We start from the raw sequence: 57,671 nt of genomic DNA, 5'->3' as shown, positions 1-57,671 counted from the left end.
CGCCCTCGGTCTTCAAATCCGAGAGCAGTACCTTGACCGCCACCTTGCGGCGCGGACGGTCCTGTTCGTAGAGGTAGACGTCGGAGAAGCCGCCGGATCCCAGCAGGCTGACGTAGCTGAAGCCGGGGATTGTGGGCGGCGGCGCGGCGGGGCGTTTGGCGTTCACAGCAGCTCCTCGAAGCGCAGCTGGATGCCGTCACCGAGTTCGGCGATGTCGCCGTCGAACACGATCGCCATCTCGCCCTGGGCGAGCCGGCGCGGGGCCTGGCCCTCACGCAGGAGCACGGTGCCATTGGTGGCCTTGAGGTCGCAGAGCATCACGTGCCAGCCCTCCAACCGGACCTCCACGTGCGAGCGGGAAATATCGCCGCCGGGGCTGGCCACCTGGATCAGGCGGGGCATGACCGCGCCCTGGACCCGGGAGACCGAGGGCTGGCGGCCGATGATCAGGGACTGGTCCAAGTCGATCAGTTCGCCGGTGGAGAGCCGGACCCGGCCGAGGCGCGGCCGCCGGACCTGCACGCCGTCGCCGGGCAGGGCCTGGCCGCAGTAGGCGCAGGCGGCGCTGGTGGGCGGGTTGGCGTGGCCCTGGGGGCAGACCCGGGCCAGGACCATGGGGCCCGTGCCGGGAGCCGGCTCCGGGGGCGACTGCAGCGGGGCCGCTCCCCTGCCGGGCAGCGCGCTCTTCATGATGGTCTGGCCGTCGTGGTCGGTATCGCCGGCGGCGGGCTGAGCCAGCGACGCCGACGCGGGGCTTTCCGGGGCCGTGTCCGGCCGGGCGAAGGCGTGAATCAACGACGGCGGACCCTGCTGGGCCCGCGGCGTGGGTGCAGTAGCAGGAGCCGGCGCGGGGGCGGCGGCCGCGCGGTCGCCGCCGGTGGCCCAGGGCACCGAATCGATCAGGCCCCCGGGCACGGCGGGCGGCGCGGGGGCCGGGGCGGGCGCGGGCTCCGGTTCCGGGGCGAAAACCGGCTCCGGTTCGGGGGCGGGCTCCGGTTCCGCGGCGGGTTCGGCCGCGGCCGTCGCGGGTTCACCGTCGGCATCCGGGTCCTCGCGGACGGCGGCGTCCTCGATGGTCCGCAGCACCGTCCGTTCCCAGAGGTGGTCGTAGCTGCTGGTGGGTTCGGCCTCGGCGGGTTCTGGCGCCTCGGGCACATCCTGGCCGGCGGCTGCGGCATCGGCAGGTTCAGAAGCGGCGGCTGCGGCATCGGCCGCTTCAGACTCCGCGGGTGCCAGATCCTCCGGCAGTTCCAGCACGGTGTCGGCAGAGCTGCCGGCGTCGCCGGATTCAGCCTCAATCCGGTCGTCGGTAACGTCTGCGGCCTCATCGGCCTCATCGGCCAGCTCAGCCTCGACATCCGCCGCCGCGGCGGCGAGCAGCACCTCGTCGCGGGGTGCCGCAGCCGCTGGTGCCGCCGCTGCCGGGGTCTGCATCGTCCCGGGCGTCCCGCCGTCGAGCGCGCAGACGAGCCCCCGGAGCATCACGACGCCCTCGGCCAGCGGCAGCCGCTCCGCGGCCGCAGTCGCAGTCGCGGCCGCAGCCGAGTCACCCCCGGCCGCGGGCAGTACGGCCTCGAAATTCTCAGCCGCCGGCAGCCGGCGCTCGGTCCAGGTGGTCACGTCGCGGCCGCTGAGTTCGGTAGTGGTGCCGCCGTCGAGCCGGACGGTCAGGTCGATCTCGCCGCGGAGGAACACCCGCAGGGGCGCCGCCAGGCCCACCACGCCGAACCACGGCAGCCGGAACAGCGACCCGCCCGAGGCTGCGGTGACGGCGTCGAGCACCTCGTGGATTTCCGGGGACCGGCCGAGCAGCGCCCACAGCGGCTCCACCAGGGACCGGCCGGTATCCGGCGGCAGCAGCACGACGGTGCCGCCGCGGACGATTCCCAGCCAGTCCCCCGGCAGGTAGCTCAGCTGTGCCCGATCCTCAGCAGCGTGAGCCGCTGCGGCGTCAGCGCTTGCCATGGCTGTCCCGGTCCGGGGTGTCGGCCACCGCGCCGTCGGGGGCCACGTCCAGGACCTCGGTCGCGGCGGAGTCGGCGGTGATGTCCTGCGTTTCAGAAATGCTGGCCGGGAGAACGTCGGTGTCGACCAGTTCGGGCCGCGGGAGCGTGTTCTCGTCCTCGGCCTCGCCGGGGGTGCGCGGGGCGGTGTGGGCGCCGCCGTCGCCGGCCACGTTGCTGGCGTCCACCACGATGCAGGTGACGTTGTCGCGGCCACCGCTGCGCAGCGCCGCCTGGATGAGCTGGTCCACCGCTGCCTGCGGGTCCGGCTCGCCGGCAAGGATGCCGGCGATCTGCTCGTCGTCGAGCTCGCCGTTCAGCCCGTCGGAGCAGACCAGCATCCGGTCGCCTTCCTCCACGGGCAGCAGCCAGTAGTCCGCTTCGGTCTCGTCGCCGGTGCCCAGCGCCCGGGTGACCACGTGGCGGCGGGGGTGCACGGCGGCCTCGGCCTTGGTGATCTCCCCGGCGTCGACGAGTTCCTGGACCTCGGAGTGGTCCACGCTGACCTGGCTGAGCTTGCCCTGGCTGAGCCGGTAGGTGCGGGAGTCGCCGATGTTCATGACCAGCCAGTACGGCACGCCACGCTGTTCCACCACCACGACGCCGGTGAGGGTGGTGCCGGCCCGGGAGCCGGTGGCCTCGCGGATGTCCGCGTCCGCCTGGACCAGGTACTGCTGGAGGCCCGCCGCGGTGGCGTCGCGTTCCCCGGTGGCCAGCTGCGGGATGCCGGCGAGGGTTCGGACGCAGATGCCGCTGGCGATTTCGCCGGCCTCGTGTCCGCCCATGCCGTCGGCGACGGCGAAGACCGGGTCCGCGGCGATGTAGGAGTCCTCGTTCATCTCACGGCGGAGGCCGCGGTCCGTGCCGTAGCCGCAGTTGAGCCGGAGGCTGGGAACATCGCCGGGGACACCGCTGGGGGCGCTGCCTGCTGCGCTGCTGGCTGCACCCACGGGGGCTTCGGCGGAGGGAACGGGAGACGGCTGTGTTGTCATGCCTGTCCTAGGTAGAAGGAGCGGTCACCGAAGTGCACGGTGGAGCCGGGGCGTACGTGGGTGGGCTCTCCGGGGGCCAGCGCGGTGCGGATGCCGTCCGGGGTGGTGACGGCGCTGCCGTTGGTGGAGTTCCGGTCGGTCACCCAGATACCGCCGTCGCCGGCCTGCAGGTGCAGGTGGGTCTTGGAGATGGAGCGGCCCGGGTCGGCCACGGGGATCAGCTGCACGGCGTCCTCGCCGGGGTGGCCGGCGGGGTTGCGCCCGATCAGCGAGGCGCGGTCGAGCTCGATTTCCCGGCCGTCGTCGATCCGGATCCTCAGCATGGCGAGGGTGATCGGCGCGGAGGAGTCGCCGCGGACCTGGGTGCGGTCATGATCGTCGTCGGGGTGGACGCCGAAGGCGCGGTTGTTCGCAGGCGTGCTGCGGACGGCCTCGATCGGGGCGAACCCGGCGGAAGCGGGGACGGCGGCGGGCGCGGGCGCCGCGGCACCGGGTTCAGCCGCCGGGGCCGGGGCGGGTGCAGGTGCAGGTGCAGCAGTCGCAGGCCGGGCATTCAGCCGGGCGGCACCCGCGACGGGCGAGGCGACCTGCTGGACCGGCGGCAGGTCGAGCGGGGCGAAGCTGTAGGGGCCCTGGATCCCGCCGGTGGTGATGGGGTTGCGTCCGGCGGCGACGTCGAACACCAGGGTCTTGGCGGCGGCGTCGTGCCAGCCGCGCAGCCCGTTGTTCTTGTCCCACCGGTTGGAGATGACCACCAGGACGGCCCACACGGCGGCAATCACGACGGCGGCCCCGAGGATCCACTGCGCGGCGCCGAACCACTGGAAGACCACCACCAGGACCGCGGCCACGGCGGCCAGCAGCACCCCGGCCCCGGTGATCAGCCCGCGCAGGAACACCGCGCCGCCGCCGGGGGCGTACCCGTCGGCGTCGGCGGTCCGGAGGCCCAGCACGCGGTTGCCCAGGGTGACGCCGGAACGGGACTCGAGCACCGCCTGGACGATCACGTACACCGCGGCGATGCCCAGTCCGATGCCGCCGAACAACACCAGCGAGGAGGTGTTGTAGATGATGGTTCCGTTGCTGCGGGTGCGGGTGACCTGCGAGAACCCGACGGCGAAGAGGATCGTCAGGACCGCCACCGGGCCCGTCCAGTCCAGCACCGCGGCCCCCAGACGCCGCTGCGCGGTCGCTGGAACCAGCTCAAGCTTGTTCGGCAACGCGGTACCTCCCCCTGGTCCGTGGACGTCAGCGCCGGCCGTCCGGGCGTCCCGTGATGTCGCGCCGCCCGGACTGTTTGGCGCTACCGGGATAGTACCGGGTCCGGGGACACTCCGCGGGGCGGAGGGGACGGCGTGGGCGGCGCGGTTGGCCAGCGGCGTCCCGCAGGCGGGGCAAAATGTGGCGCCCGGGCGGATCGGCTGCTGGCAGCGCGGGCAGCGGCTGGCGTCGGTCATGGCTCGGTGCGGGTCTTCCTGAAGCGTCACTGTGGTTCCTGGGGCGGACCGGGCTCCACTGTACTAGCTGACTTCCGGCCGGCCCGTTTCCTGCCGGGCAGCACCGGCCTGAGGCTGCGCAGCGTAAGCGCGGCGCGGCCCTCGGCCAGCAGTGACCGGGGCGAGAACCTCGCCTGCTGGCGCCGCCAGAAGCCCATCGTCCCGGTCATTTCCTTGAGCGACCCGTCCACGATCTCCCAGTACTGGCGCACCTGGTCCTCACTGGGTTCGCCCGCGCCGAAGATGGCGGCGTCGGCGCGGTGGGCCAGCAGCGTCGTCGTGCCCTTGCTGGCGGGGAACGCCTCGCCGAGCACCGCGGAGGTTTCCCGCCGGGTGGCGCGGCCGTCCACGCCGGCGCCCAGGTCGGTGGCCAGGCTCAGCACCTCGCTCCAGCCGCCGCCCACGCGCTGGGAGGGGTTGCCGGTGGTGAAGCGGGCCTTTCGCCGCCGGGACTTCAGCAGGGCGATCAGCAGCAGTGGCAGCGCGATCACGGCCACCGGGATGAGGGCGACGCCGATCGCGGAGAGCAGCGGTCCCCAGAACAGCCAGGGGTTGTTCTTCTTCTCATCCGCGTCCAGGGCGTCCGGGGAGGAGTCCGGCGGCAGCTCGGCCGGCTCCTGCGGCGGGGGCGGCGGCTGCAGCACCTGCGGCTTGGGCTTGGACTTGTTCTCCGGGTCAGGTGGGATCGGGACGTTGTCCTTGGGCGGGGTGGGGTCGAAGGCCACCCAGCCGACGCGGTCGAAGGCCACCTCGACCCAGGCGTGGACGTCCTTGCCGGTGATCTGCACCTGGCCGGCGCCGTTTTCCGGGCCCTTGGGGTCCGGGTAGAAGCCCATCACCACGCGGGATGGGATGCCCAGGTGCCGCAGCATCAGGGACATCGCCACGGAGTACTGCTCGTCGTCGCCGAGCATCTGCTTGGCGGTCAGCAGGGCGCGGATGCGGTTGGAGCTGTGGCCGGAGACGCTGGGCAGCTGGCCGTCGTCGATCAGGCCGTTGCTGAAGGCGCCCTTCTTCTGGAAGTGGGCCTCGATCTGCCGGACCCGGTCGATCGCGGTGGGCGCGTCCGCGGCGAGGTCGTTCGCCTGGGACCCCACCACGGGCGGGACTTCCTCGGGGTCCGGCAGGGAGTCCTTGGCGAAGTCGTACTGCGTCAACTGCCCGTGTTCGAGCATCACCGGGTCGGCCACCTGGACGCTGTAGGAGTCGCCCTTGGCCAGTCCCCTGGTGGTGACGGCGGTGTCCGTGCCGGAGTTGAAGTACAGGCCGGACGCGGCGCCGGAGCCGTCGTTGGTGAAGCTGATACCGGTGGTTTTCCGGCCGCCGGGCAGGAAGTAGCCCTGGTAGTCCCCGATGGTCACGTCGAGGGTGTAGTCCCGGGTAGGCACGACGCCGGACGAGTCGGCGAGGGTGTTCAGCGACTTGGCGTCCCCCACCTTGCTGAAGCTGCCGGAGCCGTTGGGATCCATGGAGTAGTTGGTGCCGTTGAAGGAATCCAGCGCGGCCAGGCGGACCCGGCCGTCCTTGGGCAGGCCCTTGACCAGGAAGAGGTTGTCGTCCTTTTTGTCCTTGACGAAGTTCCGGAAGCTCGCCAGCGGCGTGACGTAGTCCTTCGGGTCGAACGGCGGGACGACGGCGTTGCGCAGCACCCGACGATCGTCCCCGCCGGTGAGCAGCGGGGAGGTCACGGCGGTGGTGCCGATGGCGACGGCGATCACGCCGGCGGCGGTGCCGAGGCGCCGAAGCCGGGCGGCACGGGCCGCGGCCGGGTCCGCGTCCGGCCGGTTCACCGAGACGGTGCGGGTGCTGTTGCGGCGCAGGGCGTCCCGGCGGAAGGTGGCCCAGGCGATCGCGATCACGGTCAGGGCGGTGCCGCGCTCCACGGTCAGGAATACGGCGTTGGTGCTGAAGGCGATCCCGGTGATGAACAGCACCAGGACCGGCAACAGCGGCCAGTACGGGTTCTTCAGCCGCCAGATCAACAGCCCCGCGGCCAGGGCGGTGAGCAGCGAGCTGAGGAACGGCACGATCAGGGTGCCACCCGCGGTCCCCACCGGCACGCCCACGGTGAGCATGTCCTTCCAGGCGAAGACGATGCCGGTCAGCAGGGTCCGGAGCGATTCCAGGCTGGGCAGCACGGCGGCCAAGGCCGCGCCCGGGACCGCCAGCGCCGTGCCGAAGACCAGGTAGGCGGCGAGGGTCAGCGCGGCGGTGGCGAGGCCACCGAGGCGCAGGTGCACGGAGGCGGCTGCGACGCCGAGGCCCAGCAGGACGCCGCCGAGGCCGGCCACGAGGTAGTACGGGTCGCCGCCGAAGCTGAGGCTGAAGCCCAGGACGCCCAGGCCCAGCAGCACGGTGAGGACGCCGGCGTCGAGCAGGTAGTGCCAGGCAGGCTGCCCGTCGCCGAACCCCGACATTGTGGCGGCGGAACGGGTGGCGGGCTTGCGGCTGGCGGGGTTGCGGTCGCGGCGCAGCGGGGTGGCACTCATGCGGCCGCCTTTCGGAGCACGATGGCGAGCTCGGCGAGGTCGCCGAGGGTGAGGACGGTCAGGTCCGCGATGTTGGCGCGGGAGGGGGCGGCGCCGGCCTGGACCCGGACGGCGAGGCTGCGGACGCCCGGCGGCACGGACGCGGCCGCGGAGCGCAGCTGCGTTGGGGTGACGTTGCTGCCGACGATGAAGAACACCACGGAGGCGTTCGGGACGGTATCGGCGAGCGTCCGGGCGAGGTCGACGGCGGTCTTCCGCTGCGACGCGCCCACGATCCGGGTCATGTCATCGAGCATGTTGCGGCCGGTCTCGCAGCGCAGCGGGCCCTGCTGGGTGAGGACGTCGAGGTTGCGCTGTTCGCGGATGGCCTGCAGGCCGATGGATCCGGCGGCGGAGATGGCAAGCTCGAACTCCTTCTCGGAGGCGTATTCGTCCGTGTTGGTCGACAGCGAGATCGCCAGGTGGGCGCGGCGGGTCTCCTCGAACTGCCGGACCATGAGCTTGCCGGTCCGGGCCGTGGTCTTCCAGTGGATATGCCGGCGGTCATCGCCCGGCACGTAGTCGCGCAGCGCGTGGAAGGACACGTCGGCGCTGGAGAGTTCGGTGGTGGGCATGCCCTCGAGGTCGCGGATGAAGCCGGCGGCGGACCCGGCGAGGGCCACGGTGCGGGGGTGCACGAACAGGTCGCGCGGTTCGGTCCAGAGCACCTGGCGGCGCAGCAGGTGCAGCGGGTCGGCGCGCACGGACCGGACCGGACCCACCACGATCACGGCGCGGCGGGCGGTGGGGATGGTGAAGAGGTCCTCGTGAACCTGCGCCGGCTTCATCCGCGGCAGGTGGAACACCGCCGTCGCGGACCCCACCGGCAGTTCCAGGGCGGCGGGCAGCAGCGGCCGCGCCGAGGTGTTGGACACCGCGATGCTGCCGACGGCGCTGTCCCCCACCGCCACCCGCATCCGGGCGAGGTCCAGCAGGACGCCGTAGGAGGACCGGCCCAGGATGAAGCCGACGGCCAGCACGAAGAGCACGAACGCGGCGATCGCCGCCGCCTGCGCTTCCGCCCAGCCGTAGGCCTGGCCCAGGATCCAGAGCAGCACGGAGCCGGCCAGCACGGCCCAGCCGAGGACACTGACCACGGCCAGGACCGGCTGGACGTGCCGCCGGAAACGATCGCGGACCAGCCGGGCGGCGGGGGCCAGCGCCAGGGCGGCGGTGCCGCGGGCCTCGGCCCAGACGGCGGAGGGGTGCAGCCGCGCGGGCACGGCAGCCCGGGAAAAGGGCTGCTTCAGACGGTCAGCAAGCCGGGTCAGCGGAGTGCCGGTGGACATAGGGGTGGCCTTCGTTCGTGCGGGACGTGCGGAGTGAAGCGGGACGTTAGACGGCGGCGCGCTGCTGCGGGGCGGCGACGTCGGCCAGCACCCGGGTGAGCACGGCGTCGGCGGTGGCGCCGGAGAATTCCGCTTCCGGGTCCATGACCAGGCGGTGGGTCCAGACGACGGCGGCGAGGTCCTTGACGTCGTCGGGCAGGACGAAGTTGCGGCCTTGGGCGGCGGCCCAGACCTTGGCGGCGCGGACCATCGCGAGGGCGCCGCGGACGGAGACGCCCAGGCGGGTCTCCGCCGCGTTGCGGGTCTCCTCGCAGAGCCGGGAAATGTATTCGAGCACCGCGGTGTCCACGTGCGTGGTGGCGGCCAGATCGGCCATGTCCGCGACGGCCTGGGTGGTGATCACGGCGGTGATCTCCTTGGACCGGTCCTTGAGGTTGGCGCCGCCGAGCAGCTGCACCGTGGAGGCGTGGTCCGGGTAGCCGATGGAGGTCTTGATCAGGAAGCGGTCCAGCTGCGCCTCCGGCAGCCGGTAGGTGCCGGCCTGCTCGATCGGGTTCTGGGTGGCCATCACCATGAACGGCCGGCCGGCCTCGTAGGTGGTGCCATCCACGGTCACGCGGGACTCCTCCATGACCTCCAGCAGCGCAGACTGGGTTTTCGGCGAGGCGCGGTTGATCTCGTCGGCCAGGACGATGTTGCTGAAGATCGGGCCCTTGTGGAACTCGAACTTCTGCGTCTTCTGGTCGTAGATGGTCACGCCGGTGACGTCGGAGGGCAGCAGGTCCGGGGTGAACTGGATGCGGCTGTTCGAGCCCTGCACGGTGGCGGCGAGGGCCCGGGCCAGGGAGGTCTTGCCGGTGCCGGGGGCGTCCTCGAAGAGCACGTGCCCCTCGGCCAGCATGGCCGTGAAGGTCAGCCGGATGACGTGCTCCTTGCCGAGGACGGCCTGGCCGACGTTGGCGACGAGCTTTTCGAAAGTGCCGGCAAACCACTCGGCCTGTTCGGTGGTCATGGTCATGGCGTGGTCCTCTTCTGGATCGGTTGGTTCATGGGTGGGGCGGCCTGGAGGGATTCCCGGCGGCGGCCGGCGTTCGAGGCGGTGTCGGCCATCAGCAGCCGCCGGGCTTCGGACCATACAGGTCTACCGTGGTGGACTTCACGAACCAGCCCGGGTGGCTTCCCTCGGTCACGCGGTACCACGGGGTGCCGTTGCCGTAGATGTCCTTGGTGCAGTTGACATCCAACCTGCCCTCGGAGTTCCGGACCCAGCCGACGCCGCAGGTGGGGCCGCTCGGGTTATAGGTGTCCGGCTCGCCGGGCTTGCCCGGGCAGGTGCTGTTGTGGGCCTGGATCTGGGACAGCGCCGGCGGCGGCGCGGGGTCAGACCCGGAGGTCGAGGCGGCGCTGCCGGAGCCGCCGCAGCTGGTGTCGTTGCAGGCCCGGACGGCCAGGGTGTGCCGCTTGTCCCAGCCGCCGGCGTTGTGGTCGTAGCTGCGGTTCAGCCCCACGCCGGTCCAGCCGCCGCCATCGTAACTGACCTCGTAGCGGACGATCGGCTTGCCGTTGTCGGCGGGCTGGGACCAGGTCCAGTGCACCTGTCCGTCGCCCGGCTGCGACGTGCCGCCGTTGACGTTCGGCACCCCTGGGGGACCGTAGGGGACGGCAGAGCCGATGGCCTGGGCGTCTCCGGAGACGTTGTTCTTGGTGGACACCGCAATAATGTTCACCGTGACGTTCCTGCCGTTGGGCTGGCCGCCGATGGTGCCGCCGCCCGCGTTGATCGGCCCGGAGCCGTAAGCGGTGTTCCACCGGTAGGCAATCTCCGAGGCGGTGGAGCCGTTGCGCTGAGCCTGCGTCAGCGGGGTGAAGGTGACCTTCAGGTCCCCGCTGTTGCCGGTCGCGGCCACGCTGCCGCCGCTGACCATGCCGGGCTTGCCGGCCGCCCGGACCGGGGCCGAGCCCGGGCTGGTACCGGAGGTGCCGGCCTTGTTGGTGGCCGCCACCGTGAAGGTGTAATTCGCCTCCGAATTGTCCACCGTGACGTTCTGCGAGGTGCCGGCGACTTGCTGGGTGTTCACCACGGATCCGCCCCGCAGTGTGGTGAGGGTGTAGGTGGAGATCGCGTCGCCGTTGTTGTTCGGCGCGGCCCATGAGACCTTCATCTGGCTCTGCGAACCCACCGAGCCGGCCTGGCTGGCGCTCGGCGCCGCCGGGGTGACGGGCACGCCGGCGGGGGTTTCCGGCGCCGAGTAGGCGCTCCATTCCGAGGGGTCCTTGGCGTCGTTCCGGGCCAGCAACCGCACCGTGTAGGCCACGCCGTTCTTCAGGCCTTTCCAGACGTAGCTGGTGGTGGTCAGGTTCTGGATCTGGGCATTCTGGCCCGCGGGGGCCGGCGAAATCTCCAGGTCGTAGGACTTGATCGCCGAGCCCTTGGAGGCGGGCGCCGTCCATGCCACGGCCAGCTGCTTGTCACCGAACTTCAGGGTCGGCGCGGCCGGGGTGTCCGGCTTGACGTCCGGTCGCACCTCGGCGGAGGCCGGGGACGGGTCGGAGGTGTTGATGGCGTTCGTGGCCGTGACGGTGAAATGGTACTTGGTGTTGTTGGTCAGCCCGTTCAGGGTGCACGAATTGGCCGGGCAGTCCTGGCGGAAGCCGCCCTCCCCTGTCACCGTGTACTTGGTGATCGGAGAGCCGCGGTCGGCCGGCGGGGTCCAGGTCAGCAGCGCCGTCCGGTCCCCCACGCTTTGGGCCTGCGGGGTGCTGGGGGCCAGCGGTTTGTCCTTGACGGTGAGCCGGATCCGGGCCGTCGAGTAACGGGCAGAGTCGTTGGTCTTGTCACCTACTGTGTAGGACACCACCATGGTGCCGGACGCGGACGGGGTGACCTGCACGCTGTCCCCGGCCACGGAGACGTTGCCGGAGCCGGTCTCCGCGGTGGCGGCGAGGATCTTCAGCGGCGTCTCCGGGAACGGGTTCGCGTCGTTGGCCAGCACGTTGACCGTCACCGGCTTGCCGACGGCGGCGTTTTCCTCGACGTCGTCGTTGGCCACCGGCTTGGGCCGGTTGGAGGACGTCGCGGTCAGCTGGTAAGTGGCCGTCGATTCCAGGCCGCGGCGGTCCTTGGCCTTCACCTGGACCGCGCCGGTTGCGCCGGAGGCGGTGCCGTCCTTGACCGTGACCTTGAGCGTCTTGCCGTCGATCGAGGCGTCGAACCCGGCGGGCGCGTTGCCGGCGAGTTCGTACTTCATGGCGTCCACGTCACCGTCGTCCGGGTCGGTGGTGAGCTTGGCCAGGTCGGTGCTGGCGGTGTCGCCCTTGGGCACGTCCACCTGGCTGCCCAGCAGCACCGGCGGGTTGTTCCGGTTGGGGTCCGGGAGCACCTTGGTGCGGATGCTCAGGGTGGACTTCAGGCCGGCCGGGTCGTCCGGGCCGGAGCCGTCGGTGACCTCAAAGCTCAGTGATCCGGGGCCAACGTAGTCCTGGCCGGCGGTGTACTTCAGCGCGGTGCCGTCGCCCGCGACCGGGTCGGAGCCGTCCGCGCCGATCAGCTTGATCCGGTCCGTCTGGGTCAGCCGCGGCGAGCGGCCGTCGCGGACCTTGACCCATTCCTTGAGGTCGACCGTGACGGACTGCCCGGCGACCACCTCGATCACGTCGTTCTTGGCGAGGGTGGGAACCTGCTGGCCGATGCCTGGGACCCAGATGATGGCGGTGGACTTCAGCCCGTCCACGTCCTCCACGGTGTAGGGGATCAGCTGCGGCCCCTCGGTCAGTTCGACGATCACGTTCCCGTCGGTGCCGGGCCGGGCGGTGGGCGACTCGGTGGAGATCTTGAGGTTCTCGCCGACGCCGTCGGGGTCCTCGTCGTTTTTGAGCACGGGCACGTCGACGGCGGTCTTGCCCAGCGTCTGGGCGGAGGTGACCCGGTCGTCGCGGGCGATCGGTGCCTGCAGCGGCACGTCCTTCAGGACCTTCACGGCGATCGAAGCCTGGGCGGTGGCTCCGCGGTCGTCCGCCACGGTGTAGCGGACGTTGGTGGTGCCCTCCTCCCCCGGCGCCAGCACGATGATCCGGCCGCTCTGCTTGCTGACGGTGGCCTGCAGCTCCTGAGGGGCCTCGATCTCGTTCGCGAGGATCTTGATCGGGTCGCCGTCGGGATCGGTGTCGTTGCCCAGGGCGTCGACGGCGATCTGCCGGCCGGGCCGGACCTTGACCTCGTCATCCACGGGTGTGGGCTTCTGGTTGACATCCCCCCGCGGGGCGATGCCCACCGTGACAGTTCCGGTGTTCACGGCGCCCTGCCGGTCCACCACCTTGTAGCGGAAGGTGTCCGTACCCGCGCCGTCGCCGGCGGCGGTGAAGTCGATGAAGTTGCTGCCCACGGTGGCCGTGCCCATCGACGGGGAACTGTCGATCCCGGTCAGCTGGACCGAATCGCCGTCCGGGTCGATGCCGTCCAGTTCCACCGGGATCCGGACGGTGCCGGCGGCAACCACGCGGGCGGTAAGGTTCTTCGGCTGCGGGCGGGAGTTCTGTGCCCCCTCCAGCGGCAGGATGTGGATGGTGACCGCGGCGGCGCTCTTCTGGCCCTGCGGGTCCACGGCGTTGTAAATGGCGCGGACGGTCTTCGGAACGGGGCCTGCAATGAACCGCAGGGTGTTCTCGGAGACGAAGCTCTTGCCGTCGGCCTCGGGGACGGGCTGCGGGAGCACTGGGTCCACCGTGAGTTTCTGGCCCTGAGGGTGGGTGTCGTTGGCCAGCACCGGAATCGTGACGACGTCGTTGACGCGCACGTTGACCTCGTCCGGCTTCGGCTGCGGGGCCTCGAGCACGGCCGGGGCGGGCACCGGGACCACGGAGACGCTGCCGGTGGCGGACTTGCTGCCGTTGGACATGGTGTAGCGGAAGGTGAACGGTTCCCGCGTGCCGACGATGTCGGTGACGCGCAGGACGCTGTGGTCGATCACGCTGACCGAGGCGGTGGAGTTCTCCGGCACCTGGACGGACTGTAGCACCAGGACGCCGCCGGCCGGGTCGGAGTCGTTGGCCAGCGGGTCCACCAGGACGCTGCCGCCGGTGGGCATGAGGGCGACGTCGTGCACGGCCACCGGGTTGCCGGTGTCCTTGCCGGATTCGACGTCCACCCGGATGAGGCCCTGGGTGCTTTGCGGGCCGTTGCTGGCGATGTAGGTGAGGTAGACGGGACCCGGGGTGTCGCTGCGGAAGGTGAAGGTTCCGCCGTCGGTCACGGGACCCAGCTGGGCCGGGCCTGCAGCTTCCACCTGGGCCAGGCGCAGGGCGCCGCCGTTGGGGTCGACGTCGTTCTTCAGCGGCGCGATCACCAGGTCCTGGCCGACGACGGCGGTGACGTGGTCCGCGTTGACCACCGGCTGCAGGGCGCCGGGCGGCTGGACGTTGACGATCACCTTGCCGGTGGTGGTGGCGCGGCCGTCCCAGACGCTGACCGTGACGGTCTTCTTGCCGGGGGCGGCGCCGGAGTCCTGGTAACTGAGCAGGCCGTCGCGGCGGACCTTGACCTGGTCCTGCTCGTTGTCCGCCTTCGCGTCCAGCAGCACCAGGTCATCGCCGTCGGGGTCCATCCAGTCGGTGAGGATGTTCTGGCTGACGGACTTGCCCTGCTCCACCAGCATGGTGGTGGGCTCGCCACGCTTGAACAGCGGGGGCTTGTTCTCGTCCGGGCCGACGACGCTGAGCGTGACGGTGCCGGCGGCGGACAGGCCGCGGCCGTCCGCGGCGTTGTAGCCGAAGGTTTCGGTGCCGGGCTTAGCGTCCGACGGGACGGTGATCTGGAAGGCCGTGCCGCCGTAGATGCTCTCCAGGCTGCCGGATTTGGGGCCGTTGCCGGCCACGGAGGCGGTGAGGACGTCGCCGTCGGGGTCGGAGTCGTTATCCAGGACCGAGAGCACGGTGGTGCGGCCGGGCCGCACGCCCACGGTGTCCGGCTTGGTTTCCGGCGGCCGGTTGGGCTTGGTGCGGTCCGGGAGGATGTTGATGGTGTTGTTGTCCGCGGATTCCTGGTCCTGGTCGTTGGACTGGTTCTTCGGCGGGATGACGTCGTCCCAGTTGTTCACCAGCTGCATGTTCTGGTTGACCAGCCACACGTTGCCGGAGTTCACATCGTTGAGCACCACCAGGTCCCGGTTGACTCGGAAAACATAGCTCGGCGACGCCGAGGCCTTGGGCACGTCGGAGGTCTTATCGTCCGCGTTGTTCACGCAGTCGCGGACGTACTTGTTCGCCCCGGACCAGGCCGCGTGCACACAACCGCCCAGCTGCACCGGCGCCGCCGGCACCCCCTGACCACCGAACGTCACCGTCCGCGCCGTCGAACCGTCCAGCGGGACCTCCAGCAGCGCCTTCGGCGTGGCCACGGCCACCGCGTCCGAACCCGGCCCGGGCTGCTGCAGCTTCGCATCCTTCGCATCCGCCAACGCCAGTTCCCGGCCGCCGGGCAGGAACAGCTTTGACCGGCCGGCGTCGAGCACCACCGGCTGGTCCCCCACCACGGTCAGCTGCACCGTTCCGGCGCCCTTCAGCCCATCCCAGGTGGCGGACTGCGAGTCCGCCGTGGGCTTCCCGGCCGTGTCGACACCGGTGACCGTGACCTTCCCGGACTTCGGGTCGACGCTGTAGATCCGGTCATCGGAGCCGACGACGGAGACCACGCCCTGGCCGCCCTGGAGCACCGGTTCCACGTTCTCCGGGTCAAAACTGTTCAGCGACGACGGCGAGAGCGCCCAAACCGACCCCTTCGCCGGGTCGGTCACGGCGATGACCCTCGAGCCGAAGCTGACCTCGGCGGATCCGGGCAGCTTCCGGTCTCCGCCAAGGCGCATCTGCGCGGCGGAGACCTGGTTCAGCGTCGCCCCGTTGGCGTCGTCGACGAACACCGTGCCGGCATCCTGCAGGACATCGAAAGAAGTCGACGCCGGCGTCACGGCACCATCGAGCACGCGGGACGGGTAATTCAACCGGCCGACGGCGTTCTTCGACTTCGAGACCACCCAGACGCCGCCGTCATTCAAATCCACCTCAGTGGTCTTGAAACCCGGGTACAGCACCGCGGCCACCACCGGGACGGCGAGCGACACCACAAACCCCACAACAGAGAGCAGGCGGCGTCGGGCACGGCTCAGTCGCCGGAAACGGGGCAGCAGGGAGCCCGGTTTCCTGGCTTTCAGAGTGCTCAGAAGTCGTGTCACGGCGTCAGTTGTCCCTCAAAAAAAATGCGGCATTGGGTTCCGGGCGGATGCCCCGGGCAGGGCTCTACGCCCCGCGACAGCCTACCGAACGGCCCGCGGCGGCGCGATGGGGAGCTCTGCCCGCCGGCGGCTCCCCCAGTGGGCTCCGGCCCGGCTGGGCCTCCACGACTATGACATAAGACCGGCGACTTTAGAAACCCCGGGACTTAGTCCAGGACCAGGCCCTTGCCCTGTCCGCGCTGCAGTTCCACCGGCAGGATCTCGCCGAAACCACGCACGTTTTCGGCTTCCCGGGGCAGCAGGACGAAGCGCTCGTCGTGCTCCAGGGCGGCGGCGGTCATGGAGTCCACCAGCACGGTGCCGGGGTCCGCGAGCGCTGTCAGCCGGGCCGCCAGGTTGACGGTGGGCCCGTAGATGTCGCCGAGCCTGGAGAGGATGCGACCCCAGACCATCGCCACCCGGGCCTGGGGAAGGATCTCGTCGTCGTTGAAGGCCTGTGAGAGGGCCAGGGAGATCTCCGCGCCCGCGGCGGGGGTCTCGGCAATATAGAGGACTTCGTCGCCCACGGTCTTGACCAGGCGGCCGCCACCCACGGAGATGATCTCCGCGCACTTGTTTTCGAACCGCTGCACTAGCTGGGCCAGGGTCTTCTCGTTCATCCGGCGCGAGAGGCTGGTGTAGGAGACCAGGTCGGCGAAGCCGACGGCGCGGGCCAGGGGCAGGGGTGCGTCGTCCTCGTCGCCCTCGCGGCCCTCCTCGCTGGAGGCCAGTCCGGCCTCGGCGCGGACGGCCAGGCGCTGCACGCCCGCGTTAAGCTGCCGGCGCCAGGAGTAGACGAGCACCTCCTCGAGGGCGTCCACCAGGGCGGGCAGCTGGCCGACCAGCTGCTTGCGGGCGACGGCGTCGCTGACGCCCTGCTGGTGGACCATGTCCTCGACCAGGGCCTCGATCTGCCAGACCACCATGCGGTCCGTCATCTGGCCGATGGCGCGGGTGACGGAGATGGCCGCTTCCTCGGTGAGTGTGCCGGTGCGGACCAGGCCCACCACGGTGTTCAGGGCGGTCAGGTCCGCCTCGGTGAAGGCCACGTCCTCGTCTCCGAGGTTCGGGAAGCCGAGGGCGCGCCATAGCTTCCGGGCCGAGAGCAGGGACAGGCCGGCCCCGGCGGCCACCTCGCGGCGGCGGAGCTTGCGTTCGCCGCCGAGCAGCCGCTGTTCGAGGGCCTTGATGGCCAGCCGTTCGGGCGACATGGCGCCGGTGGCGGGGTGGGCGGCGACGGCCTGGGCGCGGGCCGAGGTCGCCGCGGCGTCCGCATCGGCGTCGGCCGGGTCGGAACCGGCATCGGCGGCGTCGTCGGTCAGGGTTTCGGGATCGACTGTCCCGACAGCAGCGCCGTCAGCGGCACCTTCAGCAGCGGCGTCGCCTGCCGTGTCCAGCACCGCGGCCTCCAAGGCGGCGGGGTCAACGACGGCGTCGGGCACGTCGGAGGGCTCGGGAGCCAGGAGTCCGGTGTCCGGGTGCGCGTTCTCAGCGGTCATCTCGTCCACCTTCCCTCATCTCCCATGGCCATTCGTCGGAGCCGTCGTCCGTACCGCCGTCGTTCATCACTTCGCCCTCCGGAAGCTCTTCCATCGCCTCGAGGATGAAGCGCCGGAAGGTCATGACTTCCGGGACGTCGGGAATCACCGTGTTTGCGGGGTACCCGGTGTCCAAGGATATATTCCCGGACCGCAGGCTCCGCTGAAGCAACGACTGATCGACAAACACATTACGGACTGCGACGAGCGGAACCTGCTGGTCGCGGCGGCGGAGCATGCCGTTGCGGGCCACCAGGCGCCGGCTGGTCAGGATGTAGCGGCTGCCCTGCCAGGCCACCAGCCGGGGCAGCCCGTAGGAGAGCACGGCCCACGCGGCCACCACCAGGCACGCCCCGGTCAGCCAGGGCGTCCATTCCGCGGTCACCAGCGGCAGCAGCTTGCCCGGTCCGCCCTTGGTGATCCAAGCGCAGGCGTAGGCGGTAAGGGCCGCTACGACGATCAGGAGCAGCGCCGGTCCGATCAGGGTCCGGGGCTGCGGGCGGGTGGCCACGATGACCTGCTCGCCCGGGAACAGCTCTTTACGCATAGCCGCTTTCGGTGCCGGGCGGGCTCCACGGGCGCAGGTGGACGACGTCGCCGGCGGTCACCACATGCTCCCGGCCGCGCTCGTCCACCACCAGCAGCGAGCCGTACTCGTCCAGCCGGCTGGCGTGGCCGATGATCTCGTGGTCGCCGGGCAGCTGGGCCCTGACCTGCTTGCCCAAGGTGGTGAGCACGTGCTCCACCCGCTTGTGCAGGGCGGGTCCGCCGGCCAGGCCCGCGGCGGGGTCGCCGTCGGCGTTGCAGAACCCGCGGTACAGCGTGCAGAAGCGGGACAGGTAGCTCTTGAGCAGCTCGGTCCGGTCCACGGTGCGGGGGTTCTCCAGCAGCACGGACGTGGCGGTGGGTACCGGCAGCTCCGCGCCTGTCAGGGTGACGTTCAGTCCGGTGCCGAGGATCACCGGCGGGACGGCACCGTCGCCCACGGGGCCCAGCTGGGCGAGGATGCCGGCGATCTTCTTCCCGCGCACCAGCACATCGTTGGGCCACTTGAGTTCGGCCGGGATCCCGGCGGTTTCCAGCAGGGCCTCGCGCAGCGCCAGCGCGGCCAGCAGCGAGAGCCAGGAGTAGGAGTCGGTGGGCAGCGGCCGGCCGTCGGCGTTGACCGGGCGGAGCACAATCGAGACGGAAACCGAACTGCGGGCGGGCGCCTCCCAGTGCCGGTCCAGCCGGCCGCGGGCCGCACTCTGGTGCTCGGCGGTCAGCACGGACAGGTCCGGATACGCCGCCGGGTCCACGGTGACGCCGCGCAGCAGGTCCGCGTTGGTGGAGCCGGTGGAGTCGACCACACTCACCCCGGCGAGCCCGTTGCCGGCCAGGAAGGCAGGATCGGTCAGGGCCGCCCGGTCCAGCGGCGGACGGTCAGGGTTTCGCTGCTCGGCTTCCATGCTTGAATCCTACCGAGTTGCGGCCTCCCCGGCGCCGGTGACAGCCCGTCACCGGCGGCATGGTCGGGGAACTCAGAGGAAAATGTCAGGAACCAGCTGATCCTCCGGGGCGCCCATGCTGTACGGGGTGAAGTCCGTGACGCCGGCGGCCTTGAGGACCTGCTCGTCGGTGTAGAAGTTTCCGCTCCAGCTGCCCGACTCGGGGATGGCGTTGCCCGCGGTGAGGATGGCGTGCGCGGCGTCGGCCATGATCTCCGGGCCGCGGGCACCGCGGACAATGCGGTCCCCGCCGGGCATGTTGCGGATGGCGGCGGTGTCCACCAGCGTGCAGGGCCAGAGCGAGTTGACGCTGATGCCGTCCACCTTGAGCTCCTCGGCCAGGCCCAGGGTGGTCAGGCTCATGCCGTACTTGGCCATGGTGTACGCCAGGTGCAGGCCGGCCCACTTGGGGTCCAGGTTCAGCGGCGGCGAGAGGGTCAGGATCTGGCCGGCCTCGGACTCGCGCAGTGCCGGCAGGGACAGCTTGCTCAGCAGGAACGTGCCGCGGACGTTGATGTCCTGCATCAGGTCGTAGCGCTTCATGTCCACGGTGTCGGTCTTGGACAGGTCGATCGCGGAGGCATTGTTGATGACGATGTCGATCCCGCCGAACCGCTCCACCGTGGACGTCACGGCGCCCTCGACGTCGCCGTCGTTGCGCACGTCCCCCACCAGCGGCAGGGCCCGGCCGCCGGCCGCCTCGATCTGCTCGGCGGCGGTGTAGACAGTGCCCTCCAGCTTGGCGTGCGGCTGGCCGGTCTTGGCCAGCAGGGCGATGTTGGCCGCGTCCCGGGCGGCGCGCAGGGCGATGGCCAGGCCGATGCCGCGGCTGCCGCCGGACATCAGGATGGTCCGGCCGGCCAGGGACCCGGTGGCGCGGTAGGGGCCCGGCCGCTGGGCGGCGGAGGTGTCCAAAGCGTCATTGCTGGAAGTCATGGCACTACCCTAACCGATGTTACCCGCCAGTAACATCCCCTTTTTCCCGTGTGCCGTACGGCCCCACCCGCCGCGGATTCGGTCGAAAATTGTAGGGTTTCTACAGCGGCAAGCTCGAATACCGTTACTAGACTTGCCACAACGGCCCCGCTTTTGTGTGGATTCACCTAAACGGCGAATTCCCCGCACGGGCCCGGGCTAACGCCCACGACCGACAGAGAACGTCAGCACAGAACAACAGAGCCGGAGACACCTGATGAGCCACGATCTGACCACGACTGCGGGAAAGATTGCCGATTTCCGCGACCGCCAGGCCCGTGCCGAGCAGCCCTCCGGCCCCGAAGCCATCGCCAAGCAGCATGCCCGCGGCAAGAACACCGCCCGCGAGCGCATCGACCTGCTCCTCGACGCCGGCTCCTTCGTGGAGTTCGATGCCCTGGCCGTGCACCGCTCCACCGCGTTCGGCATGGAGAAGAAGAAGCCCCTCGGCGACGGGCTGGTCTCCGGCTACGGCACCGTCGACGGCCGGCCGGTCGCCGTCTACAGCCAGGACTTCTCCGTCTACGGCGGATCCCTCAGCCAGGTCAACGGCGAGAAGATCGTCAAGGTCCAGGAATTCGCGCTGCGCAACGGCTGCCCCGTGGTCGGCATCCTCGACGGCGGCGGCGCCCGCATCCAGGAAGGAGTCGCCTCGCTGGCCATGTTCGCGGACATCTTCCGCAACAACGTCCACGCCTCCGGCGTCGTCCCGCAGATCTCCCTCATCATGGGCCCCTCCGCCGGCGGTGCGGCTTACTCCCCCGCCCTGACCGACTACGTGGTCATGGTGGACAAGACCTCGCACATGTTCATCACCGGCCCCGACGTAATCAAGACCGTCACCGGCGAGGACGTGGACATGGAGACCCTGGGCGGCGCGCGCCAGCACAATGCCAACACCGGCACCTCCACCTACCTCGCCGCCGACGAGGCCGACGCCGTCGAGTTCGTCCGCGAACTGCTGGACTTCCTGCCCTCGAACAACCTGGCCGAGGCCCCCGTGCTGGAGCACGCGCAGGAACTCGAGATCGACGACGATGACCTCGCCCTGGATGCACTCATCCCGGACTCGGCCAACCAGCCGTACGACATGCGCAAGGTGATTGAGCAGATCGTCGACGACGCGCACTTCCTGGAGATGCAGTCCCTCTACGCGCCCAACGTGATCATTGGCTACGGCCGGGTCGAGGGCCACACCGTGGGCATCGTGGCCAACCAGCCGATGCAGTTCGCCGGCACCCTGGACATCGCCGCCTCGGAGAAGGCCGCCCGCTTCGTCCGGCACTGCGACGCCTTCAACATCCCGATCATCACCCTGGTGGATGTGCCCGGCTTCCTGCCCGGCAAGGACCAGGAGTTCCAGGGCATCATCCGCCGCGGCGCCAAGCTGCTCTACGCCTACGCCGAGGCCACCGTGCCGAAGCTGACCGTCATCACCCGCAAGGCCTACGGCGGAGCGTACATCGTGATGGGCTCCAAGAAGCTGGGCGCGGACCTGAACCTCGCCTGGCCCACAGCGCAGATCGGCGTCATGGGCGCCCAGGGCGCCGTCAACATCCTGTACCGCCGCGACCTGGCGGCCGTGGCGGAGGCCGGCGGCGACGTCGAGGCCAAGCGCGCCGAGGTCATCCGGCAGTACGAGGAGGAGCTCCTCAACCCGTACCAGGCTGCCGAGCTTGGCTACGTCGACGCCGTGATTGCCCCGTCGGAGACCCGGCTGCAGATCATCAAGGGCCTGCGGGCGCTGCGGGACAAGCGCGCCAGCCTGCCCGCCAAGAAGCACGGGAACATCCCGCTGTGACCGCCGCTCCAGACCCCGCAGCCGCGCCGGCGGAGCAGCCCCTGCTGGCCGTCGTCAAAGGCGATCCCACCGCGGAGGAACTCGCCGCGCTTACCGCCGTCGTCCTGTCCCTGGGCAGCGGCGCGCCGGCGGAGGCGAAGCAGCCCAGCGCCCGTCACTGGATCCGCCGGCAGCAGCTGCAGCTGGCCCCCAAGCCCGGCCCGGGCTCGTGGAAACGCAGCCGCGGCTAAAAGTTCAGTAACCCTTTCATAACTGCGCGGGCCGGGCTAGTGTCGGTCGGGTGACTATCGAAACCAACACCCCCGCCGCCGGCACGCCGGCCCGCCCGCAGACCCGGATCGACGCCGTCGCCGACGCGTACACGGACGCCCTGATCCGGCTCAACCCGAGCTTCGCCACCGAGCTGGGCCTGCCCGGCCACGAGACCGAGTACCCGGACTTCTCCCCCGCCGGCCACGAGGCGTTCGCCGCCGCGGCCCGCGAGGCACTGGACGCCCTGGACGGGCTGGAGCCGGAGGACGACGTCGACGCCGTCACCTTGGACGCGATGCGCGAGCGCCTGGGCCTCGAACTGGAAATCCACGAGTCGGGCTGGGGCCTGGCCCAGTTGAACAACATCGAATCCCCGGCCCAGCAGATCCGGGCCATCTTCGACCTGATGCCCACGGCCACCACCACGGACTGGGAGCACATCGCCGGCCGCGCGCACAACATCGGCGGCGCCATCGACGGCTACATCGAATCCCTCCGCGCGGCCAAGGCCGACGGCAAGGTCTCCGCCGCGCGCCAGGTGCGGATCGTCATCGAGCAGACCACCAAGTACGCCGCCGAAGACGGTTTCTTCGCCAAGCTCGCCGCCGGCGCCCGCACCGATGACGGCCCGCTTCCGGCAGACCTGCAGTCGTACCTCGACGCCGGCGCCGCGGACGCCCGCGTGGCCTACTCCCGCCTGGCCGGGTTTCTCGAATCCGAGCTGCTGCCGGTCGCCCCGGACAAGGACGCCGTGGGCCGCGAACGCTATGCCCTGGCCTCCCGCCAGTTCCTCGGCGCCGCCGTTGACCTCGAGGAAACCTACGCCTGGGGCGTGCAGGAACTGGACCGGCTGATCGCCGAACAGGAGCGCGTCGCGGACCAGATCCGCCCCGGCGCCAGCATCGAAGAGGCCAAGGAGATCCTGAACAACGATCCGGCGCGCCAGCTCAAGGGCACCGACGCGCTTCAGGCATGGATGCAGGAACTCTCGGACAAGGCAGTGGCGGATCTCGCCGGCGTGCACTTCGAGATCCCGGACATCATGAAGACCCTGGAATGCCGGATCGCCCCCACCGACGAGGGCGGCATCTACTACACCGGCCCGTCCGAGGACTTCAGCCGCCCCGGCCGGATGTGGTGGTCCGTACCCGCCGGCGAGGACACCTTCACCACCTGGGCCGAGACCACCACCGTCTTCCACGAGGGCGTCCCGGGCCACCACCTGCAGGTTGCCACCGCCGTCTACCGCCGCGAGCTGCTGAACAAGTGGCGCCGCAGCGTCTGCTGGACCTCAGGCCACGGCGAGGGCTGGGCGCTGTACGCCGAGAAGCTGATGCAGGAACTGGGCTACCTCAAGGATCCGGGCGACCACATGGGCATGCTGGACATGCAGCGGATGCGGGCGGCCCGCGTGGTCTTCGACATCGGCGTGCACCTGGAGCTCGAGGTCCCCGAGCGCTGGGGCAGCGGCACCTGGACCTCGGAGAAGGGCTTCGAGTTCCTCAAGGCCAACCTGCCGATCAGCGAGGGCCAGCTGAAGTTCGAGTTCACCCGCTACCTGGGCTGGCCGGGCCAGGCCCCGTCCTACAAGGTTGGCCAGCGGCTCTGGGAGCAGATCCGGGCCGAGCTGGAAGCGCGCCCCGGCTTCGACTTGAAGGCGTTCCACACCAAGGCGCTGAACATGGGGTCGGTCGGGCTGGACACGCTGAAGCGGGCGCTGCTGGGCTAGTTATTCCGAGCCGGCCTTGCGGGTCAGCTCAGGCAGAGGCAGAAGGGGTGGCCGGCCGGGTCCAGGAAGACCCGGAAGGTCTCCCCCGGCTGGTGCTCGTGCCGGGTCGCGCCAAGCTCCAGCACCGCCGCCTCGGCCGCGTCGAGGTCGTCAACGGTCAGGTCCAGGTGCATCTGCTGCGGCATTTCCTGGCCCGGCCACTGCGGCGGGACGAAGGATTCCACTTTCTGGAAATTGATCGAGTCGCCGTACTCGGCGCGGATGGAGGTCCACCCCTCGTCGTCCTGCTCGATGGTCCAGTCGAGCAGGGCGCCGTAAAACCGCGCCAGGGCCCGGGGGTCGGGGCAGTCGAGGACGACGGCGGGAAAGCGTGCGATAGCCATGGCGCCACTCTAGGGCGCATCCTGCCGAGAGACAATCACCACACTCCGGGCCGGAATAACTTCACAATGGGGCAGTCTTTCGGCGTCGTTGCAGGGTTTTTCGAAGCACAACGCAAAATCTGCCGCGTAACATTTCTCAACATTGGTTCGTCGTGGTAAGGGCCGTGGTCCTAGCGTATTCGGGTGACCACTCAGACAAGTACCCCCGCAACCGCAGGCAAGCCCGGTTTTCGGCTGCCACGCTGGGCCGGCTCGTTCGGCTTCCAGATCATCGCCGCGCTGATCGTCGGCCTGGGGCTCGGCCTGCTCGCGAAGTACACGGGCAGCACCAAGACGGCCCCGAACGCCCTCGGCGCCACACTGCAGACCATCGGCTCGAGCTACGTCTCGCTGCTGCAGACGGCCGTCGTCCCGCTGATCTTCACCGCCGTCGTCAGCTCCATCTCCAACCTCCGCGCCGTCTCCAACGCGGCCCGGCTGGCTTGGAACACGCTGCTCTGGTTCGCGATCACCTCGCTGATTGCGGTGCTGATCGGCATGGGCCTGGGCGTCCTGCTGCAGCCCGGCGCCGGCACCGGCATCACCCAGGAAGCCAAGTACACCGGCAAGTCCGGCGACTGGTGGGCGTTCCTGATCGGCCTGTTCCCGAAGAACTTCCTGGGCCTGGGCGCCAGCACCACCGTCGCCGACGGCACCGCCACCACGGCCGTGAGCTTCAACGTCCTCCAGATCCTGGTGATCGCGATCGCCGTCGGCATCGCCGCGCTCAAGGTAGGCAAGGCCGCCGAGCCGTTCCTGAACCTCAACGCCTCCGCCCTGGCCGTCATCCAGAAGGTCCTCTGGTGGATCATCCGGATCGCCCCGCTGGGAACCGTCGGCCTGATCGGCAACGCCGTCGCCGTCTACGGCTGGGACACCATCGGCTCGCTCGGCAAGTTCGCCTTCGCCATCTACGCCGGCCTGGTGCTGGTCCTGTTCGTGGTCTACCCGGTCCTGATCCGCAGCCACGGCCTGTCCATCAAGCAGTACTTCTCCGGTGTGTGGCCGGCCGTGCAGCTGGCCTTCGTCTCGCGCTCCTCGGTGGGAACCCTGCCGCTGACCCAGCGCGTCACCGAACGGTCTCTGGGCGTCCCCCGCGCCTACGCCTCCTTCGCCGTGCCGCTGGGCGCCACCACCAAGATGGACGGCTGCGCCGCGATCTACCCGGCCGTGTCCGCGATCTTCGTGGCCCAGTTCTTCGGCATCCAGCTGGACTTCAGCCAGTACCTGCTGATCGCACTGGTCTCCGTCCTGGGCTCCGCCGCGACCGCCGGCACCACCGGCGCAGTCGTGATGCTGACCCTGACGCTCTCCACGCTGGGCCTGCCGCTGGCCGGCGTCGGCCTCCTGCTGGCGATCGACCCGATCCTCGACATGGGCCGCACCGCGGTCAACGTCGCCGGCCAGGCGCTGGTCCCCACGATCGTCGCGAAGCGCCAGGGCATCCTGGACGAGGCGCTCTACAACGCCCCGCGCAACGGTGACCCCTTTGCCGACGACGACGCCGAATCCGAGGGCTCCGACCCGACCGCCGCGGCCATCAGCCGCGAGGCCGACGCCGACGAGTTCGAGGGCGGGCGCCTGGTGGGCAGCAAGGCCTGACCTACCCGCCACAAGGAAAGGTCCCCGGGAGGTATGTCTCCCGGGGACCTTTCTTTTAATCCCGCCTCATCGGCGTCGTTTCGTTTTCGGTCAGCGTCCGCCGCCGCCGATGACGCCCTTCTCGACGGCCTTGGTGACGGCATCCGCCTCGGCCTGGGTGAGGGTGCCGCTGCTGACGGCCTTGTCCAGCTTCGTCTTCAGCGCGGCCGCGTGCTTGGCCTGGGCCTCGGACTTCAATTCATCCAGCGCCGCGGTGACCTTGGCTTCGTCGATTCCCAGCGAGGAGGCGAGCGACTTGGCCAGCTCCGCCTCCATCGCGGCGCGGTCCGGCTTGGTGCCCTGGGCCGGCGGCGTGGACGGCTTGTGCGCGTCACGGAAGGCCTTCAGGGCATCGACCACCTTGGTCTTGTCCATGCCCAGCTTGGTGGCGAGTTCCGCGGCCTTGACGCCGGCCATGCCTTCGCGGTCGCCGCGGCCGTGGCCGCCGCGCATCCCGTCGCCGTCGCCCTTGGTGGTGCTGCCGTCGGCGGGCGCGCTGGAGCTGGCGCTCGGGCTGGGGGCGGGAGTGGTGGTGGCGGAAGCCATCCCGGCCACCCCGAGGCCTGCGCCCAGGGCCAGGGCGGTGGCCGAGACGCCGAGCGTGATTCTCTTGGTACGTGACATGCGATGTCTCCTGGTCTGCCGTCAGCGACGGCGGTGTCAGTCTTACGGTGTGCGGCGGCCCGGAAACCATGGTGGCCGACGGACCGGCCGCTCTTCCAGTGTGTACTGCCCTTTTCTGCTTGGGCTGTTGGGAACCTTTTAGCTTCCTGTGAATGCTGATGACTGGTTAGGCTCAGGGCATGCTGATCGTCACCACCAACGACATCCCCGGCCACCGCATCGACGCCGTCTTCGGGGAGGTCATGGGCCTTACCGTCCGCTCGCGCGACGTCGGCGCCCAGGTGGTGGCGGGCTTCCGTTCGCTGGCGGGCGGAGAACTGCGCGAATTGACCGATGTGCTCTACGAGAGCCGGCAGGAGGTCATGGCCCGAATGGTGGCTGAGGCGGCCCAGCGCGGCGCCAATGCGATCGTGGCGATGCGCTTCGACACCGCCCACATGGCCAACAACTGGTCCGAAATCTGCGCCTACGGCACGGCGGTCTACGCGATTCCGCTGACCAGCGGCGAGCCGGGCGCCACCGGACAGTCGATCCAGCTGACGACGCCGTCATAAAGTTGCCCGGAGTGCAAAGATGCACTTAGTGTAATTCCATGCCCCCATCCGCGACCGGTCCCGGCGCTCCCGCGGCCACACCCTCCCGGCGTGAACTGAACAAGGCCGCCACCCGTCAGGCCATCATTGACGCCGCCCTCGGCTTGCTGCGCGCCAGCGGCCCGGGCAACTTCACGGTCGAGGAAATCGCCGACGCGGCCGGAATCTCCCGCCGCACCTTCTTCAACTACTTCGGCAGCACCGACGCTGTCATCGCCTCGGTCACGCACGGCTTCCTGGACACCGCGCTGCAGCAGTTCCGGCTGCGACCGGTCAGCGAACCCATCCTGGAGGCAGCCAAGGCCTCGCTGATGGCCCTCGCTGATCCCATGACCATCGCCCCGCTGGCAGAGCTGTACACGCTCGGCCTCTCCAACCCGCAGCTGAACCGCTCGGAACTGGAGGCCTGGGACCACTGCACCGCCGAGATCATCGACGCCGCCCGGTCCCGCTTCACCGGCCCGGCCGGGGCGCTCGACGAGCTCTATCTGCGGGCGCTGGCCAGCTCGGTCATCGCCTGCGGGAAGGCCGCCATGGACCTCTGGTTCGACCGCTGCCACGGCGACCTCTCCCCCGCCTCGCTGTCCACCCTCCGCCAGCTCCTTATTGACTCCATGAGCCTGCTGGGCTCCGGATTCGCTTCCCCGGCGGCCGCCCCGGCCGCCGCTTCCACCGCCACCCCTTCCCCAGATCGGCTCTGACATGGCACTCCTGCTGTACCGCCTCGGCAAGTTCTCCTACCGCCACCGCTGGCTGGTCATTTCGCTGTGGCTCGCCGTCATGGTGGCCGTCGGCGGGGCCGCCGCCGCCTTCCACGGCACCCTCAGCAACAACTTCCAGATCCCGGGCACCGAGACCCAGCAGATGGCGGACAAGCTCAAGAAGGACCTGCCGTCGTCCTCCGGCGGCTCCGCCACGGTGGTCTTCGAGGCCAACGACGCGCAGTTCAGCCAGGCAGGCAGGGACGCGGTGTCCGCCGCCCTGGCCAAGCTCAAAACCATTCCCGACGTGCAGGGAACCGTGGACCCTTTCACCACCCAGGCGCAGCTGGACAAGGCAGGCACCGACCTGGCCGCCGGCGAGCAGCAGGCAGCCGCCGGCAAGGCCCAGTTGGACGCGTCGGCAGCGGAGTTGGCCGCCGGCAAGGCCAAGCTGGACACCGCCGAGGCCCAGCTGAAGGCCGCCGGCCTGCCGGATGCCGCCATCGAAGCCCAGCTCGGCCAGCAGAAGGCGGCCCTCGCAGCCGGGCAGGCGAAGCTCGACGCCGGCACCAAGGACCTCGCCGCCGGCGACGCCAAGCTCGCGCTCGGCAAGCGCCAGCTGGAGGCCTCCAAGGGTCTCCGGTTTGTCTCCGAGGACGGCAAGGCCGCGATCGCCCAGGTGCAGTTCAAGACCTCGATCAACGGCCTGAAGCCGGAGGTCCGCCAGCAGGTCCAGGACATCGTCAACGAGGTCTCCGCCGCCAATGTCACCGCCCTGCCCAGTAAGGAAATCAGCGAGGACATCTCGGAACTCTTCGGCGCCGCGGAGGTCATCGGCATCGCCGTCGCCACTCTGGTCCTGATCGTCATGCTCGGCACCCTGGTGGCCGCCGGACTGCCGCTGCTGATGGCAATCGTGGGTGTGGCCGTCGGCGTCGGCGGGACTTTCGCGCTCAGCGGCGCCGTGGACATGAGCTCCATCTCGCCGATGCTGGCCCTGATGCTGGGGCTCGCCGTCGGCATCGACTACTCGCTCTTCATCGTCAACCGGCACCGCGGCCAGCTGCTCTCCGGCATGGACACGGAGGAGTCCGTGGCACTCGCCACCGGCACCTCCGGCAACGCAGTGATGTTCGCCGGGCTGACCGTCATCATCGCCCTGGCCGCCCTGGTGGTGCCCGGGCTGCCGTTCCTGGCCGTGATGGGCCTCTCCGCCGCCGCCACGGTGGCTGTCGCCGTCGTCGTCGCCCTGACGCTGACGCCGGCCATCCTCTCGCTGGTGGGCCGGAAGCTGATCTCGAAGCGGGCCTGGGCCAAGGCCGAACGGCACAACGCCGACCCCGGCCACGACTCGGAGGACCGGGAGCGGGACGAGTACCGCGGCAGCCACGGCTGGGGCGGCGTCGTCACCAAGCACCCGTGGCTGGCGCTCCTGGCCGGCGTGATCCTGCTGGGCGTCGTGGCGCTGCCGGCCAGCCAGCTGCGGCTCGCCCTGCCGGACGCCAGCTCTGAACCGGTGGCCTCCACCGCGTTCAAGGCCTACGACGTCACCAAGCGCAGCTTCGGCGAAGGCATGACCGGGCCGATCATCGTGGTGGGCGACCTCCCCGAGGGCCTGGACGCGGCCGCCGCGCAGGCCAAGCAGTTCGACGTCGCCGACATCCTGCGGAAGACCGAGAACGTGGCCGCCGCCGTGCCGTTGGCCCTCAGTGAGGACCGCCGGACCGCCGTGTTCCAGGTGCTGCCGAAGGAGGGTCCGGCCAGCGCCAGCACCGTCCAGGTGGTGGCCGATCTGCGGGCCGAGAAGGGCCAGATCAAGGACCAGACCGGGGTGTCTATCGGCCTGACCGGCCAGACCGCGGGCAACGTGGACGTCTCCACCAAGCTGGGCGACGCGCTGCCGCCGTACCTGGCGATCGTGGTGGGGCTCTCGCTGATCCTGCTGCTGCTGGTGTTCCGCTCCGTGGTGGTTCCGCTGCTGGCCACCGGCGGCTTCCTGCTCTCGCTCGCGGCGGCGTTCGGCGCCGTGGTGGCCGTGTACCAGTGGGGCTGGCTGGGGTCCGTGTTCGGTGTGGAGAATCCGGGCGCGGTGCTGAGCTTCCTGCCCATCATCCTGATCGGCGTGCTGTTCGGCCTGGCGATGGATTACCAGGTGTTCATTACCTCCGGCATGCGTGAGGCCTACATGCACGGCGAGACCGCCAAGCACGCGGTCCGGTCCGGCTTCAGCCACGCGGCCGCCGTGGTGACCGCCGCCGCGATCATCATGGTGAGTGTGTTCTCCGGCTTCATCTTCTCGCACCTGAACATGGTCCGGCCGCTGGGCTTCGCAATGGCGTTCGGCGTGCTGGTGGACGCGTTCGTGGTGCGCATGACGATCGTCCCGGCGGTCATGTACCTGCTGGGCAGCAAGGCGTGGTGGCTGCCGCGCTGGCTGGACCGGATTCTCCCGGACGTCGACGTCGAAGGTGCCAAGCTGCGCAAGGCCGACGCCGACGGTGAGGCCGCCGAGTCCGAGCCCGCCGGGGTCGCCGTGCGGTAACGAGGTCCCCGAGCGGGTCCCGCTCCCCGACGGCGCCTGCGCACCGCGGCTGTCGCCGCCCAGCGAATGCCGCCGCTCGGATGCCGACCAACGAACGCCGCCCGTCGATCCGCGTGATCGGCGGGCGGCGGTCGTCATTCCGGGAAGTCTTCCCTGCCTGATGACCATCTCCTCGTCTGCACGGCACGGGCCTGCGGCAACAATTAACTTGCCGTCTGAGAAAGTTATTTATTACTCTTTCCATCATGGAAAATCATTCACGCCCGCTTCCGTCCCCTGAGGACGCCAACGCGCTCCTTGCCGAACTGGGCTCCGACCGGAATGTCCTCGCTGATAGCGTCCGGGTTCCCACCACGCTTATGGCCGCTCTCGGAGCCTGCGCAGCCTGGTGGGTCTCCGCCGCGGCCGCGACAACTCCGGGCGCGGGCTACCAGCCGCCGACGTCCGGCTGGCTGGGCCTTGTAGCCGTCCTCATCATCGTTCATCTCATCCGCCGCGAGACGGGCATCCGGTTCCGCACCCTGGGTCCGCGGGCCACCGTGTTGCTCGCAGTCATCCTGGTGGCATGCCTCGCGTTGTTCTCGGTGTCCTTGGCCCTGGTTTCCCTTGGCGCTGCCTGGGCCGTGGCTCTGACCAGCCTCTCTGCGTTCGGGGCCGTCATGTGGCTGTCCGGGGCTGCCTTCCGTTCCGCACTGGAGCACCTCCGCCGTGGCTGAGGCACGCTTCGACGAGCTCATCCACGCCCCGGTGCGGCTTCGGATCTGCGGACTCCTGCGCCCGGTCGACACGATGGATTTCGCGATTCTGCGGGACACCCTGGGAGTCTCCGACGCGACCCTGTCCAAGCATCTGAAAGCCCTCACCGACGCCGGGTACGCCAGCACCACCAAGTCGGCCTCGGCCGCCCGCAGCGACGCCCGCCGGCTTACCTGGGTGGGACTCACCCCGGTCGGCCGGAAAGCGTTCGGGGCTCATGTCCGGGCCCTTCAGGACATCGCGGGTACCTCGGGCTGAGGTCCGCAGGGTGACGAGGACCCACCCCGCGGCGCCCCGCCCGAACATCCCTTCTACCCTGCCCGTGGAACGGCGTCGGCTCCGCGGTATCTCTTGAGCTCCTTCCTTCGCCCGGGGCTCTCACCCCTGCCCGACCGCATCGGAACCTCCGCTGCCGCGGTTCGCGCCCTCGCGGCAGTACCGGGAAGCACCGGGGCAATCGACGAGTAAGTGTGGCCGGTGGGCGTCATCAGTTCAAAGGCGTGGCGACCCTCTGACGGTCTGCCATCGGTCCGGGCTCTGTCTGCCGATCGGGCGGTCCAGCCGGGGGTTTCTTTGGTGTGGTTGCAGGCCTCGCAAAGTCCGGCGCCGTTGGCTGCCGTGGTCTCTCCGCCGCGGTACCAGGGAACGACGTGGTCCAGGTGCCGGATGGGCGCGTCGCAATAGGAGGTGCGGCAGGTGTCGTCGCGGATTACGATGAACCGGCGCAGCCCGGTGGGGAAGAGCCGGGCCCGGGAGTCCATGCCGACGAGTTCGCCGGTGCCGGGCGCGGTGTAGAGCCGCCGGATCCAGACCTCGAACCCCTTGCCGTTGGGAGCGGTGCCGGCGGCGTTCCTGTGCGTCCCCTTCGGTTGAGACGGTTCACTTACACCGGCTCTCTTCCCTCCCGATGCCACGAGTTTCCTGGCCCATCCGGCCGGCACAATGCCGTAGCCGGCAAGCCTGGCGGGTTCACTGTCTCCGGCGAGGAGGGTCCGGTCGGTCATAACGAGCTGAACCTCGATGCCGGTGATCCCGCCCGGTGTGCCGGTGATGCGTTCGACCAGGGTGTCCGCCATCAGCTGGGCGCGGGATCGTGGGTCTCCGGTGGCGCGGGCGGTGTCGGCGTGCCGGGTCAGGGCCGCGTAGGCGGCGACTCCGGCGGCGACGGGGAGCAGAGCGGTGAGGTAGCACATGGTGTCCGGGGCCGGTCGGAGACTGACACTGCGTTCGGTTTCGGCGTGGGCTGCCCGTTGGGTGACGGATCTCGGGTCGTGCCGGTAGGCGGCGGCCTTGGCGGCGGAGATGATGGCACGGTCGCCGACGCCGTCGAAGGTCCCGGTGTCGGCGGCGAGTTCCTCATCCACCGCGGCACGGTCAGCAGAGTCGAGGAAGGCGGTTTCGCGGACCAGCAGGGTGGCGCGCCATTCGTTCAGGCGCCCGGTGTCGAGGGCGGCCAGGGTGCGCGGCATCTCCGTCACCAACGCCCGGGCCAGACCCAGCAGCCGTGAGCCTTTGGCCGGGGATTCCCGCCGCGCCAACGCAACCGCCGCCCCCACCCCGGCACCGAGCTGGTCCGCGGGCAAGCCAAGAGCGGCCTGTTCCCGCCGCCGGACCAGATCCAACGCCATTGCCAACCTCGCCTGCCGGGCCGCGATCGCCGACTTCCGGTCCTCCAGCACCCGGAGCTCATCAACGATCGCCGCCGCGTCCCCCACCACCGGGGGGACCGCGCCGACTGACTCCTCGAAAAGCTTCCGACTGCCTTCCATAAAACCAATTCAATTGGAGGGGTCTGACAATATAAGGCCGCCCCCCGCCATAACGTCGAACCCCCGCCGCAGTGGCTGAGACCTGACGACGGTCATGCGGCCACGCGGCCGGAAGCCGTCCTCGGCCACGCACCGTCGTCGTCCGCTGCGCTTTGATGCGCGGCGGCCGCCCCGACCAAGCCCGCACCCCACCGGATACCCACCGAACCCGCCACACTGTCAGCCCGAGGAACTACGCTGGTTCCGTGACCCGTCTGATCCTCGCCTCCCAGTCCCCCGCCCGCACCAAGCTGCTCAGCAACGCCGGCATCGCGCACACCGTTCTCGTCTCGGACGTCGATGAGGACGCCGTCCAGGCCCGCTACGGCGTAACCGACCCGCACGACACCGCCCTCCTCCTGGCCCGCGCCAAGGCCGAGGCGGTCGCGTCGCTGCCCGAGGCGGAGGGCGCCCTGGTGATCGGCTGCGATTCCGTCTTCGAATTCGACGGCGAAGCCCACGGCAAGCCCTACACCCCCGAGGTCGCCAAGGAACGCATGCTCCGGATGAGCGGCAGTATGGGCATCCTGCACACCGGCCACTGGCTGGTCGACTGCCGGGACACGGACGAAGCGGACGACGACGGCGGCACCGGTTCCGGTGCGACGCTCGGCTCCGTCGCCTCGGCCGAGGTGCACTTCATGGAGATGAGTGAGGCGGAGATCGACACCTACATTGCCACCGAGGAGCCGCTCCTCTGCGCCGGATCGTTCACCATCGACGGCTACGGCGGGGCGTTCATCCGCAAGGTCGACGGCGACCCGCACACCGTCGTCGGGCTCTCCATCTCCACCCTCCGCGGCCTCCTGGCCCAGGCGGGAGTCAACGTCACACAGCTGTGGACTGGCGGCGCCGCGAATCCCGCGGAGGTCCGCGCCGAGTGAGGCAATTCGCATGGCCTTGTAGGAACCCCACAAAGGAATAGCGGTTTACGCGCGGGATCCGCAAGGAATCTCGGCGGAACCCACAAAACCGCGCTAGGCTCCGTGAAGGAAAGAAGGAGACGCCTTGTCAGCTATTTCGGAGCAGTCCGTCCAGTCCGCGCCCGCCTCAACCCTGCCGGGCACCCGTCGCCTGAGCAAGGTGCTGATCGCCAACCGCGGCGAGATCGCGGTGCGCATCATCCGCGCCGCCCGTGACGAAGGCCTGGCCTCGGTGGCCGTCTACGCCGATCCGGACCGCGACGCGCTGCACGTCAAGCTCGCCGACGAGGCCTACGCGCTCGGCGGCAACACTGCGGCCGAGTCCTACCTGGTCATGGACAAGCTGATCGAGGTGGCCCTGCGCTCCGGCGCCGACGCCGTCCACCCCGGCTACGGCTTCCTGGCCGAGAACGCCGAGTTCGCCGCAAAGGTCATCGCCGCCGGCATCACCTGGATCGGCCCCTCCCCCGAGGCCATCTCCGCCCTCGGTGACAAGGTCCAGGCCCGGCACATCGCCGAAAAGGTCGGTGCGCCCCAGGTTCCCGGCACCGCCGACCCCGTCAGCTCCGCCGAGGAAATCCTCGAATTCGTCGACAAGTTCGGCCTCCCGGTCGCCATCAAGGCGGCCTTCGGCGGCGGCGGCCGCGGCATCAAGGTCGCCCGCACCCGCGAGGAAATCCCCGAACTGTTCGAATCCGCCGTCCGCGAGGCCACCGCAGCCTTCGGCCGCGGCGAATGCTTCATCGAACGCTTCCTCGACGCTCCCCGCCACGTCGAAACCCAGTGCCTGGCCGACGCGCACGGCAACGTCGTCGTCGTCTCCACCCGTGACTGCTCACTGCAGCGGCGCAACCAGAAACTGGTCGAAGAGGCCCCCGCACCGTTCCTCACCGACGAGCAGAACCAGCGCCTCTACGAATCCTCCAAAGCCATCCTTAAAGAGGCCGGCTACCTCGGCGCGGGCACCTGCGAATTCCTGGTCGGCCAGGATGGCACCATCTCCTTCCTCGAGGTCAACACCCGCCTTCAGGTGGAGCACTGCGTCTCCGAGGAAGTCACCGGCATCGACCTGGTCCGCGAACAGTTCCGGCTGGCCCGCGGCGAGGAGCTCGGCTACGGCGATCCCGAGGTCCGCGGCCACTCGATCGAATTCCGCATCACCGGCGAGGACCCGGGCCGAAACTTCATGCCCGCCCCCGGCACCATCACCGCGCTGAAAAACCCCACCGGCCCCGGCGTCCGCATCGACTCCGGCGTAGAGCAGGGCGACGTCATCAGCGGCAACTTCGACTCCATGCTCTCCAAGCTGGTCATCACCGGCGCCACCCGCGAGCAGGCCCTGCAGCGCTCCCGCCGCGCCCTCGAGGAGATGGTGGTCGAGGGAATACCCACCGTCATCCCGTTCGACCTGGCCGTCGTCAGCAACCCCGACTTCGCCCCGGCGGAGGGCCCGTTCAAGGTCCACACCCGCTGGATCGAGACCGCGTTCGTCAACGACATCCCCGCCTGGACCCCGGGCGGCGCTACCGCTGAGGCGGCTGACGCCGGCGAACGCCAGCGCGTCGTCGTCGAGGTCGGCGGCAAACGGATGGAAGTTGTGCTGCCGGCATCGCTCGGAACCGTCAGCGGCGGCGGCAAGCCCGCCAAGGCCAAGAAGCGCTCCCGCAGCGCCGCCGGTCCCACGGCGGCAGCCGGCGGCAACGCCCTGACCTCCCCCATGCAGGGCACCATCGTCAAGGTGGCCGTCGCCGAGGGTGAGCGCGTCGCCGAGGGCGATCTTGTGGTGGTGCTGGAAGCCATGAAGATGGAGCAGCCGCTGACCGCGCACCGCGCCGGCATCGTCATCGGCCTGTCCGCCTCCGCCGGAGAGACTGTCTCCGCCGGTGCCGTGATCGCCATGATCGAGGATGGCGAGAGCGCCGAATAGCGGCCGCGTCGGCGGCGGTGCAGACTTAGGTCTGTGAAGCCCTTCCTGCTGCTCGCCTCCCGCGCGGAGGACGCCGCCGCCGACGACGAATATCTCGCCTACCTGCGCTACACAGGGCTGGCCGAGTCCGGGCTGCATCGGATCCGGATGGAGGCCGCGCCCCTGCCAACTCTGGACCTTGAGCGGTACTCGGGCGTGATTGTCGGCGGCAGCCCGTTCACCTCCAGCGACCCCGCGGAGGACAAAACCGACGTCCAGCACCGGGTGGAAAAGGACCTGTTCGCCCTGCTGGACCGGATCGTGGCCGAGGATTTCCCGTTCCTGGGCGCCTGCTACGGCGTCGGTACCCTGGGCCTGCACCAGGGCGCCGTCATCGACCGGACCTACGGCGAGGGGCTGGGCGGAGTGACCGTCAGCCAGACCGACGCGGGCCGGCAGGACCCGCTGCTGCGCGGACTGCCGGAATCATTCACCGCGTTCGTCGGGCACAAGGAGGCCTGCACCGTGCTGCCCGGCGGCGCGGTGCTGCTGGCCAGCTCCGAGACCTGCCCGGTGCAGATGTTCCGGATCCGGTCCAACCTCTATGCCACCCAGTTCCATCCGGAGCTCGACGCCGACGGCCTCACCACCCGGATCGATATTTACCGGCACGCCGGCTACTTCCCGCCGGAATCCGCCGAGGAACTCATGGCCCAGGCCCGAAGCCACAACGTGACCGAGCCGATGGCCATCCTGCGCAACTTCGTGGAGCGGTACGCGCGCTAGCCCGCCCAGGAGGCCGCCGCCGTCGTACGCTCCTCCCCGGTTACCGCCCACCGCACCCTCCCCGGACACGGAAATGCCCGGCGTGTCGGGTGTACACGCCGGGCATTTGCCGCAGTAACCGGGGAGGAGCGTCAGGCCACGTTGTTCTCGTAGTCCAGATCGCGGGTCTCGCGGCTGATGAACAGCGCGATCAGCGTCAGCACGGCCATGACCGAGAGGTAGATGCCCACCAGGACGGGGCTGCCCTTGGCGGACTCCCACAGCCAGACGGCGATGAACGGAGCCACGGCCGCACCCAGGATGGAGGAGACGTTGTAGCTGATGGCGGAGCCGGTGTACCGGACGTTGGTCGGGAAGAGCTCCGGCAGCAGCGCACCCATCGGTCCGAAGGTCAGGCCCATCAGGGAGAAGCCGATGATCAGCAGGCCCATGGCACCGGCGAACCCGGCGCTGAACAGCGGCACGAAGAGCAGGCCGAAGACGAAGATGCCGGTGGTGACGGCGAGCAGCATCTTGCGGCGTCCGTACTTCTCGGCCAGCGGGCCGGAGACCAGGGTGAAGATGCCGAAGAACACGACGCCGGCGATCAGCATCCAGAGGAAGTCGTTGCGGGAGTAGCCCAGGCCCGGGACGAACGCGGCCGCGGCGGCCTCGCTCATCGGCTTGCCGGCCTTCTCCGCGGCGGCCTGCGCGCCGGCCAGGGTCGGCTTGGTGCCGTAGGTCAGCGTGAACGTGGTCATCAGGTAGAAGAGCACGTAGGTGGCGAGCATGATGAAGGTGCCCAGGATCAGCGGGCGCCAGCTGGTCTTGAAGACCCGGCCCAACGGCAGCTTGGCGACCTCGTTGCTCTCCAGCACCTTGGTGAAGGCGGGCGTTTCGATCAGCTTCAGCCGGACGTACAGGCCGATGATGACCATGACGGCGCTGACCAGGAACGGCACGCGCCAGCCCCAGTCGCTGAAGGCCTGCGGGCTCAGGGTGTAGCTGAAGACCAGGAAGAGCACGTTGGCGATGATGAAGCCGATCGGCGCGCCCAGCTGCGGGAACGTTCCGTAGATCGCGCGCTTGTTGGCCGGGGCGTTCTCCGTCGCGAGCAGCGCGGCGCCGCTCCATTCGCCGCCGAGGGCCAGGCCCTGGGCGAAGCGCATGACCACCAGCAGTGCCGGCGCCCAGAATTCCCAGCCCGGAACCAGGGCGGTGGGGAGGCAGCCAATCAGGAAGGTGGCGATGCCCATGGTGAGCAGCGAGGCCACGAGGGTGCCCTTGCGGCCGAATTTGTCACCGAAGTGGCCGAAGACGATCGAGCCGAGCGGACGGGCGACGAACGCGACGCCGAAGACGGCGAAGGAGCTCAGGAGCTGGGTGGTCTCGTTCTGGCCCGGGAAGAAGAGCTTCGGGAAGACCAGGACGGCGGCCGTGGCGTAGACGTAGAAGTCGTAGAACTCGACGGTGGTGCCGATCAGGCTGGCAACGATCACGCGGCCGCGCGAGTTCACCTGCTTGGCGGATCCATGCTCCGTCGACATGGCGGTGGGTGACATGTGAGAACGCTTTCATCAAGACCGGTGGCCCGTGGGGGCCGTCCGGCAAAGGAGTGGAATATATCTGCCATATTACGCGGCACTGTCCACGAGTTGGACATTTATTTCACTATTTGGACATCTGCGTGTCGCCCGGATCAGGGGTTGACTGGACCGCGATGCCGCCGGGGTCTCACGCCCTGACTGAGCCCCGGATAGGCAAACGTCACAGCACGTTTACATTCGGCGAGCGTCCCGGAAATGCGGCCTCCCTAGCTTTGAGGGAACATCCCCAAGGAGGTCCCCGTGACAGAACGCACCGCAGACACCGCCACCCTCACTCCCCCGACCGTTCCCGCCCTGGAACACCGGCCCGGCCGCTGGATCGCCAACTGGGACGCCGAGAACCCGGCCCAGTGGGAGTCGGTGGGGCGTGGGATCGCCCGGCGGAACCTGAACTGGTCCATCTTCGCGGAGTTCCTGGGCTTCGTGGTCTGGCAGCTCTGGTCGATCGTAGTCGTGCAGCTACCGACGGCCGGTTTCCGTTTCTCCACCAATGAGATCTTCTGGCTCATCTCGATGCCCAGCCTGGTCGGAGCGACCCTGCGCATCCCGTACACCTTCATGGTCCCGCGCTTCGGCGGCCGAAACTGGACGGTCGTCTCGGCGCTCCTGCTGCTGGTCCCCTCCACCGGGCTGGCGTTCTGCGTGGCCAACCCGGGCACCCCGTTCGGCGTCATGCTGCTGGTGGCCGCCCTGGCCGGTTTCGGCGGCGGCAACTTCGCCAGCTCGATGGCGAACATCAGCTTCTTCTACCCGGCCCGGGAAAAGGGCTGGGCGCTGGGCCTGAACGCCGCCGGCGGAAACCTGGGCGCCGCCGTCGCCCAGCTGGCCGTCCCGGTCGCCGTCACCCTGCTGGCCGCCGGCACCATCAACCTGCCCGTGGCCGGGCTGATGTGGGTGCCACTGATCCTGCTGGCGGCATTCGGCGCCTGGAAGTACATGGACAACCTCACCAGCGCCAAGGGTGACGTGGCCGGCTCCCTCGCCGCGGTCCGGGAACCCCACCTGTGGGTGATGGCGCTGCTGTACATCGGCACCTTCGGCTCGTTCATCGGCTTCGCGGGCGTCTTTCCCAAGCTGATCAAGGATTACTTCCCGGCGTTCTCCTCCTTCGGGGTGGGAACCGTGGCGCTGTCCCTGGCCTTCCTGGGCCCGCTGGTGGGATCCCTGGCGCGGCCCTACGGCGGACGGATGGCGGACCGGCTGGGCGGGGCGCGGATGACCGTGGCCGCGTTCGCGGCGATGGCCGCCATCACCCTGACCGTGGTGTGGACGCTGCCGCTGAAGAACTTCTGGCTCTTCCTGGTCCTGTTCCTGGCCCTCTTCACCGCCAGCGGCTTCGGCAACGGCGCCACCTACCGGATGATTCCGGTGATCTTCGCACTGCACAGCCGCGCCGCCCGCACCGGGGCCGCTCCGGCGGCCACGCAGAAACTGGCATCCTCGGCGCTGGGGCTGATCTCGGCGATCGGCGCCTACGGCGGCTTCGTGATCCCGCAGGTACTCAACGCCGCGAACACCGCCACCGGCTCCTACACGCCGGCGTTCTACGGCTTCGTGGCGGCCTACGTCCTGATGCTGGCCGTGTGCTGGGCCTGCTACCTGCGCCCCGCCCGGCACGGCAAGGGGCACGTCTAGATGGCCGACGGCGCCGCGACCCACTGCCCGTACTGCGCCCTGCAGTGTGCCATGACGCTGACCGTGCCGGGGGCCGCGGAGGTCCCGCTCGAGGTGACCGGCAGGGAGTTTCCTACCAACCGTGGCGGGCTCTGCCGGAAGGGCTGGACCTCGACGTCATTGCTCGAGCACCCCGGGCGGGTCACCGAACCGCTTCTCAGGGGCGCCGACGGCGTGCACCGGCCGGTCGACTGGGATGCCGCCTTAAACCTCATCGCCACCGCGGTTCGGAAGACCCGGGGCGCCCACGGCCCGGACGCCGTCGGCGTGTTTGGCGGCGGCGGGCTGACCAACGAGAAGGCGTACCAGCTGGGCAAGTTCGCGCGGCTGGGGCTGGGGACCTCGCGGATCGATTACAACGGCAGGTTCTGCATGTCCTCCGCCGCGGCGGCCGGGATCCGCGCGTTCGGCCTGGACCGTGGGCTGCCGTTCCCGGTGGCCGACCTGGACGGTGCGTCGACCGTGCTCCTGCTGGGCTCCAACGTGGCGGAGACGATGCCCCCGTTCGTGCAGCACCTGCGCGGGGCGCGCGACGCCGGCGGCCTGATCGTCGTCGACCCGCGGCGCTCCGCGACGGCCGCGTTGACGTCCGACGGCGCCGGACTGCACCTGCAGCCGCTGCCGGGCAGCGATCTCGCCCTGCTGCTGGGGCTGGCACATGTGGTGATCCACGAGGGCCTGGCGGATCACGCCTACATCGCCAAGCGCACGGCCGGCTACCCGGCCCTAGCCCCCAGCGTGGCTGGCTTCTGGCCCGAGCGGGTGCAGTCCCTCACCGGAGTGCCGGCCGGCCTGGTCCGCGAGACCGCCCGGCGGCTGGCCGACGGTGCGCGCCGCGGCGGCAGCTACGTCCTGACCGGCCGCGGCGTGGAACAACACGTGGACGGGACGGACACCGCCACCGCCGCGATCAACCTGGCCCTGCTGCTGGGCCTGCCGGGTTCGGCCCGGAGCGGCTACGGAACGCTGACCGGCCAGGGAAACGGACAAGGCGGGCGCGAACACGGCCAGAAGGCGGACCAGCTGCCCGGCTACCGGAAGATCACCGACCCCGCGGCGCGGGCCCACGTCGCGGGCGTCTGGGGAGTTCCCGAGGCGCTGATCCCGGGTCCCGGGGTCCCCGCCGTCGATCTCCTTGCCTCCCTGGGACAGCCCGACGGCGTCCGCTGCCTCTTCGTGCACGGCGCCAACGTTGCGGTGTCCGCCCCGGATGCGAACGCCGTGACCGCGGGCCTGCGTCGGCTGGATTTCCTGGTGGTCTGCGACTTCTTCGTCTCCGAGACGGCGGCCGAGGCGGACCTGATCCTGCCGGTGACCCAGTGGGCCGAGGAGGAGGGTACGGTGACCAACCTCGAGGGCCGGGTGCTGCGCCGCCGCCGGGCCGTGACTCCCCCGGCCGGGGTCCGCAGTGAATTGTGGATCATGGCCCGGCTGGCCGAGTTGCTGGACGCGCCGTCGACCTTCAGCGAGGACCCGGAGACGGTGTTCGAGGAACTCCGCCGGGCCTCCGCCGGCGGACCGGCAGACTACTCCGGGATCGATTACGCGATGCTGGACCGCGGCGAGGAGGCCTACTGGCCGTATCCCGCGGGCAGCGCCGGGACGCCGCGGTTGTTCCTGGATGCCTTCGCCCATCCCGACGGACGTGCGGTGTTCACGCCGGTGACGCCCCGGCGTCGTACGCCGTCCGCCGACTCGGCCGGTTCCGCAGGTTCCGCGGGTTCCGGCGACGGGGGCGCCCCGATGACCCTGGTGACCGGACGCTGGCTGGAGCATTACCAGTCGGGAGCCCAGACCCGGCGTGTGCCCGCGTTGGTGGACGCACGGCCCGAGGCGCGGCTGCAGCTGCATCCCTCGGCCGCCGCGGCGCAGGGCATCGACGACGGCGGCCTGGTGCTCGTGGCGAACGGCCGCGGTGAGGTGCTGTGCCGCGCCGACGTCAGCCCGGACATCCGCCCGGAAACCGTGTTCCTGCCGTTCCATTTCGCCGGGGTGGAGAGCGCGAACCGGCTCACGGAGGCCGTAACGGACCCCGTCTCCGGGATGCCGGAATTCAAGACCAGCCAGGTGTGGGTGCGGCCGATTGCTGCCGCAGCGCCCGCCGTGGCCCTGCAGAGTGAAGGTGCCTCATGAGCGAGCGTGTTGTGGTGGTGGGCTTCGGCCCGGTTGCGGCGAGGCTGGTCGATGAACTGCTGCCGGCGGTGGCGTCCGGGGTGGTGGAGCTGACCGTGGTCGGCGAGGAACCGGTGGCCGCCTACAACCGGGTGCTGGTGGCGGACTTGGGCGTCGGCCGGACCAGCGCGGACGCCCTGGCCCTTGCCGATGCGGCGTCCCTGGTGGCCGCGGGCGTCGACGTCCGGCTGGGCGTGCGGGTCCGCCGGGTGGACCGGGCCCGCCGCCTGCTCCTGCTCAGCGACGGCAGCACCCCGCGCTATGACCGGCTGGTGTTCGCCACCGGCGCCCGGCCCGTGATTCCCAACCTCACCGGGCTGAACCCGGATCCCGGACGGCCCGCCCTTCCGCCCGGGGTGACCGCGCTACGCGACCTGGGTGATGCGGCGGCGCTGCACGCAGCGGTGGCCGGCGGCAAACGCGTGGTGGTCCTAGGCGGCGGTGTCCTGGGCCTGGAAACCGCCCTGGCCGCCGCCGAGGAGGGCGCCACCGTGACCGTGGTGCACAATGGCCCGTTCCCGCTGGGCCGCAGCATCGACCGCGGCGGCGGGGCCGTGCTGGCGGCATCGCTGCGGAACTGCGGGGTGCGGATGGCCGGCAATGCTCGATCCGTGGGCGTGGAGACGGACGACGACGGCGGCTTCTCCGCGCTGCTGCTGGACGACGGCTCCGCGATCGACGGGGACCTGCTGGTGCTGTCCTGCGGCGTGCGGCCCCGCGTTGAGCTCGCGGAGGGCTGCGGGCTGCCGACGGCGGCCGGCATCCTGGTGGACCACCGGCTTCGCGCGCACCACGAGCCGCACGTCTTCGCCGTCGGGGACTGCGCGGAGGTCCGCTGCCCCGATCCGGACTGCGTGGACTGCCGGGTTCCCCGCGGACCGTCCGGACTGGTGGGGCCGGGATGGCGCCAGGCCGAGTGGCTGGCCGGCTACCTCACTCTGCTGGCGTCCGGTGCTCTTGCGGAGGCTCAGGCGATGCCGCCGCTACCTTCGGAACAGCCAGCCGTGGTGGTGCTCAAGGCGCGCGGGCTGACCATGGCCGTGGCCGGTGACGTCACCGCGGATCCTTGGGACGAGGAGGCGCTGTGTTCCGGGTCGGCCACGGACCGGCCACGGCTGCAGGTCTCGCAATGGGCCGACCCCGAGCACGGCCGCTACGTCAAAATGTCCACCCGCGCCGGGGTACTTGAGGGTTTGGTGGCCGTCGGGATGCCCCGCACCGCGGCCGAGCTGGTGCAGCTCTTCGAACGCGGTGCGGAACTACCGGCGGACCGGTCGCTGTTGCTCAGGCTGGACGGTCCGGAGGCTAATACCTCGCAGGCCGCCCACGACCCGGCGCGGACCGTTTGCCGCTGCGCCGGGATCAGCGGAACAGCCATTGCTTCAGCCGTTTCCTCCGGATGCTCGACAGTTGCCGAGGTCTCCGGGACCACCCGCGCCGGCACCGGCTGCGGCAGCTGCCACGACGAGATCAGGGGCCTGATCGAAAAGCACTTCCAGGCGGCGGTGGCGTAGGGAGCGGCCCGGTGGGGGTGCGCCGACGTCGCGAACCTGAGACCGGCCTGAACAGCTGGTAGCTTATGACAGCGGCCCAGTCTCAGGCGCCGCCTTCCAAGGGGGAAATTTTGAAGAAATCACTCGCATTTGTCGTGCTCACCGGGCTTCTGCTCACCGGGTGCGGCGGCAAGCAGATGTCCGCACCATCTGAAGCATCACCCAGCATTTCCGCAGCCGCGGCTGTGGAAGGCGCCATCTCCGTTCCCGGCCTGGTCGGGATGACCCTGGACAAGGCCACGAACCAACTTCAGGATCTGGGTCTCAAGGTCAAGGCAACCGACGTTGATAACGGCAAGTCGATCATGGTCAAAAGCAACTGGACCGTCGCCCGCCAGGGCACAGCGGAAGGCACCAAGGTAGACAAGGGCGCGACCGTTGAACTGGGGGTCCATCACCTCACCGACTCCACCCCGACGCCGACACCGACTCCGACGCCGACTCCGGTCAAGGTCGTAGAGGCTCCGCTCGCGCCGGTGGTCCCGGCCGCTCCTCCGGCGGTGGCTGAGCCGCCCGCTCCCGCCTACGTTCCGCCGGCACCGGCCTATGTCCCGCCGGCACCGGTTCAGGCTCCGCCCGTCTATGGCGGAATCATCTGCAAGGACGGCTACGCATGGCCGTCTTCAACCCGTCGGGGCGCTTGCAGCGGTCACGGAGGCATCAGAAACTAGCCCGAGAAAGGTGCCGGGCCACCCTGTGGCCCGGCACCTACACTCCGGTCAGGCGTTCCTGGCAGCTGGGCGAGACGACCCGCAGCGTGCTGGCCGGGTTGGCGACGAGGGCCGCGGCCGGCCTGACCGGACGCCGCTCGAGGTTACCACCGCAGTTGGGGCACGCCCCGTCGCGGAAACGGGCGACGCAACCGGGGCACCACGTGCACTCGAAGGTGCAGATGTAGGCCTCGTCGGTGGGCGCGATGTCGCGATCGCAGCATTCGCAGTTCGGTCGGATCTCAAGCATGCGACCAGCCTACCGGCCGGTAACTAATGCGCCGGACGGCTGGGGCTCAAGCAAACCCAGCACCGCCGGCTGGCTGCTGCTGAAGCTCGGCGCCCCGCCCGGTGCTGATCACGGCCGTAGACATGTCCAACACCGCGCACACAGCGTGGAACGGCTCTTGACGGCGGCGTCCGGACAGCATGTGATGGACGGGAACTGATCCCGGACCACTCCTCTGCCGGACGCCCGCCGTCCGGAACGCCGAAAGGACAACGAATGTCCCTGCTCGACTCCGCCCTCTGGAACGGCAAGATCTACCTCAACGGCTGGCGGGACGGGGGCGGCGGGACCGGCACCGCCGTCGAGCCGGCCACGGGCGAGGAGCTGGGCAGCTACGGGGTCGCCTCGGCGGACGACGTCCGGGAGGCCGCCGCCACGGCGGCGAAGGCTCAAAAGGAATGGGCTGCCCGGAATCCGGAGGAGCGTGCCGCCGTCCTGCGCCGCGCCGGGCAGCTCTGGGAGGAGCACGCCGCCGACATCCAGGACTGGATCGTCCGCGAATCCGGCGGCATCCCTCCCAAGGCCGGCCTGGAAACGCACATCGCCGCCAACGAATGCTACGAGGCCTCCGCGCTGCCCTCGCTGCCGGCCGGGGATGTCCTGACCTCCAACGAAAACCGCTGGTCCTTTGCCCGCCGCCGGCCCGTCGGCGTCGTCTCCGTGATCTCCCCGTTCAACTTCCCGCTGATCCTCTCCATCCGCGCCGTCGCCCCGGCCCTGGCCCTCGGCAACGCCGTGCTGCTCAAGCCGGATCCGCGGACCACGGTGTGCGGCGGCGTCAGCGTCATCCGCATCTTCGAGGAGGCCGGGCTCCCGCCGGGGCTCCTCTCGCTGCTCCCCGGCGGCGCGGAGGTGGGTGCCGCCGTCGTCGAGGCCGAGGGGGTGCGCGTGATCGCGTTCACGGGTTCGACGGCGGCCGGCCGGAAAATTGGCGAGACCGCCGGCCGGCTACTCAAGCGCGCCCACCTGGAACTGGGCGGCAACAACGCCCTGATCGTCCTGCCCGGTGCGGACATCGCCAAGGCGGCCTCCGCCGCCGCGTTCGGGTCCTTCATGCACCAGGGCCAGATCTGCATGGCCGCCGGCCGTCACATCGTGCACGAGGACATCTACGACGAATACGTCGCCGCCCTCTCCGAGAAGGCCGCGCACCTGCCCGTGGGCGACCCGAAAAGCGGCACCGTGGCGCTCGGCCCGGTGATCGATGAACGCCAGCTTCAGCGGGTGGACGGGATCGTCCGGGACGCCGTCGCCGCCGGCGCGAAGCTCGCCGCGGGCGGCACCCACGACGGCCGCTTCTACCAGCCGGCCGTGCTGGTGGACCTGGACACGGACAGCCCCGCCTGGAAGGACGAAATCTTCGGCCCGGTGGCCCCGGTGATGAAGTTCTCCACCGTGGACGAGGCCGTGGCACTGGCCAACGACAACGAATACGGCCTCTCCATCGGCATCCTGGGCGACGTCGGCCTGGCCATGACCATCGCCGACCGGCTGGACTCCGGCAAGGTCCACATCAACGAACAGACCGTCTCCGACGAGGCCAACTCCCCCTTCGGCGGCACGAAGAACTCCGGCAACGGCTCCCGGATCGGCGGCCATCACGCCAACATGGAGTCCTTCACCGAGATCCAGTGGCTCACCATGCGGCCGGACATCGCGCCCTATCCGTTTTAGGAGCGGGCCACCCGCGCGGCGGCGGTCTCCACCAGGGCCTCGAGCCAGTGCTGGTGCTGCTTCTCGATGCTGCGCCGGACCACCGGTCCCAGCAGCGTCGCGAGGACGCCGCCCTGGACCTCCTCGGTGACGATCAGGGTGCCGCCGTCGTCCGTGCGCTGCAGGTCCCAGCGGTGGTAGCCGGTGGAGCCGCGGCCGGCGCCCTCCCAGCCGAGCCGGGTGCAGGGGGCGAACTCGCGGACCGTGCTGGCCACGCGCAGGCCGAAGGTGGTCCAGTCGAACCGGGACGAGGCCTCAAGTTCCGTGCCGCCGCCGTCGAGCACCACGTCCTTGGCATTGCGGTACCAGGCCGGCCAGCGCGGCGCCTCGATCAGTACGGGCCAGAGCTGCTCCGGCGTGAGGTCGGTGCGGAGCTCGTTATAGGCGTACACCCGGGCCGAGGCGGGGTCGAAGCCGGCGGGCCAATCGGTGGTGGGGTTCACTTGCTGCTCCTGAACTGAAGACGGAGGTAGGCGTCGAAGAGGCCCGAGCCGAGGAAGCGGCGGGACTGGACGATCGCCTTGGCGGCGGGGGTGACGGTGTAGCGGGACCGGGGTTTGCGAGCCGTCGCGGCGTGTTCGACGACGGCGGCCACGGCGTCGGGCTCCGCGGCCAGCAGCGGGGATGCGTAGGAGACGGCCATCTGCTCGTCGGCCGCGGCCCGGAGCTGGGCGTACGGGCCGCCGTCGGCGCCGGAGGCGGCGAGGGTGCGGGCGGCGGTGGCGCCGAAGCCGGTGCGGATCAGGCCGGGGGCGATCAGCGAAGTGCTGATGCCGAAGGGCGCCGTCTCGAAGCGCAGCGCGTCGGTGATGGCCTCCACGGCGTACTTGCTGGCGTGGTAGTAGCCGCCCACCGGGAAGGTGACACGGCCGCCCATGGACCCGATGTTGACGATCCGGCCGGAGCATGCGGCGCGCATGCCGGGCAGCACCAGCTGGATCATCCGGGAGAAGCCGAAGACGTTCGTCTCGAACTGGCGGCGGACGGCGTCCAGGTCCGCTTCCTCGATGGTGCCGTATTCGCCGTAGCCGGCGTTGTTGATGAGGATACCCACGCTGCCGTGCCGTTCCTCCACGGTGCGGACGGCCGCGGCCATGGAGTCCTCGTCGGTGACGTCCAGGGGCAGGACGGTGGCGCCGGCGTCGGCGAGCACGGCGAGGGTTTCGGGCCGACGCGCGGTGGCGTAGACGGTGAAGCCGGGCCGTTTGAGCAGCCGTTCGGCGGCGGCCCGGCCGATGCCGGAGGAGGCTCCGGTGATCAGAACTGCGGTGGTCATGGCTGGTCCTTGGGTTCGTGGGGATAGATGGTGAAGCCTGCGGTGAAGATGGCCACGCCGCGGCGCAGCCGGTCCGGGAGCGCGTCGGGGGCGGCGACGCCTGCTTCCAGGCCGCGGGTGAAGGCGAACAGCATTTCGGCCGCGTCCCGGGCATCGGCGCCGGGATAGGCCTCCTGTACGGTGCGGGTGAGCAGATCCAGCATCGCCTCGTCGTACCGCCCCAGCGCCTCGGGGGCGAGCCGGGTTTCCACACCCAGCAGCTCGGCGGCGTGTGCCGGGCTGTCCCGCCAGATCCGCATCACCAGCTCCAGCTTGGCCAGCAGGATTCCCGCCAGCCGCTCCTCCGGCGCCGTGCCGGCAGCCGCGGCCGCCTCCGAGGCGGCGCGGGCGTCGGCCAGCAGGCGTTCGACCAGGGCGCGGAAGACGTCTTCCTTGCTGCGGAAGTACTGGTACAGCGCGGGCCGGGAGACTCCGGCCTGCCCGGCGATGTCGTTCATGGTGGTGCGGCGGGCCCCGTGCCGGGTGAAGCACACGTAGGCGGCCCCGACGATGTCAGCACTGCGGTCGCTCATGCCTGACACTTTAGGCATTAAACGTCAGAATGTAAAGCATGCCGTGTCCGGGATGCCCTGGCGCCGGTTAAACGCCGAACGCCGGCGGCCCCGAGGGGCGCCGGCGTTCGGACCGTGGGTGGAGCGGTGCTACATGTGCACGTGCAGGCGGCGGGCCGCCTCGGAGATCGATCCGCTCAGGGACGGGTAGACCGTGAAGGTGCTGGCGACGTCGTCGACGTGCATCTTCTGTGTCACGGCCAGCGAGATCGGGAAGATCAGCTCGGAGGCGTTGGGGCCTACGACGACGCCGCCGATCACGGTGCCGGAGCCCTTGCGGGCGAAGATCTTGATGAAGCCGTCGCGGTGGTTGCGCATCTTGGCGCGGGCGTTGCTGCGCAGCGAGAGCTTGACGACGTCGCCCTGGTACTTGCCGGAGTCGATGTCCGCCTCGGACACGCCCACGTTGGCGATCTCGGGCGAGGTGAAGATGTTGGACGCCACCTGGTGCAGCTTCAGCGGGGCGACGCTGTCGCCGAGGAAGTGGGCGATGGCGATCCGGCCCTGCATGGCGGCGACGGAGGCCAGCGCCAGGACGCCGGTGCAGTCGCCGGCGGCGTAGATGTTCGGGGCGGTGGTGCGGGAGACGCCGTCGACCTTGATGTGGCCGCTCTCGGTCAGCGCGACGCCGGCATCCTCCAGGCCGATCCCCGCGGTGTTCGGGATGGACCCGACGGCCACCAGGCAGTGGCTGCCGCGGACGGTCGAGCCGTCCGCCAACGTAACGATGACGCCGTCGTCCGTGCGTTCCACGGTTTCGGCGCGGGCCCGGGACAGCACGGTCACGCCGCGGCGTTCGAAGACGCCCTCGAGGACCTCGGCGGCGTCCGCGTCGGAGCCGGGCAGGACCCGGTCGCGGGAGGAGATCAGGGTGACCTTGGAGCCCAGGCCGTTGTACGCGGAGGCGAATTCGGCGCCGGTGACGCCGGAGCCCACCACGATCAATTCCTCGGGCAGCTCGTCGAGGTTGTAGATCTGCGCCCAATTCAGGATGCGTTCGCCGTCCGGGCGGGCGGTGGGCAGTTCGCGCGGGTGGGCGCCGACGGCGAGCAGGACCGCGTCCGCCTCGACCGTCTCCACGCCCTCCGCGGTCAGGACCTCGATCGTGTGGTTGTCGAGCATCTTGCCGGAGCCGAGCATGATGCGGACGCCCTGGCCCTCGAGGCCGCGCTGGATGTCGGCGGACTGCTGCCGGGCCAGGCCGAGGAGCCGGTCGTTGATGTGCTTGAGGTCCGCGCGCATGGTGGGCATGCAGTCGCCGCCGTCGACGTCGAACTTCACGCCCAGCTCCCCCGCCTCGCCCACGCGGGTCATCAGGTCCGCGGTGGCGATCAGGGTCTTGGAGGGGACGACGTCGGTGAGCACGGCGGAGCCGCCGAGGCCGGCGCGCTCGATGATGGTGACCTGCGCTCCCAGCGAGGCGGCGACCATGGCCGCCTCGTAGCCACCCGGCCCTCCGCCGAGAATCGCGATACGGGGTGCACTGAAATCGGGATGCGTAGTCACAATCATCCATTCTCCATCATCCGGACCGGCGCCACCAAGCCACGGTGCTGGGCAGCGCGGGGGCGGCAGGGTAGCTTGTTCCAGTGAGCAACACGGAATTCCTGAACACTGACCCCTTCGACGCCGCCCGCGCCGCCGCCGACTACATCGCGGAGGAGACCGGCGTCGACAGCCACGACATCGCCCTGGTGCTGGGCTCGGGCTGGGGGGACGCCGCCGAACTGATCGGCGAGACCACCGCCACCCTGTCCGCGGACGAGGTCCCGGGCTTCTCCGCCCCGTCGGTGGTGGGCCACGTAGGCACCATCCGCTCGGTTCTCACCCGCGAGGGCAAGCGCGCCCTGGTGCTCGGCGCGCGCACGCACTACTACGAGGGCAAGGGCGTCCGCGCCGTGGTGCACGGGGTCCGGACCGCCGCCGCCGCCGGCTGCAAGACCCTGGTCCTCACCAACGGCTGCGGGGGCTTGAACGAAGACTGGGCTCCCGGTACACCGGTGCTGATCAGCGACCACATCAACCTAACCGCTACCTCCCCGCTGGAGGGCGCCACCTTCGTGGACCTGACCGACCTCTACTCCTCACGCATCCGTGGCCTGGCCCGCGAGGTGGATTCAAGCCTGGACGAGGGCGTCTACGCGCAGTTCACCGGCCCGCACTACGAAACCCCGGCCGAGGTGCAGTATGCCAAGCGGATCGGCGCTTCCCTGGTGGGCATGTCCACCGCGCTGGAGGCCATCGCCGCACGTCACGCGGGCATGGAGGTTTTCGGCATCTCGCTGGTGACCAACCTCGCCGCCGGCATCAGCCCGGTACCGCTGAGCCACGAAGAGGTCCTCGAGGCCGGCCAGGCCGCGGGCCCGCGCATCTCCAAGCTGCTCGCGGAGATCATCGCCAAGCTCTAAGTCGGCCGGCTCAGCCTGCCGCCAGCTGCGCCACGGTCCGGGCCCGGTCCTCCGGGAACCGCCGCTCCATCGAGTCGGCGATCCCGGCGATGGTCTGCCGGGCCAGGGTCTGCCGCCACACCAGTTCCGCCTGCCGCATCGTCTGGGAGACCAGGCAGGACCGGGTGAAGTCGTCCCGCGTCGCGGCGCCCGGGACGTTGCCCAGGATGCCCTCGCAGCGGAAGGCCGGTTCCTGGCCCTCGATGGCCAGCACCACGTCCAGGACGGTGATGGCATCCGGCCGCCGGGCCAGCGCGAACCCGCCGCGCGGGCCGGAGACCGAGACCAGGATCCCGTCCCGGACCAGCGCCTGCAGCTGCTTGTTCAGGTAGGCGGCGGGCAGGTTATACAGGGCGGCGATCCGGCCGCTGTTGACGGCCTCGCCGGCGGGGGTCCAGGACATGGCGACGCACGCGTGCAGCGCCCATTCCACCCCTCGCCCCATCCTCATATTCCAGACGCTATGTGTCCGGAAATTGGGGTGTCAACGGGCCGAGGGGCCCTGTGGGGGTCTCCTGCGGCAATCCTGAGCCAGCCCTGCGGAGGGTCCGGACGTAATGGAACTGTAAGGCCGCCCGCGCTTGTCGCGGCGCGCCGGCCCCCGGTTTGCCGCTAGTTTGGTATTCATGACGTCTTCCGATGCCGCACTGAACGATCTCCTGGGCGAAGCCCGCGCCTGGGCCGGACAGGACCCGGATCCGGCCACCGCCGCCGCCCTGGCCGAGCTCATCCGCCTCACCGAGGAAGGCGCTCCCGGCGCCCGCCAGGAACTCGCAGACAGCTTCAGCGGCACCCTGGAGTTCGGCACGGCAGGCCTCCGCGCCGCCCTCGGCCCCGGCCCGAACCGGATGAACCGCGTAGTGGTCCGGCGCGCCGCCGCAGGGCTCGCCGCCTTCCTCACCGGCGCCGTCGGCCAGGCCGCCGCCGGCACCCGGCCGCGCGCCGTCGTCGGCTACGACGCCCGGCACAACTCGGACGTGTTCGCCCGCGAGACCGCCGCCATCTTCACCGCCGCCGGCATCGAGACGTTCCTGATGCCCGCCGCACTGCCCACCCCGCTGCTCGCCTACGCCGTGCGCGCCCTGGACTGCGACGGCGGCGTGATGGTCACCGCCAGCCACAACCCTCCGCAGGACAACGGGTACAAGGTCTACCTGGGCCGGCACGCCGTCGAGGAGTCCGGCCGCGGCGCCCAGATCGTGGCACCCTACGACGCCCGGATCGCATCCGAGATCGACGCCGTCGGTGCACTCGAGTCGATCGCCCTCGCCGAGGACGGCTGGACGGTCCTGGAGCCCTCCATCGCCACCGACTACCAGGCCGCCGTCGCGGCGCTGGTGATGCCGGAGCACTTCCCGGCCCGCGACCTGAAGATCGTCCTGACCCCCATGCACGGCGTGGGCGGGGACACCGCCGTCGCGGTACTGAACGCCGCTGGCTTCGCGGACGTTACCCTGGTCACCGAGCAGGCCCTCCCGGACCCGGACTTCCCCACCGTCAGCTTCCCCAACCCCGAGGAACCCGGCGCCCTTGACCTGGCGCTGGAGACCGCTGCCCGGGTGGACGCGGACATCGTGATCGCCAACGACCCCGACGCCGACCGCGCCGCGGTGGCTGCCAAGGACCCGGACACCGGCGCCTGGCGGATGCTGCGCGGCGACGAGGTGGGCGCCCTTCTGGGCGCGCACGTCGTCGCCCGGCTCGCGGCCGACGGCGGCACTGGGCACGGCAGCGCTGTTGCGGGCGCCGCGCAGGACGGCGATACCGCCGGCGTGTTCGCCAACTCCATCGTTTCCTCCCGGCTGCTGGCACGCGTGGCCACCGCCGCAGGCTACGACCACCAGGAAACCCTCACCGGCTTCAAGTGGATCGCCCGCGTCCCGCACCTGCTCTACGGCTACGAGGAGGCCCTGGGCTACTGCGTGGCCCCGTCCCTGGTCCGGGACAAGGACGGCATCTCAGCCGCCGTGCTGATCGCCGAACTCGCCGCCGCGGCCAAGGCCGCCGGCCGGACCATCTTCGACACCCTCGACGAGCTGTATCTGGTGCACGGCCTGCACGCCAGCGACCAGCTCAGCATCCGGGTGGCGGACCTGGGCCTGCTGGACGCCATGATGAACCGGCTGCGGGTCAGCCCGCCGGAATCCTTCGGCGGCTCCGCCGTGGAGACCGCCGCGGACCTGTCCGAGGGCAGCGAACAGCTCCCGCCCACCGACGGCCTGCTCTACCTAACCCGCGACGGCAGCCGCGTGATCATCCGGCCCAGCGGCACCGAGCCGAAACTCAAGTGCTACCTGGAGGTGATCCGGGGCGTGGAATCCGCCGCCGGCCTGCCCCAGGCCCGGCAGGAGGCGCGCGCAGCGCTGGACGCCGTGCTGGCGGACGTGCGCGAGGCCCTGGGCCTCTAAATCCCTTGAGCCTCTAGCGCCCCCCTCGCGGGGACGCAGCTTCAAGAGATACGGGCCGTGGCTAAAGCCGGATTTCGATGAAGCCGTCAACGGCGCGCGCCGGATAGGTTGCCAGCCGCAGCTCCGGGTTGCCGAGGCACTCCCCGGTCAGCAGGTCGTAGACCTCCTTGTGCAACGGGGACGCCAGGGTCCGCCGGGTCCCCCGCGATCCGGTAATCCCCCGGGCCATGACGTGCGCGCCGGTGGCCGGATCGGCGTGGTCGACGGCGAAGACCTCACCGCCAGCCGTGCGGAACACTGCCACCTGCCGGCCCGCGACCAGTGCCGCCTCACCCCAGCCTGGCTCCAGGACCTGCACCGCGCAGATCCGGTGCCAGCCGGTCCCGTGCGTTCCCGTCATCTGCTCCGCAAAACTGCGGGCCGCGTCATCCAGTACGGCAGTCATCCGGGGCTCCTCCCTGCTTGCTTCCGGTTTCCCGGCCGCCGCTGCGGCCATTCCCCCACGCTAGGACCATCGTGTAACGGCCACATACAGCCCATGTGTCCGGCCGGTAAAAGAGACCTCACCCGGGCCGAAACCCGTCCGTGATGCAGAAGTTAAGACCACGAAACATTCGGGAAACTGACGCGAAACTGCCGCTGCCTAGGCTGGCCGGAGATGTTGCAGCACACCGCCTGCGGCCCAACGAAAGGCCACCCGTGACCGGACAGACCGCCAGCCCCCGCCCCTCCTCCCCCGCACCCGCCGCGGCGCGCCGCGTCGTCGTCGCCGGCGGCGGCCCCGCAGCCCACCGCTTCGTGGAGGCCATGCACGCCCGCGGTCTGGCCGGCTGGCAGATCACCGTGCTGACCGAGGAGGCCCACCTGCCCTACGACCGGGTGGCGCTGAGCAAGGCGCTGACGGATACCGGCGTGGACCTCACCCTGGGCGAACCCTCCCTGTGGGACCACGGGGCGCTCACCCTCCGGACCGGCGAGCGCGCCACCGGAATCGACACCGCCGCGAAAACGGTGCAGACCGCCGCCGGCACCGTCTACCCCTACGACGAGCTGGTGGTCGCGACCGGCTCGGACGCGGCCCGCCTGCCCATCCCGGGCGCCGAACACACCCACGTCTACCGCACGCTGGAGGACGTCCGGGCCATCAACGCCGAAATCGCGGACCTCACCGCGGCGCTGGGCCGCACGGTCAACGCCGTCACCATCGGCGGCGGCCTGCTGGGCCTGGAGGCGGCGGCCGGCACCGCCCAGCTCGGCGCCAACCCGGTCGTCATCAACGGCTCCCCCTGGCTGATGAACACCCAGCTGGACGAGGGCGCCGGGCAGGCCCTCGGCCGGCTGATCGAGGCCAAAGGCTTCACCGTCCACTGCGGCGTGTTCCCCGCCGAGGTGCTCTCCGACGACGCCGGCCGGGTCACCGGCGTGCTGCTGGCCGACGGGCGCGTGATCGACGCCGACATCGTCATCGCCGCCGTCGGCGTGCGGCCCCGCGACGAGCTGTTCCGCACCGGCGACGGCGGGCCCCAGCAGTTCCGGCTCGGCCCGCGCGGCGGCGTCGTCATCGGCGAGGACTGCCGCACCGAGGTCCCCGGAATCTGGGCGATCGGCGAGGTGGCCAACTTCGGCGGCATGTGCCTGGGCCTTGTAGCGCCGGCGAACACGATGGCTGAAATCGTCGCGGACCGGCTGCACGGCGGCGCCGCGACCTTCCCCGGCTTCGACACCGCCACCAAACTCAAGCTCTCCGGCGTCGACGTCGCCAGCTTCGGCGACGCCTTCGCCCGCACCGACCACGCGCTGGAGATCGTCTACGCGGACCCGGCCCGAGGCGTCTACCAAAAGATCGTCACCACCGACGACGCCGCCACCCTGCTCGGCGGGATCTTCGTCGGCGACGCCGCCCCGTACACCGCGCTGCGGCCGCTGCTGGGCCGCGCACTGCCGGCCGAACCCGGCGCCTACCTCACCGCGGCCGGCGGCGGAGTCGACGCCCTCGCGGCCGAACTGCCCGACGACGCCATCCTCTGCTCCTGCAACAACGTGGCCGCCGGGACCATCCGCGACGCCGTCAACGGCTGCGGCACCTGCGAGGGCAGCGAACCGGTCCGGGACCTCCCCGGGCTCAAGGGCTGCACCCGCGCCGGCACCAGCTGCGGATCATGCATCCCGATGCTCAAGAAGCTCCTCGACGGCGAACTCACCAAGTCCGGCGTCGAGGTCTCCACGGCGCTGTGCGAACACATCGGGCTCTCCCGCCAGGAACTCTTCGACGCCATCCGGGTCCTGGAACTGACCTCCTTCGAGGACGTCATGGACCGCTACGGCAGCGGCGAGGGCTGCGATATCTGCAAGCCCACCATCGCCAACATCCTCGCCAGCCAGCACGGCGCATACGTCCTCGACGCCGGCCGCGGCACCCTCCAGGACACCAACGACCGGGCCCTGGCGAACATGCAAAAGGACGGCACCTACTCGGTGGTGCCGCGGATCGCGGGCGGTGAGATCACGCCGCAGAAACTCGGCGTGATCGCCGCCGTCGCCGAGCAATACGGCCTGTACACGAAGATCACCGGCGGCCAGCGGATCGACATGTTCGGCGCCCGGCTGGAACAGCTCCCGGAGATCTGGAAGCTGCTGGTGGACGCCGGGTTCGAATCCGGCCAGGCCTACGGCAAGAGCCTGCGCACCGTGAAGTCCTGCGTCGGGTCCACCTGGTGCCGCTTCGGGGTGCAGGATTCGGTGGCCATGGCCATCCGCCTGGAACTCCGGTACCGCGGCCTGCGCAGCCCGCACAAGCTGAAGATGGGGGTCTCCGGCTGCGCCCGCGAATGCGCCGAGGCCCGCGGCAAGGACGTCGGCGTGATCGCCACCGCGGACGGCTGGAACCTCTACGTCGGCGGAAACGGCGGCGCCACCCCGGCGCACGCGCAGCTTCTCGCCAAGGACCTCGACGACGAGACGCTGATCCGCTACATCGACCGCTACTTCATGTACTACATCCGCACCGCCGACCGGCTGCAGCGCACCGCCCGCTGGCAGGAGGAGCTCGACGGCGGCATCCGCCACGTCGAGGACGTGGTGGTGCACGACAGCCTGGGCATCGCCGCGGACCTCGAGGCAGCCATGGCCAAACACGTGGACACCTACGTCGACGAGTGGGCCGAGACCCTGCGGGACCCGGACCGGCTGCGCCGCTTCCGCTCCTTCGTCAACGCCCCGGGCCAGGCGGACGACTCCATCACCCTCGTCCCCGACGACCGCGGCCAGATGCGGCCCGCCACCGCGGAAGAAAAACGCTCCCGGCTGATCGCCACGACCATCCCCGTCAGGTCGGCCGGCCCCGCCGCCGGCGAACCCACCGAAAGCAGGGTCTAAGCATGCAGCTCAGCATCGAACTCACCGGCCGGACCGTCCTGGTCGCCGGATCCGACGCCGCCGCACGGCAGGCCGTCCGGCGCTACCGGGCCGCCGGCGCCGTCGTCGGCCGCCTCACCGGCCCGGACGCCCCGGCGGCTCCGGGGCCGCTGCCCTTCCTGGTGGCCGCGGTGGACGACGGCCAGCCCGGCTGGCCGGCCCGCCTGGACCGGTTCCGCGCCGCCGGCGTGCCGGTCGCCGCCGAACCCGCGGCCGGCCCGGCCGGGCACGTCACCCTGGTGGGCGGCGGCCCCGGCGCCGGGGAGCTGCTGACCGTCGCCGCGGTGGCCGCCCTGCGCGACGCCGACGTCGTCTTCTACGACCGGCTGGCACCGCACCAGGACCTGCCGTCCCTGACCACCGCGGAGCTGGTGGACGTGGGCAAGACCCCCGGCCACCACAAGGTCAGCCAGGCCGGCATCGAGGAGTTGATGGTCAATGCCGCCCAGGCCGGCGCGAACGTGGTCCGGCTCAAGGGCGGAGACCCGTACGTCTTTGGCCGCGGCGGCGAGGAAGTGGCCGCCTGCGTGCGCGCCGGGCTGCCGGTCCGGGTCATTTCCGGGGTCACCAGCGCAGTCTCCGTCCCGGCCGCCGCGGGCATCCCGGTCACCCACCGCGAGGTCAGCCGCCTGTTCACCGTGGTCTCCGGCCATGCCCCGCTCACCGAGGACGAACACCGGCACCTGACCGGGCTCGGCGGGACCATCGTGGTGCTGATGGGCATCGGCACGCTCCACCAGCTGGCGGCCGGGCTGCGCCGGGCCGGGATGCGCGCGGACATGCCGGTGGCGGTGATCGAGCGCGGCTACCAGCCCGGCCAGCGCACCACCATCGCGGCCCTGGGCGGCATCACGGCGGCCGCTGCCGGCTGCGGCAACCCCGCCGTCCTGGTGATCGGCGAGGTGGTCCGGGTCGCGGAGGCGAACCGGGGCTGCGACGCCGCCGCGGCCGAACTGGACCGCCTCGCGGCGTCCCTGGTCGGGGCGTGAGCGCCGTGACCGTGAACAGCCTGGCCGGGACCGCCCCGGACACCGCCGGAACCGCCGACCAGCCGCTGGAGGGCTTCCGGATCGGCGTCACCTCGCACCGACGCTCGCAGGACCTGATTGAGGCCCTGGAACGCCGCGGCGCCGAGGTGCTGCACGCACCGGCGCTGAAGATCGCCCCGGCGCAGGAGGACCACCGGCTGATCGAGGACAGCCGCGCCATCATCGAGGCCCGGCCGCAGCTGTGCATCGCCACCACCGCCTACGGCATGCGCCGCTGGTGCGAGGCGGCGGACAGCTTCGGCATCGGCGACCAGCTGCTGGAGACCCTGGCCGCCACCCGGATGTTCGTCCGCGGGCCCAAGGCCCGCGGCGCCGTGCGCGCGGCCGGCCTGGCCGACGTCGGGATCAGCAGCGACGAGACCACCGCAACCCTGGTGGACATGCTGCTGGCCGAGGGGGTGCGCGGGAAGACCGTCGCCGTCCAGCTGCACGGCTACACCGACGTCCGGCAGCTGGAGCGGCTCCGGATGTCCGGGGCAAACGTCATGACCGTCACCCCCTACCGCTGGGTCAAGCCCGAGGGCGCCGGCCGGCTGCCCAAGCTGATCGAGGCCGCCTGCAACGGCAGCCTCGACGTGCTGACCTTCACCTCCGCCCCCGCCGTCGACGCGTTATGGAGCACCGCGCACGAGATGGGCCTGTACAAGCAACTGGTCGCGGCGCTGAAGACCACGGTGGCCACCGCCGTCGTCGGCCCCATCACCGCCCAGCCGCT

General features: G+C 70.4%; 45 protein-coding genes, 1 tRNA gene and 1 pseudogene (2 of these 47 running past the window's edge). 24 read left to right on the top strand and 23 right to left on the bottom strand.

Annotated elements, in window-relative coordinates; translation table 11 throughout:
- The 12 genes from AB0O44_RS10055 to AB0O44_RS10000 form a co-directional block, all read right to left on the bottom strand.
- A protein-coding gene (locus tag AB0O44_RS10055; protein ID WP_364136992.1) for a serine/threonine-protein kinase crosses the window boundary here: on the bottom strand, positions 1–166 show its 5' end (the start). Its footprint begins 1,544 nt before the window's first position; only the first 166 of its 1,710 coding nucleotides appear in the window; it begins with the start codon at positions 164–166; its stop codon lies off the left edge, out of view.
- Complete coding sequence (locus AB0O44_RS10050) at positions 163–1,965, bottom strand: FHA domain-containing protein (protein WP_364136990.1); 1,803 nt, start codon at positions 1,963–1,965, stop codon at positions 163–165. Before AB0O44_RS10050 ends, AB0O44_RS10055 begins: the two co-directional genes overlap by 4 nt.
- Entirely contained in the window at positions 1,952–2,995 is a 1,044-nt protein-coding gene (locus tag AB0O44_RS10045; protein ID WP_364136988.1) for a protein phosphatase 2C domain-containing protein, read from the bottom strand. Before AB0O44_RS10045 ends, AB0O44_RS10050 begins: the two co-directional genes overlap by 14 nt.
- On the bottom strand, positions 2,992–4,482 hold the full coding sequence (locus AB0O44_RS10040) for an RDD family protein (protein WP_364136986.1): 1,491 nt from the start codon (positions 4,480–4,482) through the stop codon (positions 2,992–2,994). Before AB0O44_RS10040 ends, AB0O44_RS10045 begins: the two co-directional genes overlap by 4 nt.
- Positions 4,479–6,980 (bottom strand): transglutaminase-like domain-containing protein, encoded by a 2,502-nt coding sequence (locus tag AB0O44_RS10035; RefSeq protein ID WP_364136984.1) that lies wholly within the window; start codon positions 6,978–6,980, stop codon positions 4,479–4,481. The genes AB0O44_RS10040 and AB0O44_RS10035 overlap by 4 nt, the downstream gene beginning before the upstream one ends.
- The gene (locus AB0O44_RS10030; RefSeq protein ID WP_364136982.1) at positions 6,977–8,308 is read right to left on the bottom strand and encodes a DUF58 domain-containing protein; all 1,332 of its coding nucleotides are present in this window, start codon (positions 8,306–8,308) and stop codon (positions 6,977–6,979) included. The genes AB0O44_RS10035 and AB0O44_RS10030 overlap by 4 nt, the downstream gene beginning before the upstream one ends.
- Before the next feature lie 46 nt (positions 8,309–8,354).
- The gene (locus AB0O44_RS10025) at positions 8,355–9,326 is read right to left on the bottom strand and encodes a MoxR family ATPase (RefSeq protein WP_364136980.1); all 972 of its coding nucleotides are present in this window, start codon (positions 9,324–9,326) and stop codon (positions 8,355–8,357) included.
- 91 nt (positions 9,327–9,417) lie between these two features.
- Positions 9,418–15,420: an Ig-like domain-containing protein gene (locus tag AB0O44_RS10020; RefSeq protein WP_364136978.1), complete on the bottom strand. Its 6,003-nt coding sequence runs from the start codon at positions 15,418–15,420 to the stop codon at positions 9,418–9,420.
- 317 nt (positions 15,421–15,737) lie between these two features.
- On the bottom strand, positions 15,738–17,069 hold the full coding sequence (locus tag AB0O44_RS10015) for an adenylate/guanylate cyclase domain-containing protein (RefSeq protein ID WP_364136976.1): 1,332 nt from the start codon (positions 17,067–17,069) through the stop codon (positions 15,738–15,740).
- Positions 17,059–17,655: a PH domain-containing protein gene (locus AB0O44_RS10010; RefSeq protein ID WP_364136974.1), complete on the bottom strand. Its 597-nt coding sequence runs from the start codon at positions 17,653–17,655 to the stop codon at positions 17,059–17,061. Before AB0O44_RS10010 ends, AB0O44_RS10015 begins: the two co-directional genes overlap by 11 nt.
- Positions 17,648–18,556 carry a biotin--[acetyl-CoA-carboxylase] ligase gene (locus AB0O44_RS10005; protein WP_364136972.1) on the bottom strand — a complete coding sequence of 303 codons (909 nt, stop codon included), beginning with the start codon at positions 18,554–18,556 and terminating at the stop codon, positions 17,648–17,650. Before AB0O44_RS10005 ends, AB0O44_RS10010 begins: the two co-directional genes overlap by 8 nt.
- 72 nt (positions 18,557–18,628) lie before the next feature.
- Positions 18,629–19,531 carry an NAD(P)-dependent oxidoreductase gene (locus tag AB0O44_RS10000; RefSeq protein WP_364136970.1) on the bottom strand — a complete coding sequence of 301 codons (903 nt, stop codon included), beginning with the start codon at positions 19,529–19,531 and terminating at the stop codon, positions 18,629–18,631.
- A 256-nt stretch (positions 19,532–19,787) separates the two neighbouring features.
- On the opposite strand from AB0O44_RS10000, the gene AB0O44_RS09995 reads away from it, so the two are divergent.
- The 3 genes from AB0O44_RS09995 to AB0O44_RS09985 are packed head-to-tail and all read left to right on the top strand — an operon-like array spanning position 19,788 to position 23,352.
- Complete coding sequence (locus tag AB0O44_RS09995) at positions 19,788–21,371, top strand: acyl-CoA carboxylase subunit beta (protein ID WP_364136968.1); 1,584 nt, start codon at positions 19,788–19,790, stop codon at positions 21,369–21,371.
- The gene (locus AB0O44_RS09990; RefSeq protein ID WP_290258463.1) at positions 21,368–21,601 is read left to right on the top strand and encodes an acyl-CoA carboxylase subunit epsilon; all 234 of its coding nucleotides are present in this window, start codon (positions 21,368–21,370) and stop codon (positions 21,599–21,601) included. Before AB0O44_RS09995 ends, AB0O44_RS09990 begins: the two co-directional genes overlap by 4 nt.
- A gap of 50 nt (positions 21,602–21,651) precedes the next feature.
- Positions 21,652–23,352: a DUF885 domain-containing protein gene (locus AB0O44_RS09985; protein ID WP_364136966.1), complete on the top strand. Its 1,701-nt coding sequence runs from the start codon at positions 21,652–21,654 to the stop codon at positions 23,350–23,352.
- 23 nt (positions 23,353–23,375) lie between these two features.
- On the opposite strand, the gene AB0O44_RS09980 is transcribed toward AB0O44_RS09985, so the two are convergent.
- Positions 23,376–23,735: a VOC family protein gene (locus AB0O44_RS09980; RefSeq protein WP_290258465.1), complete on the bottom strand. Its 360-nt coding sequence runs from the start codon at positions 23,733–23,735 to the stop codon at positions 23,376–23,378.
- 183 nt (positions 23,736–23,918) lie between these two features.
- Between AB0O44_RS09980 and AB0O44_RS09975 the strand changes: the two genes are divergently transcribed.
- A complete protein-coding gene (locus tag AB0O44_RS09975; RefSeq protein ID WP_364136964.1) occupies positions 23,919–25,376 on the top strand; it encodes a dicarboxylate/amino acid:cation symporter in 1,458 nt (485 codons plus the stop codon).
- Positions 25,377–25,466: 90 nt separating this feature from the next.
- Here AB0O44_RS09975 and AB0O44_RS09970 read toward each other — a convergent pair whose 3' ends face one another.
- A complete protein-coding gene (locus AB0O44_RS09970) occupies positions 25,467–26,039 on the bottom strand; it encodes a hypothetical protein (protein ID WP_364136962.1) in 573 nt (190 codons plus the stop codon).
- 179 nt (positions 26,040–26,218) lie between these two features.
- Here AB0O44_RS09970 and AB0O44_RS09965 point away from each other — a divergent pair, with 179 nt between their 5' ends.
- From AB0O44_RS09965 to AB0O44_RS09945, 5 genes are all read left to right on the top strand, one after another.
- On the top strand, positions 26,219–26,593 hold the full coding sequence (locus AB0O44_RS09965; protein WP_364136960.1) for a YbjQ family protein: 375 nt from the start codon (positions 26,219–26,221) through the stop codon (positions 26,591–26,593).
- Between the two features lie 38 nt (positions 26,594–26,631).
- Positions 26,632–27,333 carry a TetR/AcrR family transcriptional regulator gene (locus AB0O44_RS09960; RefSeq protein ID WP_364136959.1) on the top strand — a complete coding sequence of 234 codons (702 nt, stop codon included), beginning with the start codon at positions 26,632–26,634 and terminating at the stop codon, positions 27,331–27,333.
- A gap of 1 nt (position 27,334) precedes the next feature.
- On the top strand, positions 27,335–29,875 hold the full coding sequence (locus AB0O44_RS09955; protein WP_364136957.1) for an MMPL family transporter: 2,541 nt from the start codon (positions 27,335–27,337) through the stop codon (positions 29,873–29,875).
- Positions 29,876–30,120: 245 nt separating this feature from the next.
- Positions 30,121–30,591: a hypothetical protein gene (locus AB0O44_RS09950; RefSeq protein ID WP_364136955.1), complete on the top strand. Its 471-nt coding sequence runs from the start codon at positions 30,121–30,123 to the stop codon at positions 30,589–30,591.
- Positions 30,584–30,889, top strand: a complete 306-nt coding sequence (locus AB0O44_RS09945) for a transcriptional regulator (RefSeq protein WP_364136953.1) — start codon at positions 30,584–30,586, stop codon at positions 30,887–30,889. The genes AB0O44_RS09950 and AB0O44_RS09945 overlap by 8 nt, the downstream gene beginning before the upstream one ends.
- A gap of 53 nt (positions 30,890–30,942) precedes the next feature.
- On the opposite strand, the gene AB0O44_RS09940 is transcribed toward AB0O44_RS09945, so the two are convergent.
- The gene (locus tag AB0O44_RS09940) at positions 30,943–32,400 is read right to left on the bottom strand and encodes a DUF222 domain-containing protein (RefSeq protein WP_364136951.1); all 1,458 of its coding nucleotides are present in this window, start codon (positions 32,398–32,400) and stop codon (positions 30,943–30,945) included.
- A 245-nt stretch (positions 32,401–32,645) separates the two neighbouring features.
- On the opposite strand from AB0O44_RS09940, the gene AB0O44_RS09935 reads away from it, so the two are divergent.
- The 3 genes from AB0O44_RS09935 (at position 32,646) to AB0O44_RS09925 (ending at position 36,054) form a co-directional block, all read left to right on the top strand.
- The gene (locus AB0O44_RS09935; protein ID WP_364136949.1) at positions 32,646–33,323 is read left to right on the top strand and encodes a nucleoside triphosphate pyrophosphatase; all 678 of its coding nucleotides are present in this window, start codon (positions 32,646–32,648) and stop codon (positions 33,321–33,323) included.
- Positions 33,324–33,456: 133 nt separating this feature from the next.
- Positions 33,457–35,289 (top strand): biotin carboxylase N-terminal domain-containing protein, encoded by a 1,833-nt coding sequence (locus AB0O44_RS09930; protein ID WP_364137313.1) that lies wholly within the window; start codon positions 33,457–33,459, stop codon positions 35,287–35,289.
- 33 nt (positions 35,290–35,322) lie between these two features.
- Positions 35,323–36,054 (top strand): glutamine amidotransferase, encoded by a 732-nt coding sequence (locus AB0O44_RS09925; RefSeq protein WP_364136947.1) that lies wholly within the window; start codon positions 35,323–35,325, stop codon positions 36,052–36,054.
- Between the two features lie 131 nt (positions 36,055–36,185).
- On the opposite strand, the gene AB0O44_RS09920 is transcribed toward AB0O44_RS09925, so the two are convergent.
- The gene (locus AB0O44_RS09920; RefSeq protein ID WP_364136945.1) at positions 36,186–37,595 is read right to left on the bottom strand and encodes an MFS transporter; all 1,410 of its coding nucleotides are present in this window, start codon (positions 37,593–37,595) and stop codon (positions 36,186–36,188) included.
- 285 nt (positions 37,596–37,880) lie between these two features.
- On the opposite strand from AB0O44_RS09920, the gene AB0O44_RS09915 reads away from it, so the two are divergent.
- The 4 genes from AB0O44_RS09915 (at position 37,881) to AB0O44_RS09900 (ending at position 43,710) form a co-directional block, all read left to right on the top strand.
- Positions 37,881–39,275, top strand: coding sequence for an MFS transporter (locus tag AB0O44_RS09915; protein ID WP_364136943.1), 1,395 nt, complete (start codon positions 37,881–37,883; stop codon positions 39,273–39,275).
- Positions 39,276–41,447, top strand: a complete 2,172-nt coding sequence (locus AB0O44_RS09910; protein WP_364136941.1) for a molybdopterin oxidoreductase family protein — start codon at positions 39,276–39,278, stop codon at positions 41,445–41,447.
- Positions 41,444–43,000 carry an FAD-dependent oxidoreductase gene (locus AB0O44_RS09905; RefSeq protein WP_364136939.1) on the top strand — a complete coding sequence of 519 codons (1,557 nt, stop codon included), beginning with the start codon at positions 41,444–41,446 and terminating at the stop codon, positions 42,998–43,000. The genes AB0O44_RS09910 and AB0O44_RS09905 overlap by 4 nt, the downstream gene beginning before the upstream one ends.
- Before the next feature lie 110 nt (positions 43,001–43,110).
- A complete protein-coding gene (locus AB0O44_RS09900; protein WP_364136937.1) occupies positions 43,111–43,710 on the top strand; it encodes a PASTA domain-containing protein in 600 nt (199 codons plus the stop codon).
- Between the two features lie 37 nt (positions 43,711–43,747).
- On the opposite strand, the gene AB0O44_RS09895 is transcribed toward AB0O44_RS09900, so the two are convergent.
- Positions 43,748–43,999, bottom strand: coding sequence for a DUF1272 domain-containing protein (locus AB0O44_RS09895; RefSeq protein ID WP_290258481.1), 252 nt, complete (start codon positions 43,997–43,999; stop codon positions 43,748–43,750).
- 255 nt (positions 44,000–44,254) lie between these two features.
- On the opposite strand from AB0O44_RS09895, the gene AB0O44_RS09890 reads away from it, so the two are divergent.
- Complete coding sequence (locus AB0O44_RS09890) at positions 44,255–45,712, top strand: aldehyde dehydrogenase family protein (RefSeq protein ID WP_364136935.1); 1,458 nt, start codon at positions 44,255–44,257, stop codon at positions 45,710–45,712.
- Here the strand turns inward: AB0O44_RS09890 and AB0O44_RS09885 are convergent.
- The 4 genes from AB0O44_RS09885 to AB0O44_RS09870 all read right to left on the bottom strand — a co-directional run bounded on the left by AB0O44_RS09885 (position 45,709) and on the right by AB0O44_RS09870 (position 49,144).
- Positions 45,709–46,194 (bottom strand): SRPBCC family protein, encoded by a 486-nt coding sequence (locus tag AB0O44_RS09885; RefSeq protein WP_364136933.1) that lies wholly within the window; start codon positions 46,192–46,194, stop codon positions 45,709–45,711. The two genes, AB0O44_RS09890 and AB0O44_RS09885, sit on opposite strands and share 4 nt — an antisense overlap.
- Positions 46,191–47,027 carry an SDR family NAD(P)-dependent oxidoreductase gene (locus tag AB0O44_RS09880; RefSeq protein ID WP_364136931.1) on the bottom strand — a complete coding sequence of 279 codons (837 nt, stop codon included), beginning with the start codon at positions 47,025–47,027 and terminating at the stop codon, positions 46,191–46,193. Before AB0O44_RS09880 ends, AB0O44_RS09885 begins: the two co-directional genes overlap by 4 nt.
- Positions 47,024–47,599 carry a helix-turn-helix domain-containing protein gene (locus AB0O44_RS09875; protein WP_364136929.1) on the bottom strand — a complete coding sequence of 192 codons (576 nt, stop codon included), beginning with the start codon at positions 47,597–47,599 and terminating at the stop codon, positions 47,024–47,026. The genes AB0O44_RS09880 and AB0O44_RS09875 overlap by 4 nt, the downstream gene beginning before the upstream one ends.
- Before the next feature lie 129 nt (positions 47,600–47,728).
- Complete coding sequence (locus tag AB0O44_RS09870) at positions 47,729–49,144, bottom strand: NAD(P)H-quinone dehydrogenase (protein ID WP_364136927.1); 1,416 nt, start codon at positions 49,142–49,144, stop codon at positions 47,729–47,731.
- Positions 49,145–49,227: 83 nt separating this feature from the next.
- Here AB0O44_RS09870 and AB0O44_RS09865 point away from each other — a divergent pair, with 83 nt between their 5' ends.
- Positions 49,228–50,046 carry a purine-nucleoside phosphorylase gene (locus AB0O44_RS09865; RefSeq protein ID WP_364136925.1) on the top strand — a complete coding sequence of 273 codons (819 nt, stop codon included), beginning with the start codon at positions 49,228–49,230 and terminating at the stop codon, positions 50,044–50,046.
- A 10-nt stretch (positions 50,047–50,056) separates the two neighbouring features.
- On the opposite strand, the gene AB0O44_RS09860 is transcribed toward AB0O44_RS09865, so the two are convergent.
- On the bottom strand, positions 50,057–50,536 hold the full coding sequence (locus AB0O44_RS09860) for an Rrf2 family transcriptional regulator (protein WP_364136923.1): 480 nt from the start codon (positions 50,534–50,536) through the stop codon (positions 50,057–50,059).
- Positions 50,537–50,711: 175 nt separating this feature from the next.
- On the opposite strand from AB0O44_RS09860, the gene AB0O44_RS09855 reads away from it, so the two are divergent.
- Positions 50,712–52,493: a phospho-sugar mutase gene (locus AB0O44_RS09855; RefSeq protein ID WP_364136921.1), complete on the top strand. Its 1,782-nt coding sequence runs from the start codon at positions 50,712–50,714 to the stop codon at positions 52,491–52,493.
- 61 nt (positions 52,494–52,554) lie between these two features.
- Here the strand turns inward: AB0O44_RS09855 and nirD are convergent, their stop codons facing one another.
- Positions 52,555–52,938, bottom strand: coding sequence for a nitrite reductase small subunit NirD (nirD, locus tag AB0O44_RS09850; protein WP_364136919.1), 384 nt, complete (start codon positions 52,936–52,938; stop codon positions 52,555–52,557).
- A gap of 143 nt (positions 52,939–53,081) precedes the next feature.
- Between nirD and nirB the strand changes: the two are divergent.
- From nirB to AB0O44_RS09825, 5 genes and pseudogenes are all read left to right on the top strand, one after another.
- A pseudogene (gene nirB, locus AB0O44_RS09845) lies at positions 53,082–55,073 on the top strand (nitrite reductase large subunit NirB); the annotation flags it as partial.
- Positions 55,043–55,162: transfer RNA gene (locus tag AB0O44_RS09840), tRNA-OTHER, on the top strand. The pseudogene nirB and the gene AB0O44_RS09840, both read left to right, overlap by 31 nt.
- Positions 55,131–55,868, top strand: coding sequence for a hypothetical protein (locus AB0O44_RS09835; protein WP_364136917.1), 738 nt, complete (start codon positions 55,131–55,133; stop codon positions 55,866–55,868). Before AB0O44_RS09840 ends, AB0O44_RS09835 begins: the two co-directional genes overlap by 32 nt.
- A 2-nt stretch (positions 55,869–55,870) precedes the next feature.
- Positions 55,871–56,896: a uroporphyrinogen-III C-methyltransferase gene (gene cobA / locus AB0O44_RS09830; protein WP_364136915.1), complete on the top strand. Its 1,026-nt coding sequence runs from the start codon at positions 55,871–55,873 to the stop codon at positions 56,894–56,896.
- Between the two features lie 5 nt (positions 56,897–56,901).
- On the top strand, positions 56,902–57,671 hold the 5' portion of the coding sequence (locus AB0O44_RS09825) for a uroporphyrinogen-III synthase (protein ID WP_364137311.1). It continues 373 nt past the right edge of the window; only the first 770 of its 1,143 coding nucleotides appear in the window; it begins with the start codon at positions 56,902–56,904; the stop codon falls past the right edge of the window.

The sequence above is a fragment of the Arthrobacter sp. NPDC080082 genome, assembly GCF_040686595.1.
GTDB lineage: Bacteria > Actinomycetota > Actinomycetes > Actinomycetales > Micrococcaceae > Arthrobacter.
This window is presented reverse-complemented; position numbering and strand designations above follow the sequence as displayed.

What these genes read in the sequence shown, in the direction of transcription:
- AB0O44_RS10005 (WP_364136972.1), bottom strand. Translation starts at nt 18,556, where the DNA reads ATGGAAGCCGAGCAGCGAAACCCTGACCGTCCGCCGCTGGACCGGGCG.
- AB0O44_RS09905 (WP_364136939.1), top strand. Translation starts at nt 41,444, where the DNA reads ATGAGCGAGCGTGTTGTGGTGGTGGGCTTCGGCCCGGTTGCGGCGAGG.
- AB0O44_RS09940 (WP_364136951.1), bottom strand. Translation starts at nt 32,400, where the DNA reads ATGGAAGGCAGTCGGAAGCTTTTCGAGGAGTCAGTCGGCGCGGTCCCC.
- AB0O44_RS10015 (WP_364136976.1), bottom strand. Translation starts at nt 17,069, where the DNA reads ATGACCGCTGAGAACGCGCACCCGGACACCGGACTCCTGGCTCCCGAG.
- cobA (WP_364136915.1), top strand. Translation starts at nt 55,871, where the DNA reads ATGCAGCTCAGCATCGAACTCACCGGCCGGACCGTCCTGGTCGCCGGA.
- AB0O44_RS09890 (WP_364136935.1), top strand. Translation starts at nt 44,255, where the DNA reads ATGTCCCTGCTCGACTCCGCCCTCTGGAACGGCAAGATCTACCTCAAC.
- AB0O44_RS09855 (WP_364136921.1), top strand. Translation starts at nt 50,712, where the DNA reads ATGACGTCTTCCGATGCCGCACTGAACGATCTCCTGGGCGAAGCCCGC.
- AB0O44_RS10050 (WP_364136990.1), bottom strand. Translation starts at nt 1,965, where the DNA reads ATGGCAAGCGCTGACGCCGCAGCGGCTCACGCTGCTGAGGATCGGGCA.
- AB0O44_RS09860 (WP_364136923.1), bottom strand. Translation starts at nt 50,536, where the DNA reads ATGAGGATGGGGCGAGGGGTGGAATGGGCGCTGCACGCGTGCGTCGCC.
- AB0O44_RS09875 (WP_364136929.1), bottom strand. Translation starts at nt 47,599, where the DNA reads ATGAGCGACCGCAGTGCTGACATCGTCGGGGCCGCCTACGTGTGCTTC.
- AB0O44_RS09920 (WP_364136945.1), bottom strand. Translation starts at nt 37,595, where the DNA reads ATGTCACCCACCGCCATGTCGACGGAGCATGGATCCGCCAAGCAGGTG.
- AB0O44_RS09895 (WP_290258481.1), bottom strand. Translation starts at nt 43,999, where the DNA reads ATGCTTGAGATCCGACCGAACTGCGAATGCTGCGATCGCGACATCGCG.
- AB0O44_RS09880 (WP_364136931.1), bottom strand. Translation starts at nt 47,027, where the DNA reads ATGACCACCGCAGTTCTGATCACCGGAGCCTCCTCCGGCATCGGCCGG.
- AB0O44_RS09955 (WP_364136957.1), top strand. Translation starts at nt 27,335, where the DNA reads ATGGCACTCCTGCTGTACCGCCTCGGCAAGTTCTCCTACCGCCACCGC.
- AB0O44_RS09995 (WP_364136968.1), top strand. Translation starts at nt 19,788, where the DNA reads ATGAGCCACGATCTGACCACGACTGCGGGAAAGATTGCCGATTTCCGC.
- AB0O44_RS09950 (WP_364136955.1), top strand. Translation starts at nt 30,121, where the DNA reads ATGGAAAATCATTCACGCCCGCTTCCGTCCCCTGAGGACGCCAACGCG.
- AB0O44_RS09980 (WP_290258465.1), bottom strand. Translation starts at nt 23,735, where the DNA reads ATGGCTATCGCACGCTTTCCCGCCGTCGTCCTCGACTGCCCCGACCCC.
- nirD (WP_364136919.1), bottom strand. Translation starts at nt 52,938, where the DNA reads ATGACTGCCGTACTGGATGACGCGGCCCGCAGTTTTGCGGAGCAGATG.
- AB0O44_RS10000 (WP_364136970.1), bottom strand. Translation starts at nt 19,531, where the DNA reads ATGACTTCCAGCAATGACGCTTTGGACACCTCCGCCGCCCAGCGGCCG.
- AB0O44_RS10025 (WP_364136980.1), bottom strand. Translation starts at nt 9,326, where the DNA reads ATGACCATGACCACCGAACAGGCCGAGTGGTTTGCCGGCACTTTCGAA.
- AB0O44_RS10035 (WP_364136984.1), bottom strand. Translation starts at nt 6,980, where the DNA reads ATGAGTGCCACCCCGCTGCGCCGCGACCGCAACCCCGCCAGCCGCAAG.
- AB0O44_RS10045 (WP_364136988.1), bottom strand. Translation starts at nt 2,995, where the DNA reads ATGACAACACAGCCGTCTCCCGTTCCCTCCGCCGAAGCCCCCGTGGGT.
- AB0O44_RS09960 (WP_364136959.1), top strand. Translation starts at nt 26,632, where the DNA reads ATGCCCCCATCCGCGACCGGTCCCGGCGCTCCCGCGGCCACACCCTCC.
- AB0O44_RS09970 (WP_364136962.1), bottom strand. Translation starts at nt 26,039, where the DNA reads ATGTCACGTACCAAGAGAATCACGCTCGGCGTCTCGGCCACCGCCCTG.
- AB0O44_RS09910 (WP_364136941.1), top strand. Translation starts at nt 39,276, where the DNA reads ATGGCCGACGGCGCCGCGACCCACTGCCCGTACTGCGCCCTGCAGTGT.
- AB0O44_RS09965 (WP_364136960.1), top strand. Translation starts at nt 26,219, where the DNA reads ATGCTGATCGTCACCACCAACGACATCCCCGGCCACCGCATCGACGCC.
- AB0O44_RS10030 (WP_364136982.1), bottom strand. Translation starts at nt 8,308, where the DNA reads ATGTCCACCGGCACTCCGCTGACCCGGCTTGCTGACCGTCTGAAGCAG.
- AB0O44_RS10010 (WP_364136974.1), bottom strand. Translation starts at nt 17,655, where the DNA reads ATGCGTAAAGAGCTGTTCCCGGGCGAGCAGGTCATCGTGGCCACCCGC.